Source organism: Serratia sp. Ser99 (assembly GCF_024519545.1).
GTDB lineage: Bacteria > Pseudomonadota > Gammaproteobacteria > Enterobacterales > Enterobacteriaceae > Serratia > Serratia liquefaciens.
The window spans coordinates 80,874-137,879 of sequence record NZ_JALJRT010000003.1; the positions used below are offsets into that span (position 1 = coordinate 80,874).

The window sequence follows — 57,006 nt, forward strand, 5'->3', positions numbered from 1 at the left end:
ACCTCTTCCGATCTCAAGACGTGTGCTCTTCCGATCTCACTTCTCATATTGTATTATTTTCTGGCCAGTAGCTGTCTAAATGTGAAGTGTTGAGTATGTTTTCTACAAAAATACGTCGCTCAAGATACTTTCACTTAGCGTGATGAGTAATTTTTAGGTGGGATATTTAACTTTACAGTTTAATTCTATTAGATTTTAATGTTAATTTTTATGATTATTTTTTTGAGGTTTTGTTTTGTGTTTTATAAATGACATTAGTGATATGAAAAAGGAGTTTTATTATGGGTGATATTTTAAGTAAGGTATTAGATTTCATCTTTGTAACACTGTCTGGGATGACCGATAATGGTGAGTTGAGCTCTATGCAGGCAGTTTTTATTGTCTTGTTCTCCTCACTAGTGCTTATGGCTTTTTTTCGTGCGAAGGATATTTTCGGAATTATAAATAATACCAAAAATGCAAAGTTAGATGGATATAATTACATTCTGAAAAATTATGAACTAAACAGCACTGATCGTAAATGCATCAAAGATGATATCTCAAGAATTATTAGGTATAGATTGTCGGGTATCTCAGATGTTGCTAGGCAAAGGGTCATCTTTAAATTGATATCCTTAAATAATGAAGTCATCTCGCCTGGTTTTTTTAAAAAATTTAGAACCTTTTTGGAGTTTAAAGATGGTCTCTTGATTTTTAATAAAGGGATAGGTTTTAGACTTGAGTGTCTAATGTATTTTTTATTTTCATTTCAATATTTATTAATAGCGATTTCATTTGTTGCTATTTCACTGTACAAAGGCGATTCAATATTAGCTTGGGAACATTGGTTGTTATATGTGATGGCACTTTTGTTATTTATGATGTTTATTGCATTTGGAAAAATGATCCCTACTCCGAAAGAATGTCTGTTAATTGAGGATTTTCTACAGTTGCAGTATGAGCCTCCATCATCAGAATGACCAATCACCTTGAAAAGGTGATTTCGCCAACCTCATTGATATAATTTATATGAATAAATTATTGAGGCTGGCGAGGGTGACTATTTCTTGACCATAAGATGACTGCGCTCTTCTTTACTCATCGCCTTGTTTGAGCTGGAAATAACGCAGTTATATTCTTTACCTTCATTAATAATCATAAAGGTGCTGACGGGGTTTTTAAAATCTTTGCCGATGGTGAAGTAAACATAATCCTTAGGCAACACATTGGGTTTGAAGGCACCAAATGCATAAACCCCTTCTATGCCGAGTGCTGATAAATCAACCGTAAGCTCCAGCGGCTGCGTGGCCATCGGCGATGGCAGCATAGATTTAGCCGACATCATCATCGAACTGGTATTGACGGTGTATTCGCTGGTGACTTTCATCCCGACATACTTGGAGGTTGGCATCGAAAGTTCTTTCATACAGGCGGCATCGTGCTGCGGGGCGGGGCTGCCGTTTTGTTGCACGGCGTGTGCGTGTTCCAATGTCACCTGCACTTTGCCAGTCACCGGTTGTTTAGTGTCTGCCGCATGAGCCATGCCGACCATCGTGATGGCAGCAATTGTAGGTAAAATAACGCCAGTCATTATTTTCATTACTCTTCTCCTGACTTTTAAGTTTGGAAAAGTCGGATTAACTTTTCCGTGTGTGTAGCCGATAGAATTGAATTAATGAAATCATGGGTAGCACTATGCGGCCCTGTGCCGTCATTGGGCATGGCATAGCAGACTTTAAAAACAACTGGCGTTTTTTAAGATAAATGCAATGAGTGGATAAAAGTTTTTTATTACGGAACTCTGTCAGCCCATGGGCTTATATTTTGTATGAATAACCCTAGTCAAGATCCGGGATAGATACAACTCGGCGTATATAAATTTTTCTAACCGTTTGGCGCCTGGAAATTAATAAGCCAATGGACTATTTCCAATGGCTTATATTTATATGCTTATTATTGCAATGTTGGGGTTGTCATTTCGGGCTAACGCCGATTCAACCAAGGCAGCATACGCACCAGCGCATTGTCCTTAACGATATAGTGATGGAACAGTGCTGCGGCGGCATGCAGCCCGATCAGCCAATAGCCGAAAGCCGCCAGCGTCTTGTGCCAGCCGATAATCGTCCGCGCCTGCGGCCGGTCGGCAATCTCGGCGAACGGCATCGGCAAGCCGAATAAAAACCACTCTTTCCCCCCCAAATAGCGGGAATAGACGCCCAGAATCGGCAACGTCAGCAGCAGCAGGTAAATCAGGCTGTGTACCAGATGGGCTACGCCAGTTTGCCATTTTGCCGGTTTCGGCTCGATAGCGGGGCTGGTGTGGCGCCAGCGTAGAAACAAGCGGGCGATCATCAGAACAAATACCGTCACTCCGCAACTGAAATGGGTCACCACCAGCACGTACCACACCGGGGTGCCCGGTACGGCAAGCCCTCTCAGCTCAATCGTCGTGCAGGTCACAACCAGCAGGATCGCCACCAGCCAGTGCAGACGGATCTGCATCGGCATATAAGAGTTCTGCACCGGGTTACCTTTTGATGTTAAATCACAGTGTTGATGAGAGTAACCAAATGTTACAGGAGAGGAAAGCGCCGGATGAGAATTTCATCCGGCGGATTGCCGGTGTGGCACCCAACGCGGGTGCCACACTTTCACTCAGTTGATCTTGGCCTTGGCAAAGTCGCTGCCGTTAACGTCAACCACATAGCCGCTGACGTTGCTGCGGGTGGCGTAGAACACCTTGCCGTTAGCCAGCGGCAGCAGCGGAGCCTGCTGGGCAAAAATCACCTGTGCCTGCTGATAAAGCTTGGCACGTTCGGCCGGGACGCTAACCTTAATCGCCTGCTGGATCAGCTTGTCGTAGCTGCTGTCGCACCAGCGTGCCGCGTTGGCACCGGTTTGCACGCCGGCGCAGTTGAGCAGGGTAGCGAAGTTGTCCGGGTCGCCGTTATCCGACATCCAGCCATACAGCGCGCTCTGCTGTTCCCCTTTGCGCAACCCGGCCAGATACTGGCCCCATTCCCAGGTGACGATTTTGGCTTTTACGCCCACTTTCGCCCAGTCGTTTTGGATCATCTGAGCGATGCGGCGTGAATTCGGGTTGTAAGGGCGGGCTACCGGCATCGACCAGATGTCGGTCTCAAACCCTTTCTCCAGCCCGGCCTGCTTGAGCAGTTCACGCGCTTTTTCCGGGTTGTAAGCGTATTCGGGCAGTTTGTCGTTATAGCCCAGCATGCCCGGCGGCAGTATCGAATAGGCCGGCGTGCCGCTGTCTTTGAATACCGCCGCAACGATGGCCTTTTTGTCCACCGCATAGCTCAGAGCCTGGCGTACCAACACGTTGTCGAACGGCTTCTTCTGGGTGTTGAACGCCAGATAGCCGACGTTCAGGCCGTCGATGTTGTGCAACTGCAGGTTTTTGTCGTTCTTGATGGCGTCAAACTGCTCCGCCAGCGGGGCAGGGATAATCTGACACTCGTTGGTTTTCAGCTTGGCCAGCCGGGTTTCCGGGTTTGGCGTAATGGAGAAAATCAGGTGTTTGCTGGCCACTTCGCCCTGCCAGTAATGCGGGTTGGCGATGTAGCGGATCAGCGAGTCCTGTTTGTACTGCTGCAGCGCAAACGGACCGGTGCCGATCGGCCAGTTATCGACATATTCCGGGGTGCCTTTTTTCAGCATGGCATCGGCATATTCGGCGGAAAGGATCGAGGCGAAGTCCATCGTCCAGTCGGCGAGGAACGCGGCGTTAGGCTGGCTCAGCGTAAAGCGCACGTGGTCGTTATCCACCGCCTCCACTTTGGTGATCAGCTTGTCCAGCCCGGTGTCGGTGAAGTACTCGTAGTTGCCGCCGGACACCTTGTGATACGGATGATTGGGGTCCTTTTGACGCATCACGGTGAACACCACGTCCTCGGCGTTGAAGTCGCGCGTCGGGGTGAAGTATTTGTTGCTGTTGAATTTCACGCCCTTGCGCAGCGTAAAGGTGTAGGTTTTGCCATCCGGGCTGATGGTCCACTCGGTCGCCAGTGAGGGCGCCGGGGTTTTATCGCTTTCACGCAGCGTCAGCAGGCGGTTGTACAGCACCTGTGAGGTGGCGATAAAGGTGGTGCCGGAGCTGGAAAGCTGCGGGTTGAAAGATTCGGGCGAGGCTACGGTGCAGTAGACCAGGGTATCCGTGGCGGCCAGTGCGCTGCCCGTCGTCAACAGGCCGGTTCCTGCCAACAACAGACCCGCAGTGCTTTGTTTTAAACGCATAAAATGGATGGCTCCCTCAGGTTGATTGAGGACACTGCCGCCGCGGTGGCATTCAGGCAGCCCTCAATTTAAATATAAGTGATTGATCGCGAATATGGGAACTGAGGAATGACGATTGTTCGACGGTCGCAGACCGGCCGGGCGTCAAGATAGCCGATGAAATTGTATGCTTAGGTAAATAACCCCGGTTTTTCGGTTGTCTGACAAAAATGTTATCGACGAGTCACTTTGGGGTCAGCAACCCCCACTTAGAATCACCTCACCAGGCAGAACCTGGTCTGGCCAATCTAATGAGGTGGTTATATGAAAGCGATTAAATATGTCATGGCGGCGTTTATCCTGGCGGTGGTGTCCACCAGCAGCTTTGCGGCCAACAGCGTCAGTTCCGAGCAGGGGCTGACTAAACTCGGCGTGGTCTCCGCCAGCGGAGCTCTGACGCTCTCAGGTCTGGAAAAGCAATTGGCGAAGAAAGCCGATCAGGCCGGGGCCAGTTCGTACCGCATTATTTCCGCCAGCGGAGGCAATAAACTGCACGGCGTAGCGGTAATTTACCAATAATGGCAGGTGCATGCCGTGAGACCGGGGCGGTACTTGTTTTTACCGCCCCAGAAGGTTCCTGTTTTGTTGGTTTGTAGCCCTCATCCTCCGTCACTTAACCCTCGGCCACTCCTCAAGCGCACTCTCCCCGTCAATTAAGTTTGCAGCATGAACAGGTTGTTCTATATTCATGAAAATGATAATAAGTGTTATTATCATTTTCATTTGTAACCAAACCGAAACATCTTCAGTGCGTTGCCCTGGCCTTGGAAAAGGTGGCTGCGCCGTCTCGCTTTACGTGCGCCAGGGAGGTCAAGCACGCCAACCACAACACAATAATAAGGATCACGCCGGGCAGCCCTTGGGCTGGTCATCCAACCGTGTCCGCCATTTACCCCGCTTTTGGCCGTTATGGGCGGCAGCGGGGTTTTCGCTTCCGTTGTTTCAACATTTGTTTATGGCTTATCAAAGGTAGGTAACATGTCGGAAACTGTTTTGGCTACTGAATGGCTGCCGCTGACACCGGCGCAGTTAGACTTCTGGGACGAATTTACCTTGCACCCCGGACAGCCTTTTTCCACCGTCGCTCACGTCACCGAACTACGCGGCGCGGTAGATGAAGAGGCGCTGTGTCGGGCTATCACTCAGACGATGGCGGAAACGCAGGCGTTTGCATTGCGTTTTCGCGGCGGCACTGGCGAGAGTTTGCCGCAGCAGCGTTACGATCCCCAGACAATACCGCAACTTAATCGCCTTGATCTTCAGGCACAGCCCGATCCTTACCAGACCGCGATGCGGCTGATGCAGGCGGATGTCGATCAACCACTGGATCTGTGCAGCCAGCCGGTGGCCGCGGTGTGGTTGATCAGGCTGGGGCCTTCGCGTTTTATTTGGTACGTGCGCGCCCACCATATTGTGATTGATGGCTTTGGCATGGCGTTGGTTGAACATCGTTGTGCCGCGCTGTATGCGCATTTCCTCGACGACAGCGCGGCAGGGCACGCACTGGGCGAGATTCATGCTTTTCAGCACCATGAACTGGCCTATGCGGCTTCTGAACGCTGCGCTAAAGACCGGTATTTTTGGCAGCGGTATTTGCCGCCGTCGCAGACCTTGCCAACGGTGCGCAAAGGCGGCAGGGAATATGGCGTGAAATCCCTGAGTACCAGCACGCCGTTGCCGGAGGAGATCCCGCAGCGGTTGCGTTGGCTGTCGGAACGTAGCGGTATCGGTTGGCCCGATCTGTTGCTTTCCCTGTCCGCCGCCTGGCTGTTCTTTACCTTGCCGCCGTTGCCGCATGACAAGGGCGATTCGCGCACCATGTGGATGCCGGTGATGAACCGCCGCAGCAGCCAGGCCACCAATACGCCGGCGCTGGCGGTCAATACGCTGCCGCTTTTGGTGTCGCTGCGTGCGGAAGAGACTTTGGGCCATTTTCTGTCGGGCATGGCGAAGATGCTGCGTGAGCTGCGCAGCCACGCAGGCTACCGTCTGCGGCACATTGCCGCAGATCGCGGTGTGACGCCGGCCTCTCGTTTGTTTATCTCGCCGTTTATCAACGTCCAGCCGTTTGATCCCGCCGGTTTCAGCGGCTGCACCTGTACGCGACGGGTACTGGCAGGAGGATCTGGCGACGGCGCTAACCTGACCTTCCGCGGGCGCACCGATGCTGGCGATCTGCACCTGGATATCGATGTTTACGTGCAGCAGTTTGCCTGCGATGGGATCGAAGACTACGGGCGTGACCTGCAGGCGTTTTTATTGCGTGCGTTGCGGGAAGAAGCGCTGGAGACGGCGCTCGGCGAACTGGTGGCGGTGCCCGCCTGATGGCCGAAAGGTCAGCGTAATGGTTGGGGCCATGCTCGACCCGATATAAGTTTGAATGAGGTGATAGGGGGCTGCATGCAGCCCCTTTTAGTTTGAACCGTTTAACGTGCCAACAACGCCGCCACTTCCCGCGCATTTTTGCAGGGGATTAACAGCGTTGGCGGTAGTTGGGTGCCAAAGGCCTGGTTAAGCTGCGCCGCCACCTGGCGAATGTGCGGCAGCTTCAACCCCATGCTGATAAAGGCCGTTTCTTCTCCCCATTCCGGGCGCGGCGTTGCGCCGATGGCCTGTAAATAGATCGACAGGATCTTGCCGCTGTGCGCCGGTGGCGCGCTCGGCAGCGGTGCCGCACAGGCATTCAGGCCCGGAGCGGCACGATCGGCGCTGAAGGCTGCGCGGATACGGTGACGGTCGGTCTTGCCGTTACCCGACAGCGGCAGCAACTCGGTATGAATAAAGCGTGTCGGGATATGGGTACAAGGAAGGTAGCCGGTCGAAAAAGCGCGGATCGCCGCCAGCGACAGCGGTTTGCCGTCGTGGGTGAGGTACATCGCCCCGAGCGTCGCTTCGCCATTGTCACCGCCAGGGTAATCCACTACCACGATATCGAGAATAGCCTCGTGTCCGCGCAACACATCTTCAATTTCCGGCAGCGAAACGCGCACGCCACGGATTTTCACGTAGCCGTTCACCCGGCTGGCGAAAAGGATATTGCCGTCCGGGCGATAGTACCCCTGATCGCCGGTACGGAAGGCCCGCAGCGGTTGCCCGTCGGGCCCCTCCAGCGTAACGAAATCATGTTGTTTTAAATCACCGTCCTCCAGATACCCCAGCGCCAGATTCACCCCGGAGGTGTGGATGCGGCCGACCACGCCGGTCGGGCAGTGGGTACCGTCATCATGGCAGATAAAGTATTGGTTAGCCGGCAGCGGCTGACCATAAGGCACGGTGCCGGTGTCCTGCGGCGCTATCGGGTGCCAGATGCTCCAGATGGTGGTTTCGGTCGGGCCACCGAGCGAGAACAGGCTGATGTCCGGACGCAGGCCGCGCAATTGCTGTACCGTCGCCGGTTTGATGTAATCGCCCCCCTGAGCCACCAGTCGCAGCGAACGCAGGCTATCGTCGGTTTTACAGGTAAGCAGCATTTCCAGAATGGCGGGGACCGAACACCACAGGCTGACGCCATGGCGCTCAACCAACTGGTTCCAACTGATGGCGTCCTTTTCCTGATGTGGTGCCGGTAACACCAGCGTGGCACCGGCGCTGAGCGAGCCGAACAGATCAAACATCGACATATCGTGGTGCGGCGGCGTGACCGAAATCATCACGTCGTCGGCGGTGACCGCCCAGCGCTGCAGGGTTTGGCCGATAACGTTGGCGGTGGCGCGGTTATTGAGCACCACGCATTTCGGTTTGCCGGTGGTACCGGAGGTATACAGATAATAACTGGCTTCGGTGCTGACGCTGCGCTCGGTCAGCGTCTGGCTGTCCGGCCGCTTGGCGGCGCCCGCCGTCGGGTCAAGCAGTTCCTCTGGCGTAACCCCGAACGAGGTGTCCAGCTCACCCTTGTGTACCACCAGATCCGGCCGGCAGTTGGTCAGCAGATAGGCGGTACGTTCCGGCGGTGAGTTGATGTCGATCGGCACCCAGATAATGCCCAACAGCGCACAGGCGAGTGAGATGGTTACATGCTCCGGACTGCGCGCCAGATACAAGGCCAGCACGCTGCCTGGCTTCAGGCCACGCTGTTGCAGATTTGCCATCACTGCGCTAACCCGTTGGCCCAATTCCGGGTACGTCAGGCTTAGTTGGTCGCAGATTAACGCGGGGCGCGGCTGCGGATCGTTAAACAACCTGTCGGCCAACTGCGCAAGATAAGGGTAAGCGCTGAATGACGTCTCGCTGTGGTTATGGCGGTAATGTTGGTAATCGATAAATTGCGCGGGGGGAATTTCCACATCGCCGTCCCGGCACATCAACATTACCCGCCGTTGCAATGCGTCCAGCATTGCCTGCACTTGCTCGCCATCCAACGCTTGCTCGGCGTAGTCGACGCACAGCAGCAGGTTCTTGTCGGCATCTTGTGTCAGGCGGATATCGATCGCCACCTGCGGCGTCTGGGTCACGCCGTCATGGTAGCGAACCGGCGCGTTGCCAGGCAGCGTCTCCCACCCCAGGCAGTTGGTGAGGATCACCGGCAGCGCCGGGGAACCCTGGCTGAGGTTTAGCAACTGCCGCGCCAGGTCAACGCCGGAAAATGCCAGATGGTCGAGCGCCCCCAGCACGTCGTCCTGCAAGGCCTGGGCGCGGCTGATAAAGGTGCCCCCCAGGCGGGAATAGCGTACCGCCACAAAGGTAGAGGCGTTGCTGAGCGCACCATTTGCCGCAGGAAACGCCACCGGCACGCCGACGCAGAGTTCGCCGTCGGTGGTCCACTGCGCCAGCGTATCGAGGATCAGAGCCGAAAGGCTGCTGTTGCGCAGCAGGGCATGGGAGGATCCCAGGCGCGAGAACTGTTTTAGAACCTCGCGCGGCAAAGTCAGGTTGGCGCGGCGATAGCGAGAGGATTTGATATTGGCCAGCGGGGTGCGCCACGGCAACGCCGACGGCGTGGTGACGTCCTGTAGCTTGGCTTGCCAGTAGGCGGCATCAATCTGACGCTGTTCCGCCGTGGCTGCAGCCGGTGGGCTTGGCGGCACGACAGGCGGCAGCGGGGCGTCGTCGAACAGCCGGGCGATGACGGTGGAGATACCCTGGCCGTCGAGGATCAGCGCGTCGAAGCTGGTGAAAATCACGGTGTCGTAGGGGTTGCCGGTGGCCTCCTGCGTCTCCGAGAGCTGAATGGCGGCAATACGCCACAACGGCTGCGCGGGATCGTGGCGCTGATGCGAATATTGCTCGCGCAAGTCAGCCAATTGGCGTTGCGCTGCCTGATGGTCGAGCGCACGCAGATCGTGCCGATCCAGATTCAGCGTGGCCTCTGCCCGCACGTGTTGGGTGAAACGCTGGGTATCGATGCAGGTGCGCAGCGCCGCATAGTGCTGCACCAGTTCGCTCAATCGGCTTTCCAGGCGGGCCAAATCCAGTCCCAGACCGCGATATTCGCGAAAGTCGTGCATCGCTACGCCGCCGAGCGGCCATTGTTCGCTGCGCCCGAGCAGGTAAGCCTGCTGCAGTGCGCTTAATGGTGTCTCCATGGTATTTCCCTATTGATTGTCACTAACCCACGAAATAGAAAGCAGGGCGCATGAGACCACGCGCCCGGATCGGTATCAGGCTTTGGGTGCCAGCACCTGCAATAACAGTTGAGCGCCCTCGGCGGCATTGGGGGCTCGCTCGCAGATCACTGCGGCAAGAGCGGCCGGAGTCGGGTTCGCCTCTATATCCTTCGGCGCCAGCGCCACCGGCAGGTATTTGTTAAGTACCGCCAATAGGGCCATCAGAGCGTCCTGCGGCAGTTGCAGGGTACGGATATCGTCATCGTCACCCAGCCTGGCGTCCGGCGCGACCCGCGCCAGCAGCCGGTGCAGCAGTTGGCGAACCGGCATCTGACGTGCCTGGCCCGCTGGGGAGCATTGCGCCAACCACTGCGAAAGTGGCTGATTAAAGCTGTCCGGCCGGTTGGCGGCCCGTTTCAGCAAGGCGCCGTAAGTGGCGAACAGCTGCGGTAACAGCCGATCAGGGAAGGCGTCCAGGCGGACGTCCCAGTTGATCAGAATGCCGCCGTTGGCGTGTGCCACCTGCGCGTCCAGCGCCACCTGCGGCCCCTGGGAAATTACCCACTCCAGCGGGCCAAAGGTACGAGTGACGTTGTCAGAAAACAACGCTTTGCCACGGATGCCAAACCCGGCGGTAAACACGACGGGTGAAGACTGCATGCTGCCTTGCAGGCGCGACAAATCGCGCATCACGCTGACGCCGGGGTAATCGGCGTGAGCTATTAACTCCGCCAGCTGGGCCATCAGGCGGCGGCTGAAAGCCGGCAAGTTTTCAGCCGGGTTCAGCTCCACGCCCAGCAGCACCAGGTTAGAGAAGTCGCCAATGATCGTGGCGAGGTTGGCTTCATCCCGGTGGAACAGCGGCACGTTGAGCCTGAAGTGCGACATGTTCCAGCCATGGCCGACGGTAACGGCAAACAGCGCCAGAAACAGGGATGACAGCGTGATGCCGTGCGATCTGGCGGCATCTTCTAGCGCTTTGGTTTCGCTCGCGCTCAGTTGCAGCGCCAGCCGATCGCTGCGGCAAATATCCGGTGTGCGCAACAGGTGCGGTGCCGGCGGCAGCTGAGGCAGGCGTTCACGCCACCAGGCCTGAGCGCGGGTGCGACGTGCCTGCAGCGCGGTATCGGCATAGTGTCGATCCAGATAGTCAAAGTAGGGTACGCCATTGTCGGCGGGGGATGCCGGACATTGGTGATAAAACCGCGCCAAATCCTCCATCAACACGCGGAAACCCATGGCATCGCCGGCGATCATATCCAGATCAACATGCAGCCTGCTGTGGCCGCCCGGCAGCAGGCTGAGGCTGATATCGCAGGGGATACCTTGTTCCAGCGGCAGTTTTTGGCTGCTTTTTTGCTGCCGTTTGGCTGTGAGCCGGTGGCTCGCTTCGGGGGTATCGAACTGGCTGAAATCGTCCAGATGCAGGCCATGCTCAGGGCCGCAGGGGCTGATGGTCTGCTGGCCATCGGCCGTGATGCACAGGCGCAACATAGGGTGATGCAGGTAAAGGGCGGCAACGGCCTGTCTCAGTCGTTCGACGTCCAGGTCGCAGCAGTTAAATTCCGCATACAGGTGGGCGGATACGCCCCCCAGCGGCGCTTCGGATTGCCGACCTACCCAGTAGGCGGCCTGCATCGTGGTCAACGCTTTCATCGGGTTTCCATCAGTATTGAGAGACTGTAAGAATATATTGCAATGTTAATGGGAATGAAAATTATTACTATTTTTATTTGTTGGTATAAAACGTAAGGGTAATGTGGAAAGGGGAGATTCTCGCTCGCTTATAGAAAATATTAATACCGATATAATTATGTTTTATATTCATTTTAATTGAAATTATTGGTTTTAAAGAACCCACAATAACTGCGTTTTATCGTTCAGCACTTTACCCGTTCTGTATCCTGTTTATTTGTTTAGTTGATAATGATTTGCATTAAAAAATGTAAAATATTATCATTATTAACATTTCTTTACGTTTCCAGACAAAAAATCTGCGTCCGCCCCCGGTTTATCTGGGGTGGGGCGGCTGTCTGCGGCAGGGATATGCAATAGCAAGGTCAGGAAGGCCGCAATGCCATTGTCAGTGTGAGAATCAGCGTCGTTACCTATGTGAAATAAAACATATTTTTGTGCATCTGGGATGAAAGGAGAATACATCTATGAGCAAGCATTCAGCGGCTCAAAGGCATAAAATCGTAGGAAACAAGGAAAAAGCAGGCTTGCAGGCCATTGGGGCATTTTCCTCACTCTTTCTGGGTCTTTGTTCTTTATCTGTGGGCAGTGTTAACGCCGCCGCAGTGGACGACAAGGTGCAGGAAGCCGCCGACAGCAAACGTAACGATAATTGGCAGGACTCCGAAAGCCTGCTGGTGACCGGCGAAAAGATAAAGCGCAGCATTTTCGACACTGGCTCCAGCGTGCAGGTGTTCGACAGTGAGCGGATCGCCGCTATGCCCAATGCGTTGCAGATCCCCGATTTATTACGCATGACGGCCAACGTCATGGATGTTGGCATCGGTAACGATCTGCCCACCGTGCGCGGTATCGACGGCTCCGGCCCGAACACCGGCGCCAACGCCTTCCTCAGCGGCACCCGTCCGCGCCTCAATTTGTCTCTGGATGGTCGCTCCCTGACCTATAACGAGCAGGCCTATGGCCCGCAGTCGCTGTGGGATCTGGATCGCGTCGAAGTGTTCCTCGGCCCGCAGAGCTATATTCAGGGGCGTAACGCCATTGCCGGTGCGATCGTGATGGCCAGTAAGGATCCCACTTTCGATTGGGAGAGTGCCTTCAAGGGCGGTGCGGGCAACCAGCACTCTTCACAGTTGTCCGCTATGGTTTCAGGCCCGCTGGTGGAAGATCAACTGGCGTTCCGCGTCAGCGTCGATCGCCAGCGTCGCCGCAGCGATGTCGATCTTCCTGCTTATGAGCCGGTGGGCGATCCGCGTGAGGTTGAAGCCACTACCGCACGTGCCAAACTGTTGTTCAACCCGGCAGGCCTGCGCGAGCTGACCACCAAGCTGACCTTTAACCACTTTGGCAGCACCTCGCCGCAAAACGAGAGCCTCAACCCGCTGGTTCACCCGACCAGCCTGCGCCACGATCCGCGCCGAGCGGTGTTTAAAAGCAACACCAACAGCGGCGTTTGGGATCTGTCCTGGGAGCAATCCGACAGCCTGACGCTGGAAAACCGCGTTATTTATACCGACTTCAATATTAACCGTCCTACGGCTTATGCCTTGCCGTACGCCGATATCGGCGGAAAAGAGGTGCACGTGGAGCCGGTGGCGCGTTTTGGTGGGCCAGACAGCCGCCTGCGCGGGCTGGCAGGGTTGCGTTATTTCCACTCCAAGCAGGATGAGTTCGTTAACATTTTCGGCGGTTCGACCTTCAAGGATAAAACCGACACCAACTCGGCCTTTGCCGAGCTGACCTACGCCATCACGCCGAAGGTGGATATCACCGCCGCCAGCCGTTTGGAACGCGAGCACCGTCAGCGTACCGGCGGCAGCAAGGCCGTGCGTATCGATTTCGATGAAACCTACGACGTATTCCTGCCGAAGCTGGATCTGGCCTGGAAACCGACGGATACCCAGACCTACGGCGCCAAGGTGGCGCGCGGCTATAACGCCGGTGGCGCAGGCATCACCATCGGCACGCCGGTAGTCAATTACACCTATGGTTCGGAATATGTCTGGAACTATGAGTTGTACACCCGTCACCACCTGAAAGATGCCAACGTCATCCTGACCAGCAACATCTTCTACAACGACTACAAGGATATGCAGCTGCCGTATTCCCTGGGGCCGAACTCCTCGGTGATCCGCAATGCCGACAAGGTAGAAACCTACGGCGCGGAAATGGGGGCGACCTGGCAGCCGCGTTGGGACTTCGAACTGTTCACGAACGTCGGTCTGTTGAAGACCAAGATCAAGAAGTTCTCGGGCAGCGGCGTAGATGGGCATGAACTGGCGCGTGCGCCGGCTTATACCGCCAACATGGGCGCCAAGTACCAGTTGATGGCCGGGTTGGAACTGAGCGGCAACGTGGCGTTCTCGGACTCCTACTACTCGCAGTACGACAACGACTCTCGCGGGCGCATCGGATCTTACTGGTCGGCGAATACTCAACTGGCGTACACCTTCGCCTATGGCCGCGCCACCCTGTATGCGCAGAACCTGTTTGACTCGGAACGTCGCGTAATGGTCAGCGGCAACGACGTCTACACCGCGACTCAGCAGCGTCCACGCATGATCGGTGCGGCGCTGGAACTGACATTCTGATGCGATAGCAATCGGTCTGCAGCAGGGGCGTATTCACGCCTTGGATTGTTGGCGCTTGCGCGAGTTTGTCAGCGATCTGTGGTGGATACGTCCCTGTTTATGACCCGCGTTCCCCCCGAGGTTCCGGTATGGCCGGGCACAAGGAGATAGAGCAGTGAGCGGTTATTTTGACAATATTCTCAGCGATGACGAGGCCCAGCGTCTGGACCTGGCGTTTCAGACGCTGGGCGAGCGGGCGGCGGATGCCTCACAGCCATTGAGCGAAGCGGAAGAACTGGCGTGGTTCATGCACCAGCAGCGCGGCGACGGCGGTTGCCAGCAGGCGATGGCCTGGCGGCTGGGCGGCGAGCCGGATATCGGCAGACTGGCCAGCGCGCTGGAGGCTCTGACCCGACTGATGCCGGAACTGGACGTTCGTTACGATTTCGACGATGAGCAAGGCTTACGCAAACTGCGCGGCAACGCAACGCTGAATCCGGTGAGCATTCAGCCTGTCGCGGACGAACAGCAGGCGGTAAGCCGTCTGTTGCAAGCGCAGGCGACGCCTCTTGAGTTGGCAAGCGAAGCGCCGCTTCGTTTTCTGCTGTTTACCGGTGCCGGTTCGGTGCTGGGCGTCGTTGCCCACGATATTTTGGCTGAAAGGCTGTCGTGTCGACAATTATTGACGATGCTGTCGGCGCTGTATAATCGCCATGATCCCCTGCCAGTCCCGGACACTCTGTCGCCGGTTGCACTGAATACTCCATTGCCGGAAGCGACGGAGCTGGTTCTGCCGTGGCCACGCCATGCGACAGCGCTGCGGGACTACCGACAATTGGCAGTACAGGACGAGCGTCTGGCGCAGGCCGGGGTACGTATAGCGACCCGCGTGGCACGCAAGATTTTGCCCGTAACCGATAACCCAACCACCTTACTGGCGGCGATCGCCGTTCGCTTTGGCCGCTTTATCGCCGCTCAGTCCGGCGGGCAACCGGTGCAGTTGTGCGTGCCGCTCGACGACGCACAACAGGCGAACGGTATGGACGGCTGGCAGGGCGCCAGCCGATTGAAACGCCTGACCTTGCAGCCTGCGGATCAGGAGGCGGAAAGCCGGCTGCTGGCGCAGCAAACGGCGGAAGCGCCCAACCCAGAATTGGCTCAGCTTCTGGTGAGCTGGCTGGCGGATCCTTCGGTGGCGCTGCAGTTGGATGGGGTTAGTGCTGAACGCCTGCTGTTACCGCCGCTGCATACGCCTTTTGAACTGATGCTGGCTTTGAGCCTGCCCGAGCCGGACTCGATGGTGTTGGAGCTAGTGGCGGATCCGCGCCTGACCCCGCATGTCGCGCCGTTCCTGCTGGAGCAGTTCGTCGCTTATCTCGCCGGACGGACGATCACGACAGCCCTGCTGCCTGCCGCTGAGCAACCGTTGGCCCAGCCCGAAGCTGTTCTGGCGGGAGAGGATGCACAACAACAAGAAAATGATGAAATCGCTCAATTGATCCTGGCGGAATTCCGCGATGCCCTGGTGGCGCCGGACATGACCGTCGATGAAGATTTCTTCGATCGCGGCGGGCATTCGCTGGTCGCGACCCGCGTCATCGGTCGCTTGTTAAGCCTGCACCGTATCGAACTCAACATTAACGACCTGTTCAGTCACGCCACGGCCCGAGGGCTGTCGGCCTACGCCAAACGTCAGGCGGTTACGGCACCGGCAGTGCAAGCGCCCAATACGCAGCAGCGGGATGAGGTGGTCCAGGTACCGCTGTCGCTGGCCCAGCACTCCCTGTGGAAAGTGTACGAGGCCTTCGGTCACGACGAGATTTTCAATCTGCCTTTCGCCATCAATTTCCTCGATCCGGTGGATGAAATGGCCCTGCGTCAGGCGTTTATCGACGTCATGACGCGCCACAGCGTATTGCGTTCACTGTTTATCGAACATCAGGGGGAGGTTCGCCAACAGGTCGTGCCTGCGGCTGAACTGCTCGATTACGAGTGGTTCCACTTCTCTTATGAAACACCGGCCGGTAACGCCAGCGAACTGTTGGCCAAGGCCGGCGACCACCGCTTTGATCTGACCCGCGAGCTGCCGCTGCGCGCTACCTTCCTGCGTGACGCGGCAACCGGCCGGCAACTGCTTTCGCTGCTGTTCCACCATGTGGTGCTGGATGAATGGTCGCTGAACCTGATGATGGACGAGCTGGGCATCGCCTACAGCCACCGTGTGGCAGGGCAGAAGCCGCAGTGGAAAGGTGAAGTGCCGCAGTTTTATGCCTTTGCCCGGCAGCAGCAGGCCGGCGGCGTCGCACAGCAACACCTGGACTATTGGCTCGATAACCTGCGCGATGCGCCGGTCGGTCAGCCGCTGTTCCAGCAGGAACCTTCGCACCATCCTGCAGTCCCGGCCGATGCAGACGTCAACGGCGGATGGCTGGAATTTGACGTCGAACCAACGGTGGCTGAGGGGTTGTACGCGCAGGCCAGGAAGAACAACGCCTCACTGTTCAACGTGGTCTACGCCGGTATCACTACGGCGCTGCGCCTGTTGGGCGGTCCGACGGATCTGCTGGTGGGGACTTCCACCTCCGGCCGTAACGACGCCGAGTTCTTTGACACCATCGGCTACTTCACCACGGTGGTGGTGCACCGGGTGCGCTTCGCCGACCAGTTGACGGTCGCTGGGCTGATTGACCAGGTGAAAAACACCATCAACGGTTCTATGCCTTACACCGATATTCCTATCGATCTGGTGGAAGAAGGGCTGTTTGGCGCTCATGCCGACCGCAAGAACCACATGTTCGAAGTGTTCATTCAGATCCACAGCCGTATCAAGCTGAACGGGGCATTTACCCTGCAGGACGGCAGCACGGTGGCCTATCGTCAGGTGGAGCCGGAGAAAACCGAATCGCTGCTCGGTTTGCAGTTTGAAGTGATGGAAGAAAACCTCGACGGCGTGAAATCCCTGCGCGTGATGATGACCTACCGTACCGATCATTACACCGCGCAACAGGCGGGGTTGATCGCTGCAACTATTCAGCACGTGTTCTCTCACTTTGCCCAACAGGCCGGCGGGGACATGCCACTGTCGGCCTTGCCGCCGGCGCCACAGCAATAACGTTGTTCACCCTAACTGACTTTATTACTTTCATGGAGATAAACGGATGTCTGGAACAATAGGAACACCCCGCGCTTTACTGTCGCTGTTGATTGCAACGTCGTTGGTGGTGGCCGGTGCGGCGCAGGCCCGTGACGCAGGGATCTCTCAGCAGGATATCAAGCGCCAGCCGTTGTCGTCGGCGCTGGTGGAAATGGCCTACAGCCCAAGCCAGAAGTCGCTGTTCGTCAGCGCACCGGACTGGAAGGAAGAGGCGAAATCCCGCGTGTTGCGTCTGGATCCGACCACGTTGGCGGTGCAGGCGGAGATCCCTCTGCAGGTGAAGGGGTTCGGCGTAGCCCTGGATGATGCCGGCCACCGGCTGTATCTGACTCAAGGGTTCAATGGCTCGGTCGGCGTGGTGGATACCACCACCAACCGTGCGCTGGACAGCATTCCAGTGACCGAAAAAACGATGCTGGAGCAGACCTACAAAGAGGCCGGCATCAGCGGCAAGCGCCTGGAGTTCCTGCTCAAGGAGCTTAAGCGCTTCAAGATCACCGAGGACTACCAGTACCGCATCCGCGAAATGAAGTATGACGCGCAGAGCGGCCGCCTATTCTTGCCGGGGTTAGGTTTTGGGGTAGATAGCGTGCTGTTTGTGGTCAATACCCGGACTCAAAAGCTGGAGAAAATGATCCCCGGTTTCGGCTACAACGCGGTGGGCATCACTCTGGATGAGAAAGGACGGCGCGTATTTGTCTCTAACATGCAGGGGCAACTGATTACCCTGAATGCCGATACCCTGGCGATCACCTCCACCAAAGAGATTCAAGCGGATCAACTGCTGAACCTGGTGTACGACGGGAAGAATAACCGTCTGTTAGGGGTGGATCAGGGGATCGACCGCGACAACTACCGCAACACCCACCTTGAGCGCGACTACGTGAAGCGCAGCAGCGGTCACCGGGTGTTTGCGCTGGATGCGGACAGCGGCAAAGTGTTGGCCAGCGAACTGACCGATGAAGTGCCAATTGGCCTGCTGTTGGACGATCGCAACCAGCGTGTGTACGTCGCCAACCGCAAAGGGATCCGCGTCGATCATGGCGCAGGTACGTTGACGGTGTTTGATTCAAACAGCCTCAAGCGCCTGCAAACCGTAGAACTGCCGCCGCACCCTAACAGCCTGGCGCTGGACACCAGCAACAACGTGCTGTTCGTGACGGTGAAGAATGACGGAGCCAGCACCAAAGCCGGCAAACCGGAAAGCGTTGTCCGTATTCAACTGCCAAAAAACTGAGTGTGATCCCGCTGCGTCAGTGAAGGCTGACGCAGCGTATTCTTGGCATAAGTCTTCTTGTCCGCAGTGAATCCATACTCACCAATGTTGTTATTAATTAACGGCATACTTATTTCGCTGCCGCCTCTTCTGAGGCGGTTGTGTAGCATGACGTCTGGGGCGCAGAACGCCACTGACGGCCCGCATGGCCCCTTGATGTGAGCCAATCCCACATAAACACAAGGTAATAAAAACTGGTCTTGTTCCGATAATTTGATTATAAACACCGCCGTTAGGGACAATGTTCTCATCTGAATTGGAGTAGTTATGTTGGCTAAAGTTAATCGGTTGTTCGCCGGTGCGCTCCTGGCGCTATTGCTTCCTGCTGTCGCCGTGGCGGCGGATTACCGTGCTGGCGAGCAATATTCTCGCCTGGATAAACCGGTGGCGTCAGCCCCTGCGGTGGTGGAGTTTTTCTCTTTTTATTGCGGCCCTTGTTATCAGTTTGCCGAAACCTACCATGTTGGCAGCACCGTCAGCCAGGCGCTGCCTGAGGGCACCAAGCTGACCAAATATCACGTCGGCCTGATGGGCAAATTGGGCAATGAGCTGACTGAAGCCTGGTCGATCGCGATGGTGATGGGCATCGAGGATAAAATCGAAGGCCTACTGTTCGACGAGCTGCAAAAAAAGCGCGCCATCAACAGTGAAGAGGATATTCAGCGGGTGTTTGCCGCCGCCGGCGTAGATGCCGCGGCCTATGAAAATGCGCGCCATAGCCTGTTGGTGAAGGGCTTGATTGCCAAGCAGAATGAAGCGGTGAAAGCGCTGGACGTACGGGCAACCCCCTCGTTTTATGTCTCCGGCAAGTACAAAATCGATAATGCCGGAATGGCGAGCCAAAGCGTTGACGGCTATGCAAAAGAATACGCGGCCGTGGTGCGTTATCTGCTGGATAGCCAGCCTTAATCCTCCCGATTTTCCCGTTTTTATCAACCCGGCTACGGCCGGGTTTTTCATGTCTGTAGCCATAAGGCGCAATTTGTGATCCCAGCGCCAGATCCCACTGTCGGCATTGCTTGTATGTTACTGGATTGTTATGTTGATTTTCTGTTCATTGCCGCTTGCGGTTCGAACGCGTCCATCGCTGATGTGTGAAGGGGGGATCCATGGCAATTTCCGTACCGGTCAGGGAGGTTGGCTTCGAAGAGTGGTTGGCGAAAATCAACTCCGCCTGCGGCCGGTTCTGCGCCCGAACTCTGGGGCCGGGATTTAGCGGCGCGATGCAGGAGTTTCGTGCCCACGCGTTACGTATGAGCGTGGTGGATGCGACGCAAACCCGCCTGTATCGAACCCAAAAAGAAATTAACCGCAGCGACGGCTCGCATTTTTTCACGGTCTTTCAACTGCGCGGCAGTTCATTGATGGAGCAGGGTGACCGACAGGCAGTCTTGTCCGCCGGTGACGTCACGCTGATCGACGCTTCACGTACCAGCAGTTTTACCTTTCAACAGGACTCCCGCCAAATCTCATTACTGATGCCGCGCAGCTATTTCGAACGGTCGGCACGTTTTAGCGATCTGCAATTCGCACGACGGCTGGATGGGCAAAGCAGCATGGCGCGCCTCAGTCGGCAACTGGTCTTGGGCTGCATGCAGGACGCGCAGATGAGCGCACCGGAGAGCGAGGCGATACTCAGTGCCGTGGCAACTCTGTTGCGCCCGGCGCTGGTGGAACCTGAAGTGGGAGCGGAGGTTTTCCCGCAGGCTTTCACCCGTACGCTGGCGTTTATCGATACGCATATCCAGTCGCCGCAGTTGCGGCCTGAGTGGATCGCCGCTGAACTGGGTGTTTCGGTACGCAGCCTGTACCGAATGTTTGCCCGTCAGGGACTGGTGGTGGCGCAATATATCAAGCACCGCCGTCTTGATTTGTGCGCTCAGGCGCTACGCACGGCGCCTGAGCGGCAAAAGTTGGTCACTATCGGCCATGACTGGGGTTTTGCCGATCACAGCCATTTCTCCACCGCCTTCAAAAGCCGTTTTGGCGTTTCGCCCAGCGAATACCGCAAGCAGTATCAGTAGCGCCCTGGAGGGCTCTACTGGCCATTAAGGCGCGGTTCAGTAACGAATGCACACCGATTTGGATTCGGTATAAGCATCCAGCCAGTCCGGGCCGAAATCACGGCCGCTACCCGATTGTTTGAAGCCGCCGAAAGGCATGTTGGCGTCGATCAGCGTATGGGTGTTGACCCACACCGTGCCGGCCTGAATTCGTGGCGTGAAGGCCATCGCCGCTTGCAGGCTGGTGGTCCACAGGCTGGCGGTCAGGCCGTAATCGGTATCGTTGGCTTTGCGCAACGCTTCTTCAGCATCCGCGACGCGGATCAGATTGACCACCGGGCCAAACACTTCTTCGCGCGTCAGGTTCAGCTTGTCGTCAGGGTTAATTACCAGCGTCGGCGGAATATAGAACCCTTGCGAGTCCGGCCCGGTCGCGCCGCTGATCAACTCAGCGTGCTTGGATCTGGCATCGTCCAGATAGGCCGCCACTTTATTGCGGTGGTCGCTGGAGACCAGTGGGTTGATCTGCGCACTGGCATCCATGCCCGGTCCGACGGACAGGGATTTCACCGCCTGCTCGAACCCGGCCACCAAAGTGTCGTAGATTGGCGCTTCAATATAAATCCGCGAGCTGGCGGCGCACACCTGCCCCTGGTTCAGGAAACTGCCCGCCATCAGGCCTTCGATAACCTGCTGCGGGTCGGCATCTTTCAGCACGATGGCCGGGTTTTTACCGCCCAGCTCCAGCGTCACGCGTGTCAGCCGGTCCGCCGCTGCGCGGGCGATGCCTTTGCCGACCGGCGTGGAGCCGGTGAAGCTCACTTTGGCGATCAGCGGGTGTTCGGTCAGCGCTTTGCCGCAGCCGGTACCTTTACCCGTCACCACGTTGAATACCCCCGGTGGAATGCCGGCTTCGGTCGCCAATTCGGCCATGCGCAGCAGGGTGAGCGGCGTGGTCTCCGAGGGTTTGATCACGATGGAACAACCTGCGGCCAGCGCCGGCATCACTTTCCACATACCGATCATCAGCGGGAAGTTCCACGGCACAATGCCGGCCACCACGCCAATCGGCTCTTTACGGGTATACACCTGATATTTGGCCCCCGGCGGCATGGGGATCGACACGTCCAGGGTTTGGCCGGTGATCTTGGTGGTCAACCCGGCGGTGTAGCGCATCCAGTTCAGCGTGCAGCCTACCTCGAACATGCGGGCAATATTGATCGACTTGCCCTGTTCCAGCGTTTCCAACTGGGCCAGTTCTTCGGCGTGTTGTTCAACCAAATCGGCATAGCGCAATAAAATACGCTCGCGCTCGGCAGGTAAACGTTGCGCCCAGACCCCAGAGGTAAACGCCTGATGGGCCGATTGTACGGCGCGAGCGACGTCTTGCGCGTTGGCGTCGGCGGTGGAGGAAATTTGTTGTCCATTGGCGGGGGTATACACCGCCAGCCGGCCTTCGGCGGTGGAACCACACCATTGGCCGTCGATATACAGCCCATGATGACGATCGAGAAAACGCGAAACGCTGTCCATCACTGCTACGTTATTGTCAGGCATACGCCCTCCTGTCAGACAAAAAAGGTCGCTATCGTTAACCTTAAAAGTCTATAGCAGGCAGAGAAGGAGGGCTTTTGTCTGTCTGACATTCGGTTTGTCGTGCGTGACAGAGTAGAGAAAACGGCTGAGGGGATCAGCCGTTAATGCGGCGAACTAGGAGCTGAGGGTAGCCAAACGAGTGGCGAAGCCGAGGAACAGCAGGCCAATCAGGCCATTACCCAGTTTTGCCAGGCCTTTCTTATGGTTAAAGAAGTGCGCCAGCATCGCGCCGGAGAAGATCAGCGTGGTCATGTAGATAAAACTGACCGATTCGAGGATCAGCGCCAGAATGGTGAACGACAGGCCGGTGTGCGCATAGTTGAAGTCGATAAACTGCACGAAGAACGACACGTAGAACAGGATCGCTTTCGGGTTGGTCAGGCTGAGCGTCAGCGATTTGCGCAGGATGCTGTGGCCGCCTTCAATCTGTTGTTGCTGCGCCGTATTTTTCTGGATAAAGGTGGCGTAGAGAATTTTCGCACCGAGGAACAGCAGGTAAATTGCGCCGAGAAAACGCACCAGGGTAAACAGGAACGGCGTGGTACGGATCAGCGAAGCCACGCCAATATAGGCGCAGAAAATCAGGATCGCATCGCCGATAAACACGCCCAGCGCGGCGGTATAACCGGCACGTACGCCACGTGTCACACCGGTCTTCAGTACGTACAGCGTATTCGGGCCCGGCAGAATGATGATAAATACCACCCCGGCCAGATAGGTCCAAAGATTCAGGACGCCAAAACTCTCTAACACAATAACCTCTCCATGCGCGGAACTGACAGCCAATAACACTGGCTACACCCGTAGCCGGGCGCGATCCTAACGCCGCAGCGGCGGGTTGGCAACGTATTAAACTTCATGTTGTTTGCCGTATTTTGCTACAGGTCGGCGCCGGTCAATACTGCATCGAGCGGCGCCAATTGAAGGGATTTTAGGGTTTACGCGCCAGCAGCGTGGCAAAGCGCAGTGAAATGCGGTTACCGGCGGCGTCGGTTTTGTGCAGTTGGCCGACATCCTCGTTGTACTTCAGGATTTCCCAGTCGGCGTAATACTCCTTCAGCTCGCCCGGTTTAAAGGTGAAGGGGAAGGGCAGACTGCAAGGGTAATCCGGAGTATCCATCGCGGCGACAATCAGGTTGTAGCCGCCGTTCAGGGTGCTGCCCTGCATGTTTTTCACCAGCCCTGGAATTCGCTCGCGGCTGAGGAACATAAACACCACGGTGGAAAGAATAAAGTCGTAATCGCCGCTGAAGGTGTGAGCATTGAGGTCTTGCACGCTGGCGCGAATGTGCATCAGTCCTTCGCTATCGATGATGCTATTGAGGTTGTCGATCGACGGGCCATGTTTGTCCCAGGCGGTGACGTCAAAGCCTTTCAGATTGAGATAGAGCGAGTTGCGCCCGCCGCCGCAGCCCAGATCCAGCGCTTTGCCGGGTTTTATGCGCTGCACGGCTTCGATCACCTCGGAATGGGTGCGCGTCAGTTGGTGCTTTTTGTGGTAGTAATCTTCCGGTGAACAGTAGAAAGCCAGTTGGCAGGTCATATCATCGGAAAATGAAACGATGCGGTGCCATTGCTGTGGTTCGATAAACGGTGGCTGGCTCTCAGGGCTGAACTGCCAGGTTTCGGTAGTTTCGCCCTCTTCGGTCATCAACGCAAAGGTCAGGGTGCCGCTCAGCAGCGTGAGTTTGGCCCAGGTGCCGCTTTGGGTGTTGTGCTTTTGCTGGAAACTCTCCGGCAGCGTCACGCTGTTCCATACCGGCAGGGTTTTATAACAAAGCAGCTCATTCATGCGTCTCTCCTTAAATTTTGCGTTGCCCCAGTGTGGGCGAATAAAATGATTTTATATGTTGCATATAAAATACATCTTTATCGGCTCATTGAAAATGCCCGCGATCATGAAAGGTGTGATTAGAAGTGAGCAAGGCAAGATGCTTAACCCCACGGTCATTCCTTTAAGGTGTATTTCCTGGCAAACGCCTGCTCTCAGCTCCGGATCAACACATTTAGACTGGATCGGGGTCCGCTGCTGGGCTAACGTCACTGCAGTGTATGTCAAAACGATCAGGGAAAAGATGCCAATTCGCCGTTTTATCAACCCGATGACCTTGCGTCCGTTGAGCCTGGCCGCGCTGCTGGTGCTGGCCGGTTGTACCACGAAAACCACCACGACTTCACCGGTGCAACGCCCGGCTGACGTCAAAGCTCAACTGGTGCGTTTGATGCCGGCTAACACCGCCGATCGCCAGGGCTGGGCCACCGATATCACCGCCGCTTTTGCCGCACAGGGTATCGAGCCCAGCGACCAAAACCTGTGTTCAGTGCTGGCGGTAACCGAGCAGGAGTCGACCTTCCAGGCCAATCCGCCGGTGCCAGGGCTGCCCAAAATCGCCTGGAAAGAGATCGACCGCCGCGCTGATCAGTTGCATATTCCCAACTTTTTGGTGCATACCGCTTTGCTGATCAAGTCATCGAACGGCAAGAGCTACAGCGAGCGTTTGGATAAGGTTCGCACCGAAAAAGACCTGAGCGATATCTTTGACGATATGATTGATTCGGTGCCGATGGGGCAAAAGCTGTTTGGCAGCCTGAACCCGGTGCATACCGCCGGGCCGATGCAGGTCAGCATCGCCTTTGCCGAAGCGCATGCCAAAGGTTATCCGTATCCGATCGACGGCTCGATCCGCCGTGAAGTGTTCACCCGCCGCGGCGGCATGTATTTCGGCATTGCCCACCTGTTGGGTTACCGGGCTGACTACAGCCAGCCGATCTACCGCTTCGCCGACTTCAATGCCGGTTGGTACGCCAGCCGCAACGCCGCTTTCCAAAGTGCGGTCAGCCGCACGACGGGCATTCCGTTGGCACTGGATGGCGACTTGATTAACTACGGCACCGACAAACCCGGCACCACCGAGCTGGCGGTGCGTACCCTCGGCAAGCGGCTCAATATGAGCGACTCGGCAATTCGCCGGGCGCTGGAGAAGGGGGACCTGCCCGAATTTGCCGATACCGACCTGTATGAGCGAGTGTATGCGCTGGCAGAGAAAACCACCGGCAAGAAACTGCCGCGGGAAATGCTGCCAGGCATTCAGTTGGAAAGCCCGAAAATCACCCGTAAGCTGACCACCGCCTGGTTTGCCAAACGGGTGGATGAGCGGCGCCAACGCTGCATGACGCGCGCTTCGGCAGGTTAAACCTGCGACAACACCCGCTGCTGCAAAGTTTGCAGCGGCAGGTGGTGCAAGGTCTGGAGGGATCCGCCGCGCATTGAGCTACGGCGGATGTTGACGCGGTTAAGCGCGACGCGGGTTGGTCAAGCCGAAGTTAAAGTTATTGCAGCGGTTGCAGAATTCCTTCATCACCGGCGGGGTGTCCATCATCGGCACCTTAACTTCGATAAAGGCCAGCCGCTCCTGACGCGAGGCGTGTTCCAGCGCCAATTCCAACTGGTGGGTAGTTTCTACCGCCACGCTGAACGGTTTCGCCTGGGTATTGAGCACCGCCGGCAGTTTGGCGTAGTCCCAGGGGCCGATATCGTTGTACGACGAGTTCTCGCCAAGAATATAACGTTCGATGGTGTAACCATCATTGTTAATCAAGAAGATAATCGGCTTCTGATCGTAGCGCAGCAGGGTGGAAACTTCCTGAGCGGTCAGTTGGAAAGAACCGTCGCCAATGAACAGCAGATGTCGGCGGTCTGGTGCGGCCATCATGGTCCCCAGCAGCGCCGGCAGGGTATAGCCAATCGAGCCCCAGATCGGTTGATTGACCACCTGAACACCGTCCGGCATACGCATGCCGCCAATCGCCGCGCCCGAGGTGCCATTCTCCACCACAATTACGTCATCGGCGCGAATAAAGCGTTGTATGCGTTGCCATAAATAAGCCTGATCGATAGGAGCATCGCTGGGGGTTGCCAACCGATGCCGCGCTTCAGGCAGGGGCGTCGGCGGGTGGCCTGTTACCTCTTCACCCAGTGCCAGCAGCGCCTGCAACAGGTCGGTGGTCGCCACTGCCGGATAAGAGGTGGTGCCCAGCTTCACGGAGAACGGCTGAATATCAATTTGCGCGTCAGCCGGGATCTGGTGCGAAAAATACCCGGTTGTCGAGTCTACCAGGCGAACGCCAAAGCTCAGCACGCAGTCGGCGTGCGCCATATGTTCATAGAGTTCGGGGCGCGAAAGGTTGCCGCTGTAACCGCCGATCCAACCCGGCGTGGTTTCCGGAATGATGCATTTGGCCGTCGGCATATTGGTGAGGGGAATGGCAAATTTATGTGCGACCTCGATCACTAATTGCTGTAGTTGAAAGCGATCCACCATTTGGTCGACCAGAATAATCGATTTCTTTGCCTGTTTTATTCGCGCCAGCAATGCCATGGCCGCCAACTGGACATTATATTGGTCGCTGGCTGGCAATTGCGGCGCGACCATTGCCTGAGTGATTTCAATTTCCACATCACAAATATCAGAAGGTAACTGTAAATAAACCGGTTTCTTTTCCGTCCAGGCACGGGAAATAACGCGAGGGATCTCCACCGCCGCATTTTCTGGCGTGATCAACGCTTGGGCGACGGTGAATTGTTTAAAACAGTTCATGACGTTATCAAAATTGCCGTCCGCCAGCGTGTGGTGCAGCAGCTCATGATTTTTCATTGCGTGCAGCGGCGGGGTACCGGCCAGGCAGACAACCGGTGCGGACTCGGCGTAAGCCCCGGCAATGCCGGACAGCGCGGCCAGATCGCCGACGCCGTAGGTGGTGATCAGTGCCCCAGCCCCTTTTAACCGTGCATAACCGTCGGCCGCGTAGGACGCATTCAGCTCATTGCAGTTGCCAATAAATTCAATATTGCTGTCGTGCTCGATCAATTCCAGCAGCGCCAGATTATAGTCGCCGGGTACGCCATAAATACGATCGATGTTCAGGGTGCGGAGCTGTTGCAGGATGAATGCCCCGATAGTGATTTTCATGTGTTTCTCCGGATTTTTTATCTTTCTTTTATCAGGCAGAGAGCAGCAAATAACTTGCTGGCGATGTTGTGTTATGAGCAATTCAATAAACGTTCAGCCCTTGCAGACCGGGTCATGCTCGTTAGCTTTAACAATTATTTAAACTATCGGCTTGTTCAAGTTGAGTGGGGCGCATGAGAGGGTAGCTTGTTGTATTTGCGGGTTTACGTTGGGGGTGAGGGGGATTAACCGCAGCGATGTTGTGGGTGGTATTTTTCACCAAATGTAATAGATATGTGAAATATGGCGACTGTGGCCGGAACATGGCGCACGGGATGATCACCGGTACTTTTGCCTGCCGCTAAAAATGACGGTGGGAAGTCATCCGTTTTCGCCGTTGCAGGTCTCTAAAACAGCGATGTAACTGCAAATTTACAGTCGTGTCGCCTGACAGGGCCTTGAGGTTATTGAGATTGCCGCAAAATGGGGGGAGAAAACCCACGAAAAGCGTGACGGCGATTACAGTTGCTCTTTGGGCGGCAGTAAAGATTTCGCTACGTTCAGAGCAGGAAAGAAGTTCGCTAGCAGGCTGGTGAGCCACCGGGTTTTACTTCGGCAGCGGCATTATTGCGGAGTATTCCGACAGACGGTGCATAGGGAGCGCAGTAGCCTGAGCGCCCGGAGTCGACCCGCCGGGCGCGTTTCCCTTTATCTGCGGCTAAACTTAACCAAGTGACAACGAGGTAGGAGAAAGCAGTTGGATAAATAAGATACAGCTTGATCTTGATGGGTCGATCGGTAAGAATCGCCGGCCTTATTTTTTACAGGAGTTTGATGATGTTTTTTAAACGGACAATTTTGGCTTGCTCAGTGGCGCTGCTATTTCCTGCACTACCTTCTTACGCTGAGGTTGGTGCAGAAAATGGCAGCGCGGCGCAGGCTGAAAAACCGGGGTTGTGGCAGCGTTTCACCGATAACGTGGCGGAAACCTGGAACAACTCGCCGAATAAAGACATTTATCTGCCGGCCATCACCTGGCATAACCGCTGGACTTACGACGACGAACATATCGATAAGTACAACGAGCGCCCCTGGGGCGCCGGCTATGGTATTTCGCGTTACGACAGCGACGGTGACTGGCACGGTATCTATCTGATGGCATTCAAAGATTCATTCAATAAGTGGGAGCCGATCGGCGGTTACGCTTATGAGAAGATCTGGCGTCCTTTGGACGACAAGGACTTCCGTCTGGGTCTGGGCTTCACCGCCAGTGTTACTGCGCGAGATAACTGGAATTACATTCCTATCCCGGCCCCGCTGCCTTTGGCTTCTATCGGTTATAAGCGCCTGACCTTCCAGGCCACTTATATTCCTGGCACTTATAATAACGGCAACGTGTTCTTCGCCTGGCTGCGTTGGCAGTTCTGATCCCCAGCGGGTCGCCCAGTTTGGCGGCCCATAGCGCCTAGCTGTACATTCTTCGCTCAAAAAATTACCTGAATTCTGAAAAAACGCCGTATTGCCGGCTAAAAGGAACTTGTCGCCGTGGGTGGCGTCCCAAGAGGTGACCCGGCGCATTGCGCTGATTGCACACGATTCGCCCATCCGCTTTGTCCTGTTGCCAATGGCAAGGGGGGATGCTGAAAAGATGGCGAGATAAACAGGAGCTTTACCCCATGAACACCAAGCATCGTTTACTGCTGGCGCTGACATTGACTTCCGCCATGACTTGCGGCGCCGCTCAGGCAGCCGGCCTGATGGATTCCCTCAGCAGCGCGGCCGGTGAACTGAGTAAATCGGGTGGCAGCACCAGTGGCACTTCACTGTCTTCCCTGACCGGTTTACTGAACGGTGGCGACAAAGCGCTGAGCTCCAGCAGCATGACCAACGCGGCCGGCATCTTGCAGTACTGCGTGAAAAATAACGTCCTGTCGGCCAACGGCACCGAAGCGGTGAAAGACCAACTGCTGAGCAAATTGGGCATCACCAGCACGGAGAACGCCAAAAGCCAGGACTACCAGCAAGGGCTGGGCGGTCTGCTGAAAACCGGCGAAGGCAAGAGTCTGGATCTGAACAGCCTGGGCACTTCGCAAATCACTGAAAAAGTGAAGCAAAAAGCCTGTGATTTGGTCCTGAAACAGGGCGCGTCCTTTATTTCCTGATAGCCTGAACGGCGGTATGCTCAGGCTGCCGCCGTTTTTAACTTTCCCCGCCGTATTTCAAACGGGCCGGCTATCTGCGACGTGAAATAGACCGGGAGTGGTAAGAGAAAAATGAAAAAAATTCTGATGGTTTCCCTGCTGGCAGGGATGGCGATATTACAGGGCTGCAGCATGAAATCTAACGATGCGCCACCGCCGCCGCAGGTAAAACCAATTGGCATGGCGAACCCGGCGGACGTGTATTGCACCAAGATCGGCGGCAAGCTGAACGCCAAGCAAAATGCTGACGGCCAGTATTCCACCTGTACCTTGCCGAACGGTCAGGAAATCGAAAGCTGGGAATTATTCCGCCGCGATCATCCGGTGAAGAAATAAGCCTCGCGATTAAAACTCGCGGTCGCTGATCGGCTGGTATTGCACACTGCCGTCCGTTTGCAGTTTCAGCGACAGCCGCCAATCCTGATGACGACTCAGGGTGAAAGGTTTGGAGCGGAAGTTACAGCCGGTTTTGATGTTTTTAATTTTCATCACGTATTCCCCGGCCGGGTTGGTTTTGATATTAAAACTGCCGGCTGCGGGAATAAAAACTTCCGCCAAACGCTGTGGCGCGCCCGGCGTCTCCAGTTTGACCAACACCGCAAAATTGTTGTTTTGATTATCCAGCGTCAGTTGTTGCAGTGGGTTGGCGGCTTTGCCTTCCGGCTGATGCAGGTAGCCGGCCGAAAGAGGCCAGGGTTGCCCGGCATTGTCATGCAGCGGGCCACCACACTGTTCGCGTGCTTCGCGCATCGGCATTTCACGCTGGATGGCCCGGTTGTAATCTGTGGTAGCCGTCGCGACAAACTCATCGTCATTTTGATCGGCTCGCAGATAGCGTTTGGCGCTGAAAACCCCAGCGGCAATCAGCATAAAGAAGATAAAAATCGTCAGGCGGCTCCTGAAAATGCCCCCAAACAGCCTGCCCGGCAATTGAAATAGCCACTTCGCAATTTTTGACAGCATCCTTTTCCCTTAGCGCCCAAGCCGTTACGTTCTGCGGTAACCTTGCTCGCCTCAGTATAGCCAAATCACTTGGGGTGAGGTAATAACCCCGTAAAATTCCTGAGTTTTAACCCATCCCTTCTTCCAGCAGCAACAGCAGTAAAAAACCGACAAAAAACATCGCGGTGGCGAGCGGGGTATCTTTACCTCCTTCATGCGCCTCAACCAGCAACTCCTCCGTGACCAGATAGAGCAAGGCAATCAGGCCGAAGGCCAGAAACGCGGTTAGCCAGAATGCCCCCAGCATGGCAATCGGCGCACCCAGCATACCGCCTAGTGGCAACAGCAGAGCCAGGCCGCCAATCGCCAGCATGGCTTTTATCCGTCGGCCGAAAAAATCACGTAAATCGCCCACGATCGACAGCCCCAGAAACAGCACTTCCAACGTTAGCGCGAGCGTCAATAACAGGCCCGCTTTTGCACCGGCAGCGAAGGCGATGCCCAGCACCAGGCCATCGATAAAAATATCCACGCCGACGGTTGCCACAAAGCCCACCGGCCCCTGAGCTCGTTCGCCCAAACGCCTGACCAGCAGCATCATCAGCACACCTGCGGCACCACCGAGCAGTACTGCCCAAGGCGATTGTTGCTTGAGGTCGGGCAGAATTTCGGTCGCGGCCGCGGCAAAGACGATACCAGCGGTAAAGTGATGAATGATGCGCATGGCGGCATCGCCAGGGCGGCGGTACAGCGCGATGGCGGCGCCAATGACGGTCGCTGCGGCGGGGAATAAGGTATAAAGCACGGCTGAGGTCATCAATAGTCCTTTATTTGAGACGTAAAGTTTCAGTCTAGCCCAGTGCTGCCCTTTCGTAGCGTTGCATAAAAATTTGTACGTTTATGCACGTTTGTGTACATTCGTGATCACTTGTTCGCCATCGAGAAGCCGAATGTCCAAAATGTTGCCCAATCAGCGCCACGACGCGATCCTCGCTACCTTGCAGCAGCAGGGGCGAGTGCTGGCGGTTGAAATGGCGGAACGCCTGAAAACCACCGAAGCCACCATTCGGCGCGATCTGCGCCAGTTGGCGGCACAAAACCTGTGTAAACGCATTTATGGCGGTGCGCTGGCACCCACGCCGGCAACCGGCCCTATCAGCGCAAGGCTGCAATTGAGCGGTGACGAGAAGCAGGCACTGGCGCTGGCTGCGCTGGCATTGGTCAAGGAAGGGCAGGTTATTTTCCTCGATGCTGGCAGTACGCACCTTTATTTGGCCGAGCTGTTGCCGCGCGATTTGCGGCTGACAGTGGTGACTAACGCATTGACTATTGCCGGCAAAATGCTGGAACAGCCGGGGATCCGCACGATTTTAATCGGCGGCGAGCTGGATGCCGACATTGGCGGCTGTGTGGACGCCAAGGCGGTACAGGAAATCGACGATTTTTACTTTGACCTCGCTTTCGTCGGCATTTGTGCTTATGACCCGGGCTGTGGTTTCTCGGCGCTGAATTATCAGGATGCCCAGTTCAAGAAGCGTCTGCTGGCTCGGTCAGGCAACTTGGCGGTGCTATGCACCGGCGACAAACTCAACACCTATGCCCCCTACAGCTTTCTGCCCGCCCATCGGGTCGATTATTTAGTCACGCCGCCTGGCCGTCATCCGCAGCTCGAACAGCAGATCACGCACAGTGGCGGCAAAGTATTGTACAGCGATTAACCCATTGGAGACTGAGATGAAAATAGCCCATGTTGCACTCTGGACCCGCGATATTGATGCCCAGGTGACGTTCTGGCAGCGGTACTTTGACGGCGTTGCCGGGGAACAATACGTTAGCCGGAACCGTCCGGGGTTTGTTTCCCGCTTTGTCAGCCTTGCGGCGGGGCCAACGCTGGAGATCATGAGTTTGCCGGATCTGCTGTCAGCGGAGCAGGCCAGTGAACGTGTGGGTTGGGCGCATATTGCTTTGTCGGTGGGAGAGGAAAGCCGTGTCGATCAGTTGGCGCAGCGCGCGCAGCAGGAGGGGATCCTGCAGGCGGCGCCACGCTGGACAGGGGACGGTTTTTATGAGGCGATCATCCGTGATCCGGACGGTAACGCCATCGAAATTACCGCTTGATCACTCCTCTTCGATGCTGGCGAACTGCTGCCCCAAATAGTCGAGCAGCAGCCGCACCGCCGGCAGCAGGCCGCGGCGTGACGGGTAAACCGCATGCACCACGCCGCCCTGCGGTTGCCAACCCGGCAGCAACTGCACCAACTCACCGCGCAGCATATCGTCACGCATCATCATTGACGGCAATTGCACGATGCCTGCACCGGCAATCGCCGCAGTTCGCAGCATCAGCATATCGTCCGTCACCAGCCGTGGCCTGTGTTCCCACTCCATTTTTTCTCCCTGCGGCCCGGTCAACTGCCACAGGTGCTGTGCGCGTGCCGGACCGAGATCCAGGGTGGGGTATTTATGCAGCTCTTCCGGTTTTTCCACTGGACCCAGGGTTCGAACCAGCGCCGGGCTGGCGGCAACGCACCAGGTGCGCTGCGCCAAAATTTTCAGCACCAGATCGCTGTCTTCCAGCGGCGGTGGCCGCACGCGGATGGCCAGATCCAGGCCTTCACCCACCACATCTACCCGGCGATTAGTCGCTTCCAGATGCACCGTGACCTTCGGGTAATCGGCCATAAAAGCCGCCACCATGCTGCCGACCCGAGTGTGCAGAATGGCCACCGGGCAAGTCATGCGCACCGTGCCGCAGGGTTCGGCGCGGGTTTGTTCGATGGCTTGCTGTGCGGCATCGGCTTCTACCAGCATGGCCTTGCAGTGCGCATAGTAATTCAGACCGACGTCGGTGACGGAAAACCGTCGCGTCGAGCGTTGGATCAGGCGTACGCCCAGGCGTTCTTCCAGTAGCGCTATGCGTCGACTCAGTTTGGACTTGGGGATACCCAACGCCCGGCCGGCGGGGGCGAAGCCCTGATGGTCGACTACGCTGGCGAAATAAAAAAGATCGTTCAAATCGGTGAACATCGCCCGTCCTTGTCATCGTTCTATATCTAGAACACTGAGTGTACATCTTGCCTACTACTGCGGCAAACGCCGCAGGATTAAACTTCTGACATCAACTTAAGGTCGTGAGACCTGAAACAGGAGTTCAAGATGAAAAAGATCCTCGGTATTTACAACAGCCCTGAAGCCCACTGGGTCGGCAACGGTTTCCTGGTGAATTCGCTGTTCTCCTATAACGATTTGGGGGCAGAAATGAGCCCGTTCCTGCTGTTGGATCATGCTGCGCCAACCAAGTTCCGCTCTGCCTCCGGCACCCGTGGCGTGGGTCAGCATCCGCATCGCGGGTTTGAAACGGTGACCATCGTCTACCAAGGCGAAGTGGAGCACCGTGATTCCACCGGCAGCGGCGGGGTGATTGGCCCCGGTGACGTACAGTGGATGACCGCCGCCTCGGGTATTTTGCACGAAGAGTTCCATTCACGGGATTTCTCGCGCAACGGCGGCACCATGGAAATGGTTCAGCTGTGGGTGAACCTGCCGGCCAAGGACAAAATGGCTGAGCCGGGTTATCAGACGCTGCTGAATGCGGATATCCCGGTGGTTCCACTGGCGGACGGCGCAGGCCAGGTGCGGGTGATTGCCGGTAACTTCGGCGGCCACGCCGGTCCGGCACGTACTTTTAGCCCGCTTAATGTCTGGGACATGAAGCTGAATGCCGGTCATACCACCACGTTGACGGTGGAGGAAGGGCATACGCTGGCGCTGGTGATACTGCATGGCGCGATTCATGTTAACGGTGAGGAAGTGGTGCGCGAAACCCAAATGGTCAGGTTTGACCGTGCAGGGGATTCAATCACCCTCGAAGCCAACAATGATGTCAGCTTGCTGGTACTGAGCGGCGAGCCGATCGATGAGCCTATCGTCGGTTATGGCCCGTTCGTGATGAACAGCGACGCGGAAATCCAGCAGGCCTTCCGTGACTTCAACGGCGGCAAGTTCGGCAGCATGACGGCAGAGAAGCACGCCGGCTAAGCCCTCACCGCACACCTTAGAGCCGATCCGGAAAAACACCTCCGGATCCGGTTCTACACTTAGGTAACCTCTGCACTTTGGCCTCTTGGCCAAGGCAACCTTTAACCGCAATAATCAACACCCCACAGGAGTAAACCATGACTGCAAATTACAAACGCCTCGATAAGGATCAGGCTGCCGTTTTGCTGGTGGATCATCAGGCAGGGCTGCTTTCACTGGTACGCGATATCGATCCCGATCGTTTTAAAAACAACGTACTGGCACTGGGTGATTTAGCGAAGTATTTTAACCTGCCGACTATTTTGACCACCAGCTTCGAAGACGGCCCCAACGGCCCGCTGGTCCCTGAACTCAAAGCTCAATTCCCCGATGCACCCTTTATTCCACGCCCTGGGCAGATAAATGCCTGGGATAACGACGACTTCGTCAAGGCAGTGAAAGCCACCGGCCGCAAACAGTTAATTATCGCCGGTGTCGTCACCGAAGTGTGCGTGGCCTTCCCGGCGTTGTCTGCCCTGAACGAAGGTTTCGAAGTGTTCGTAGTCACCGATGCTTCCGGCACCTTCAACGAGCTGACGCGTCAATCGGCCTGGAGCCGTATGGAAGCCGAAGGCGCGCAACTGATGACCTGGTTTGGCGTCGCTTGTGAGCTGCACCGTGACTGGCGCAACGATGTCGAAGGGCTGGGGGCCTTGTTCTCCAACCACATTCCCGATTACCGCAACCTGATGACCAGCTACAGCACGCTGACCAAAGGCAAGTAATCAAAATAGAAAGAAAAGCCGAACGACCTTTACACAATCCTTAAGCTTTCATCACGTTAGCGGAGGGATGTAAGCAAAGATCATTGGGATGCAAAGGTCGTGAAAAGCGGCTTTCTCATCGGCCGGGGGCGGGGTAGGTTAGGCCCAATCCCGGCAAATGAGATCGACAACATGAAAAATGCAATCAAAGTACTGACGCTTCCTGTGCTGGCTGCCGTGACGCTGTTCAGCGTTAGCGCGCTTTCCGCTCCGGCTCCGGCAGAAAAAAACGTCCCCCCTGCAGAACAGCAGTTCCGCTTACCTCCTTTCCCTGGTGGGCATATGCCTAAACCGGGCTTCTGCCACGGCGGTGAGCTGTTCTGTGCGACTTCCGCCAGCGATAATCCCACTGAAACCATCAATAAGCTGACTTCGGTGATCCCCGCCGGTAACGCCAAGCATTACGAAGTACGAATCTCGGTAGTGGCATTGCCGGATACGCCACCTGCGTCCCCAGCGCCGTAAGCGGCCCCGCTGGTTCTGAAGGGGAATGCGCGTTAGTCTGGGGTAAACCTCAGGAGGCAGGATGAATCCGTCAACGCTCCCCCCTTATCTCCAGCCCGGTGACCGGGTGCTGTTATTCGATGGCGAATGTAATTTGTGTCACGGGCTGGTGAGATTTTTGATTCGTGCCGATCGACAGGGCAAGATCCTGTTGGCCACGGTGCAATCCGAAGAAGGTCAGGCAATTCTGAATTGGCTGGCCTTGCCCACCGATCGTTTTGACTCCATCGTCTATCTTGAACCGGGCCGACATTGGTTGCGTTCGGCGGCGTTTTTTCAGGCGTTGCGTCAGCTTGGCTGGCCATTTCGCCTGTTGGCGCTGGCGCGCTTTTTGCCGCAGCGGCTGGCGGATAGGTTTTACAATGCAGTGGCGAGCAATCGCTATAGGTTATTTGGCCGCAATGCTGGCACGGCGTTGCCTGGAGAGGTTTTGCCGGGGCGTTATCTGCGTCATCGTCGTGAGCAATCTCGCTGAGCTTTACGCTTCTTTACCCTTTAATCGATTGAATTATCATCATTCCGCCCCAATATAGTGGAACGTTCAGCTAAAAAGGAGCGCGTATGGGGATCAGTGAAGAAGAGTACATCCGCCGTTTGAGTCAGGAGAAGAATGCGGTGGGAAATACGGCAAAATGGGTGGCGATTGTCTCCGCTATTTATTTCGCCCTTATGGTGTTTTACGGCCACCCGATCGGCGTGCTGACCATGTCCGGGCTAATTTTTATTGTCTCAACCACCACCTGGTTGAAGAAGCGCCAAAAGGTTAAGTCCTACCGTCGGGCGCTGGCGAAGATCAATGATGAACCGCCGGTTCAGCAGCCCTGATACTCACTGCGCGTAATGCTGTAAACCAGGCTTGGCGTATCGCCGGGCACGTCATCCAGAGTATCGACCACACGTAACCCCGCTTTTTCCAGCACGCGGCATGAGGCCAGATTTTTTTCGCGCACAATAGCCGAAATTTCTGTCAACCGCAGATGCTTGAAACCATACTCCAGCGAGGCCTGCGCCAACTCAGTGGCCAAGCCGCTGCCCCAAACCTGTGTATCAAAACGATAGCCCAAATTCACCGTGCGCTGTGCCCCTAGCGGCCGCCAGGACAACCCGCCAAAGCCAATGACCCATTCCGGCTGCTCACGCAGTGCAATTGCCCAGGAACCATAGCCGTGTTGCGCCCAATTTTCGATCCGCCCCGTCAGCGCCAATCGTGCCTGTTCTTCGCTGGCGATGGGGCCTGCGGGATTAAAACGCTGGGTGTCGGGATCGCCAAAAATGGCGTAAAAACGCGGCAAATCGTCGGCCACCGGCGGACGCATCAACAGGCGAGGGCTTGCATAGGGGGCGATAGGGTTCATCTTCGGCATAGCTTGTGTAACCTGCTGTGATTGGACAGGTTTAACTGTAGACCAGCGGTGCGGAAGAAGAAACAGAAACCCCCCTCTCCGGGTGGAAAGGGGGGGAAGGATCAGATAAACGAATCGTCGTCGCTGTAGTCGTCGTCGGCGAAATCGGTGTTATCGTCGTTTTGATAATCCGCGTTCTGGAAGCCGTTATCTTGGTTGAGGAAGCGGCTATCACCGCCGTTGTTAAAGGTATCGAGATTGTTGGACGCGTCGAAATTATTCATCGCGCTGTCATCCACCGGTGTTGCCGGCGTTTCATCGATAATATTAACAATTTCCTGTGGTTGTGAATGGCGGAACATACCGGTCAACATGTCGGCCAGCACCACACCGCCTGCCACGCCGGCGGCAGTCTGCAATGCCCCGCCGAGGAACCCGCCGGCACGTGAAGGTGCTGCCTGCTGCGGTTGGCTGTAGGCTGGTTGCTGCTGTTGAGCATAGCCCGCCTGCGGCTGGTTGTTCCATGCCGCGTTATTCTGCTGTTGCGCCTGATACTGCTCGCGCGGGCTTGGCGCGTTGCGATTACCGCCACCAAACAGCCCGGCCAGAAAGCCGCCGCTGCTTTGTTGGTTGGCGTTATTTTGCTGTTGCTGGGCAATCTGGCTCTCCAGATCCTTCACCCGCTGGTCGAGCTGCTTCAGCGCCGCTTCCTGAATGATCATCGCCTGAGCCATGTAATAAGGTGCGGAAGGCTGTTCGCGGATGTGTTGGTTGATTTGCTGCTCTGCCTGGAGATCCCTCTGGCCCGTCTTGGTCTCGGCTTCTTTCAAGCGGCCAAACAGACCATCGATAAGACGTTGTTCTTCGGATTGCATAGGATTACCTCTAGGAGATGAATAACGATACTGGATGATAGATATCATCGGTAACTGTCACCCTAGCGCGTTTAGATGAACCAATAAATAAATGGCAGGTAAACCTGTTTATGAATTTGTTACCCGTTACGTCAGAGGGATCAGCATCACCAGTTTCAGACCGCTATTTTCCGATGGATTAAACGTCAGTTGACGATAGCGCAACTCCCCGTGTTGCACATGAGAGAAGGTACGCTCGCCCCCCTCGCGTGCCAGTACGTCATGCTGTTTCCACCAGTGATGGAAGGCTTCGCTGTTGTGCGTCATGTTGCGCACGAAAGCGCGCATCTCTTCGGTATTTTGATGGTGGCTGGTTTCGGCACGAAACTCGGCGACCACGCGGCGTGCCCGTTCCTCCCAGTCGCTGACCAGCGTTTTGGCTAACGGGTGGAAAAACATAAAGTGCAGCAGATTGGGCGTAGCGGCTTGGCCCAGCCAACCACAGAACAGGCTTTCCGCCGCCGGGTTCCAGGCGACGATATTCCAGGTGATATCCAGCAGGTAGCAAGGCACCGTCACCTGGTTAACGCTTTGCAGCACCGCGCTGTTGTCGGCTTCGTGAGGCTGTTCCTGTTCGGGGTCTGCGACTCGCGCCAGGGTAAACAGGTAGTGGCGCTCGGCATGCCCTAACCGCAGTGCTTTGGCGATACGCGCCAGCGTATGCGGCGAGATGGATACCTCGCGGCCTTGCTCGATCCAGGTATACCAGGTGGCGCTGATACCGCTGATTTGCGCCAGCTCTTCACGGCGCAGTCCACTGGTGCGGCGGCGTGGTGCGGTGGGTAAACCCAGCATTTCCGGCGTGATGCGTTCACGGTGCGCACGCAGGAAAGCGCCGAGGGCTTTGGGGCCGGATAAGGCTTCAGATTGCATAGGCTGGTACCTTCTCATACTAGGATAACTGCTCATATTGTACCCGTATATTAAGCTGATTATAGTAATAAAAAAGCCATCCGGCACCGGCGCAAGCCAGACAAAAAAGGAAGCACATATGAGCAACAGCAACAGCCATAAAAATGCGGTCGACCGTCAATTTGGTGAGCAGGCCAGCGCCTATCTGACCAGCGCAGTTCATGCACAGGGGAAGGATCTGCAGCGACTGGCGCAGTTGCTGGAGCCTTATCCCGATGCCAGGCTGCTGGATCTGGGGTGTGGGGCCGGGCATGCCAGCTTTACCGCCGCAGCGAAAGTGGCTCAGGTTGTGGCCTACGATTTGTCGGCGCAAATGCTGGCGGTAGTGAGCCAGGCCGCGGTAGAGAAAGGTTTCAATAATATTCAGGTGCAGCAGGGCGTCGCGGAATCACTGCCGTTTGAGGACGCCAGCTTCGATCTGGTGATTAGCCGCTATTCGGCTCACCATTGGCATGATGTCGGCCAGGCGCTGCGCGAAGTGCGCCGGGTGTTGAAACCGGGCGGCAGAGCGATCTTTATGGATGTGGTCTCACCGGGGCATCCGCTGCTGGATATCTATCTGCAAACCGTTGAGGTGCTGCGTGACACTTCGCATGTCCGCAATTATGCGCCGGGTGAATGGTTGGGGTTACTGACTGAATCAGGGCTGCTGGTACGGGAAGTGACGTCGGACAGGTTATATCTGGAATTCAGCAGTTGGGTCGCACGTATGCGTACGCCGGAGCATTTCGTTACCGCGATCCGAGCGTTGCAACAGGGGGTTTCTGAAGAGGTACTGCAGCATTTTGCCATTCAGCCAGACGGCTCATTCACCAGCGATATTATGATGTTTGAGGCGGTCAGAGGATAAATAATTTCAGGGCAGCCTATATACCCTTTATCTTTACGATTACCGCGTGATTAGCGATAACCGGAAGTCCATTGGATATAGCGGCTGCCCTGACAGAACATTACCGGGTATAAATTACTTCTTGTCTTCCAACAGGCAGCGATAAATCAGGCCGCCGATAGCACCACCGACTAATGGCACCAGCCAGAATACCCAAAGCTGTTGCAATGCCCAGGTTCCCTGGAATATTGCTACACCGGTACTGCGTGCCGGGTTAACAGAAGTATTGGTTACCGGAATACTGATCAGGTGGATCAGCGTTAATGTCAAACCGATGGCCAGCGGAGCAAATCCTGCCGGTGCACGCTTATCGGTCACGCCATGAATAACGATCAGGAAGAATGCGGTCAATACCAATTCAATAACAATCGCGGATTGCAGAGAATAACCGCCCGGTGAGTGTTCACCGTAACCGTTGGAAGCAAAGCCGCCGCCGGTAGGATCAAAGCCTGCTTTGCCGCTGGCGATCAAATACAACACCGCCGCTGCAGCAATCCCGCCAATCACTTGAGCAATCACGTAGGGAATAACGTCTTTCGCGGCGAAGCGACCGCCGGCAAATAAACCTACGGTAACGGCCGGGTTAAAGTGCCCGCCAGAAATATGGCCAACGGCATAAGCCATAGTGACTACAGTCAGACCAAAAGCGAGTGCGACACCAAGAAAACCAATACCCAGTTGTGGGAATGCAGCTGCTAATACTGCGCTACCACAACCACCGAACACCAACCAAAATGTGCCAAAAAATTCGGCAAAAAGTCGCTTTGACATAGATTCCATCCCACGGAAAATACTAACGGGCGTTAGCACTAAAAACTATAGAACACCTTTTTAAATTAATGCAGGTTTCTATAAGTAATTTCTTAATGCACCTTGAGTAACAGCGGGTATTAAATCCCCGGGAATTAATTTTGTCTATGCGACTTCATCCCTATTCTTAGGTTTTTCGTGCGTTTGCTGTTTTTTTTATCGCTGTTATAAGAATTTACCCTAAGCTTAGCTGGTATAGGTATTTTTAGCGGAAAATAGCTATGGTTAAATTTGATTTTCTATCTGTTTTTTCCATTCGAATTGTCTGCGTTAATTGCTAATTCCTATTTGCCATATTTAATTATTGCTGCAATTCATAGCATTAGGTCCGTTTGTCATCAGGCTGTCATGTAAGACTAATACCTTAGCAAGCTGCCAACTCTACCCCCATAACACTGAGCCAACATCATGAAAATAAAATCAGTTTCGCTGTTAATCAGCGCGTTGTTCCCCCTGTTTTCTTATGCTGCCACCGACGTTGAAGTGGCGCGTTATATTGTCAGTTTTCCGGGGGGCGAGCATGTGAGTTATCAGGGAGCATTCGCCAAGAATTTCCCGCAAGGATTACCGGTGGGTATCGGATCGGGCCTGGTATTCAATGGGCGTGAGGGTAAGGACTTGCTGTTAACGACGTTGACCGATCGCGGCCCGAATGCCGACGCGCCTGCGGTAGGCGATCAGGAAGCGAAAATCTTCGCTAATCCGCAGTTTGTACCGTTGCTGATGGATATTCGTGTTGGCGACGGCAAGGCGGTCGCCAGCAACTTGCGCCCGCTGCATGACCAGCAAGGCCCTATCAGCGGATTACCGCTACCGGCGGGGGTGATTGGTTCAACCAATGAAGTGGCGCTGAGCGACACGTTGAAAACGTTGGAAAGCGATCGACGTGGGCTGGATACCGAAGGCATCACGCCGGACGGTCAAGGCGGCTATTGGCTGTGTGATGAATATGGTCCATTCCTGATCCATATCGACAATCAGGGCAAGATCCTCGCCAAATACGGCCCGACCCCGGATCAGGGGGAGCAAGCGGTGGCCAGCGGGTTACCGAATATCATCAAGTGGCGCCAGCCGAACCGGGGCTTCGAAGGGATCACTCGTTTGCCGGACGGCCGCATTCTGGCTGCGGTGCAGAGTACGCTCGACGTCGACGGCAAGAGTAAAAACAAGGCGCAGTTTACGCGGTTGGTCAGTTTTGATCCGGCCAGCGGCAAAACGGCCATGTACGGCTATCCGATCGATATCGACAGCTATAAAAAAGCCAAAGACGCCAAGGTGGGTGACATCGTGGCGGTGGACAACCAACATATCCTGCTGGTTGAGCAGGGCAGCGATAAAGACAAGCAGATGATCAATAAGATCTATCTGGTCGATCTCAGCCAGGCGAGCGATCTGACGGCTTTCGAAGGTAAAGGAAAGGCGCTAGAGTTTGACGATGCCAAAGATCTCGCCAAGCGCGGCGTGAAGCTGGCGCAGAAACGTGAAGTGGTGGATCTGCGTAAATTGGGTTGGCAACAAGAGAAGGTAGAGGGCCTGTCGCTAATTGACGATCGCACCCTGGCGGTGATTAACGATAACGATTTTGGCCTGCAGGCCAAGCTGGTGGAGGCACAGCCCAAGGCCAAGAAAATCGGCGATTATCAGCTGGATAAACAGGGCAGCCTGAGCCTGGACGGCAAAGCGGTATCCACCCGTATCGAGCTGCAACCGCTGGAGAAACCGGAATCGCTTAGCGAGCTGTGGGTACTGACGTTGCCGCAACCGCTGAAGTAAATAAGGCAACAGGGGGCGACGTCTCAATAGCGCGCTGCCCCCTGTTTTCTGGTTTATCAGTGAACGCCGCCGGCCTGCGGCGTTCTGCCGCGTGAAATACTCTCCCACACTGCGACGGCCACCATAATCAGCGTGGTCAGGCCATTCACCATCAGTAAATCGGTGAGGTAGGCTATCGGCGCCAATACCGCCAAAGCGATCAATCCCACCAGGTGCGAAAGCGGGAACCGACGATACACCAACCGCTTGTAAAGTGCGTTGGCGAGCAGGTAAATCGCCGGGCCCAGCAGCAGCACTGCTGCCGTCACATTGTCGATATGGCCGTCAGGGTGGGCGATCACCAGTTCATTGGCAACGGCGCAGACGATGATCGCGCCAACCAGCACCACGTGTACGTAATGGAAGTTAGCGCCCAGTTGGCCGGGGTTTTCCGCCTGGCTGATAGCATGGCTGCCGGCTTTGCTGCTGGTATCAAAATAGACCCACCACATCGCCAGGCTGCCGAGAAACGCCACCAGTGAGGCAATCAGCACCGGCGCGCTCCAGGACTCCATTTCGCTGAGGGTCTAACCGGTAATCAGAATGGTTTCCCCCAGCGCTACGATCACGAATAGTTGGCAGCGTTCCGCCAGATGATGGCCTTCGATAGTCCATTCGCTGCTGCTGTCGGAGCGACCCAGCACCGGTAAGCGGAAGCCGAACATCGGCGAAACGTATTCGCACAATACGGCCAGGGCCCACAGCACCAGTCGGTTATGACCTTCCGCCAGGCCGCCAAGGATCCAGAACACCGCTGAAATACACATCCAGCCAAGAATACGGCGGAAGTTTTGTTTCAGTGGATGGCCGGCGGGCAGCAGGTTCAGCACCACGCACGATCTGCCCACCTGGATCGCCACGTAAAACAGCGCAAAAGTCAGCCCGCGTTCGCCAAAGGCCTGTGGCAGAGCAGAAGAAGCGAACAGGCCCAACAACATGATGCCAAACAGCAGAATACGGATAGGACGGGTATCCGGGTTAAACCAGTTGGTGACCCAGGCGGTGTATTGCCAGGCCAGCCAAACGGCGAACCATAGCAGCAGCGTTTCCACCGCGCCGGTCAGCGTCAGATGGTGCAGCAGGTAGTGGGAAAGTTGGGTAACGGCAAAAACGTAAATCAGATCGAACAACAGTTCCGAAAACGAAACCGAAGCACCATGACCATCACGAACACGCAGTAAGGTTTGCGACATAGGGAGTCCTTCCATAATGATAACCTTCAGAAATAGCGTAGTTCAGTCGCGGTTGCGGGGAGAAGAATCTTAAAAGGGGCGGTTTTTATATTCCTTGGCCAAACGGACTTTAAATTGTCATCTGTCAGGGGTAGAGTGACGGTATAGACCCGCTTTGTCCTGCCAGAGACATACCTGCACGTACTTCCTCCTTATTTTCATCACAATGATTGATGTTCTTTACATTGGATTACGTCTGCTTTCATTGCCTGGTAGATAATTAACTCCACTGATACGAGAAAATAAACAAAAACATCTGGAGTTCATTATGAAACTATTACCTGGCATCGCAGCAGTTCTTTTGGCAGCCGCTTCATTCTCTTCCTTTGCAGCGCCGCTGTCATCGGTAAAACAGATCAATACAGAGCAGGCCAGCGGTATGCAAAGCCTTGGCGTAGTGTCGGTTTCCGGCGTTAGCGGTTCTCCGGGCGATGCGGTTCACGCACTGAAAGAAAAAGCTCAGGCGGACGGCGCCAGCAGCATTCGTATTATCGGGTTGGACACCCCGGGGGATTCCAGCAACTGGCGCGGTAATGCGGAAATATACCGTTAATCGTCTGCAGTAAATAAAATTCGGCCACTGTAACAGGTGGCCGATAAAATAAACGGGTGTGGATAATAATCTGACCGGTAATGCAATTTCTTGATTACCTGACGATGATGTCCACACCCTTTTTTATCTGCGCTCGGTTGCATTTTATTACAACTGTGTCGGCGGTTTTAGGAAACATGTTAATGAATACTTAAGGAATTGGGGTCAGATTGGTGACTACTCAACCTAAGGAGGCCCCAATGTTAAACGCGACACGGCTGCAACTGAAAAACCACTTTTCCTACCTCCAGCAGTTTATGGCTTCGCCGCGCACCATTGGTACGCTGGCACCTTCCTCCCCCTGGCTATGTCAGGCGATGTTGAATCAGGTTGAATGGACCGGGGCGCTGTCGATCGCCGAACTGGGCGCGGCGGACGGCGTGCTGACCAAGCGGATATTAGGCCGGATGCGTGCAGATGCTTCGCTCGAGGCCTTTGAAATCCAATCTCATTTTGTTCATCAGCTGCGGAAAATTGACGATCGTCGTCTGCAGGTGATGGATCGCTCGGCTGAAGAGATGGCCGGCGATTATGACGTGGTGTTCTCTTGCCTGCCGTTGCTGTCGATCCCGCTAAAAATCAGCATGCGTATTTTGCAGCAGGCCCAGCAGCGTTTGCTCGCGCGCAACGGTACTTTGGTGCTGTTTCAGTACAGCCACCTGTCGGAAAAGCTGCTGTCCCGCTATTTTCACTGGAAGCGGCTGCGGGTGGTGCGCAACTTCCCGCCGGCGTTGGTTTACATTTGCACGCCGCGTTAGCCCAGCTTTTTTTCCATCACCACCACTTCGCCATCATATTGCCGTCGGCGTTCGATGGTCTGCCAGCCCCAACCCGCATACAGCGCCTCGGATTTATCGGTGATCAGGTGCAATACGGGGTGATTGCGCTGGCGTGCCAACAACACGATGGCTGCCTCCAGCCGTTGCGCAATGCCCTGGCGACGGTGATCCGGGTGGACGAATACGCCGGCCAGCCAGGGAGAAAGGTCCATCCGATGATGATCGTCGCTCGGCCACAGGCTGGCCATGCCCAGCGGGCGTTCGTCCTCGATCGCCAGCAGGGTGGTGTAATCTTCGCTCGGCTGCGCGCACTGGGCAAAGCGTTGGCGCGTGCGTTCCAGTGAACCGCCGCGTTGCGAACCCCATTGACCAAACGCCCATGCGGCGCAAACGTCGCTGAACTGTGGGCACTCCGCCAATGGAATAATACGTTGGGTCATCTCGGTACCTCCTGAATTATCTGCAATCTGGCTTGCCACAGATCGCATTATCGACCGATTTTTTAACTTTATAAAACGGCATTTACAGCGATTTTTCACGTATCAGCGCCGAAATAGCGTGATTCAGCGGATTTAACCGATCCGCCAAGCGTTGTGATTGAAAGTGTTAATGAGAGTGATTATCATGCGCGCATATTTTACCGATCCGGCTTACCCATGCGCAATTCCCTCATGTTACTGCTGTTTTCCTTGCTGCTTGGCGTTTTTAACGTTCAGGCGAAAATGGTCACCGACATCACTGGTCGCCAGGTTGAGGTGCCGGATAATCCGCAGCGCATCGTGGTTGGCGAAAGCCGCATGCTGTATACCCTGGCGTTGCTGGAGCCGGGTAATCCTGCGCAACGAATTGTCGGCTGGCCGGAAGACATGGCGCGTTTCGATGCGCAAAGCTGGCAGCTGTATACGCAGAAATTTCCTCAGATCAAAGCCATACCCTCTATCAGCAAGGGTAACTTTCGCCAGGTTAACATTGAAAATCTGATCCAGTTGAAACCGGATCTGGTGATCCTTGCCCGCTATGCGAAGGAGGAGGGCGACAGCGATTTGCTGCTAACGGCGCTGAGTAAGGTGGGTATTGCCGTTATCTACGTCGATTTACGGGTCGACTTGCTGCATAACACCGTACCCAGCGTTCGACTGCTGGGTGAGGTGCTCAACCGTCAGCAGCGTGCGGAGCAGTTTATCGACTTCTACCAGCAGCATATGGGGGTGATCCAGCAGCGCCTGGCTGGCTATCGGGGGCCAAAGCCCAAGGTCATGCTGCATTTGCACCTCGGGCGGCGTGAAACCTGCTGCACCACCGCGGCTCATGGCAATCTCGGCGATCTGCTGGCCTTTGCCGGCGGCGACAATATCGCCAGCGCCAGTATCAAAGGGGTTTATGGCGAACTGAACCCCGAAACCATTCTGACCGCCAATCCTGATATTTACATTGCCACCGGCATGGCCGGTCCACAGGGTAAGCGCTTTTCCGATTTGCGTCTGGGGCCGCTGGTTACCCAGCAGGAAGCGGATGAAAGCTTCCGTCAGATCATGCAAAAACAGTCGATGCTCGCCAACCTGAAAGCGATAAAAAATCATCAGGCCTGGAGTATCTGGCACAACTTCTATCTCAGCCCGTACCACGTCGTGGCGGTCGAAATGTTCGCCAAAGCGTTTTACCCGGATCTGTTTGCTGACATCAACCCGCAACAGACCTTTAAGCAACTCTATCAACAATTTTTGCCGTTACCTTTTTCAGGGACCTATTGGAGTCAGTTACAAAATGAATAATACCCAGCGCGGCTGGTGGTGCGCACTGCCTCTGGCGGCCTGTGCTTCTGCTCCGGCGATCGGCGCCGACAAAACCGCCGAAAAAGAACCAGGGGAAACCCTGGTGGTGGTCGGCCAGGCCTCTGCGAAGGGCGTGCAAAGTTATCAGCCGCTGACCAGCGTGACCGGCACCCGAACTGAGACCAGCCTGCTGAACGTGCCGCAGGCAATCGACGTGGTGCCGCAGCAGGTGCTTACCGATCAGGCGGTCAGCAGCCTGGATGAAGCGCTGTATAACGTCAGTGGCATTACCCAGGCGAACACCTTGGGCGGTACCCAGGACGCGGTGATGAAGCGCGGTTTTGGTGATAACCGCGACGGCTCCATTTTGCGTGACGGCGTGCGTTCGGTGCAGGCGCGTAATTTTACCCCGACCACTGAGCGGGTTGAGGTGCTGAAAGGCCCGGCTTCGATGCTTTACGGCATGGGGGAACCGGGGGGGATGATCAACATGATCACCAAAAAGCCGCAGCTGCAGCAGCGCACCCATGTGGAAGGCTGGGGCAGCAGCTTCAAGGGCGGCGGTGGTCAGTTGGACGTCACCGGTCCGCTTGGTACCTCCGGGTTCGCCTACCGGATGATTGTCGATCACGATGAAACCGATTACTGGCGTAACTTTGGCCGTAACCGCCAAACGGTGATTGCGCCGTCGCTGATGTGGTACGGCGAGAGCACCACGGTACGCGTTGCCTACGAACATATGGAATATCTGGTGCCGTTTGACCGCGGCACCATCATTGATTCACGCACCGGCAAGCCGGTAAATACGCCGCGCGACCGCCGTTTCGACGAAAGTTATAACGCCACGCGGGGCGATCAGGACAGCGTCACCCTGCAGGTTGATCAGATCCTGAATGAAAGCTGGAAAAGCTCTCTGACCTACGCCTATAGCCGTAACAGTTACAGTGACAATCAGGCGCGCGCGCTGGCTTTGGATCCTGAAACTGGCGTGCTGTCGCGCCAGGCCGACTCCACCGCCCATGCTGTCAGCCATGCCAACGCGGTACAGCTGACGCTCAACGGTGACGTTGACTGGGGCAGTATCAACCACCAGATGCTGTTTGGCTTTGATTTTGAAGATAACCGTACCTACCGCGGCGATATGATCCGTGGCAAGAGGAACAGCGATTTCAATATCTATGATCCGGTGTATGGCCTGATGCCAACCTCGAACGCCGTCAGTGCCAAAGACAGCGATCAGCGTGAAAACCTCACCAGTTACGGCTGGTTTATGCAGGATTCCGTTCAATTGACCGATAAATGGTTGGTGATGGGCGGGCTGCGTTATGACGCTTTTGACGTTTTTGCCGGTAAAGGGCGGCCGTTTGTCACCAACACCGACAGCTCCGACGGCAAATTGGTGCCGCGCGCCGGGGTGGTCTACAAACTGACGCCCTATGTGTCGCTGTACAGCAGTTACACCGAGTCTTTCAAGCCAAACTCGTCCATTGCCAGCCAGATTGGCTCATTGCCGCCGGAACAGGGTAAGGCCTGGGAAGTCGGCAGCAAGGTCGAATTGCCCAACGGCGTTACCGGGACCCTGGCGTTGTTCGACATCACTAAGCGTAACGTGATGGTCAGCGAACTGGTTGATGGTGAAACCGTCACCCGAACCGCCGGACGCGTACGCTCGCAGGGCGTGGAGTTGGATGTTGCCGGCAACATCACTGATTCGTTAAGCATGATCGGCTCTTACGCATACACCGACGCGCGTGTGGTTGATGACCCGGACAACAAGGGTAAGGAGATGACCAACGTGGCGCGCCATACCGCCTCGCTGTTCCTGACGCAGGATCTGGGTTCCCCAGGGCTGTATAGCGGCGACAACGTACGTATTGGTGCAGGGGCGCGTTATGTTGGCCGTCGTCCAGGCGACGCCGCCAACAGTTTCAGTCTTGATAATTACACCGTTGCCGATGCCTTCGCCGCTTACACCATGCCGGTGCAGGGTTATCGGGTGAAGTGGCAATTGAACGTGAAGAATCTGTTCGACAAAACCTATTACCCTTCCAGCGGCGGCAATTTGCGCGTGGCGGTAGGGGAACCGCGAGAAGTGGTGCTGCGCGCCAGTGTCGACTTCTGATTTTTCGTACAGGAATACGTCCCGGCGAGCAGGTATCTGCCGTCGGGGAAATCTGGTTAAATAGCCGGCCCCGTTGTTAAGGAGAACCCGATGAGCCTGCAAATCCGTTTGGCGCAGCCGCAGGATATCGCTCAACTGATAGCCGTTGAGCGCTCGGCGGCGCAGCTGTTTCATCAACAACCGGCCTGGCGTTTTATCGCTGAAGGTCCGGTGATGAGCGCAGAGCAGCATGCTGATTTTATTCAGCGACAGCATGAATGGCTGGCGGAAGGTGCGGCGGGGGAGGTCGCCGGCTTTATCGTCGTCGTGCCGCAACAGCAGGATTGGCATATCGCCGAACTGTCTGTGGCTGCCAACTGGCAACGTCAGGGCATCGGGCGCCACCTGCTCGTTGAGGTTGCGGCACAGGCCGCGTTATCGGGCGCGCAGCGCCTGACGCTAACCACTTTTATTGACGTGCCCTGGAATGCGCCTTATTACCGGCGTCTGGGGTTCAGTCCGATAGCCGCCGAACGGCTCAGCCCGTCGTTGAGGGCAAGGTTGGCGGAAGAGGTGGCGCAGGGTTTTGCCGCAGGCAGCCGCTGTGCCATGGAATTTACACTATCGTAAATATTGAAATACAGGCTGATGGCGGTATGATGCAGCAACTACGCCATCGCACGATCTGCACGCTGGATTCTGGCGTGCTAACGCATTCAAGTCACCGTATAAGGGACAACCCGTAATGACACAAACCATTTTCATGGTGGGCGCGCGCGGCGCCGGTAAAACCACGGTGGGCAGTGCACTGGCGTTGGCGCTGGGCTATCAATTCACCGATACCGATCTGTTTATGCAACAGACCACGCAAATGAGCGTGGCGGAAATGGTCGCAAATGAAGGCTGGCTGGGATTTCGCCGCCGTGAAAGCATTGCTCTGCAAACCGTCACCCAACCGTCAACTGTAGTTGCCACCGGCGGCGGGGCGATCCTGGCGGAAGAGAACCGTCAATTTATGCGTCAGCACGGCACCGTCATTTATCTGCGCTCACCGGCCGAGGTGTTGGCGCAGCGGCTGGAAGAGTACCCGCAAGACGCGCAACGCCCCACGTTGACCGGTCGTCCGATCGCTGAGGAGATGCTGGAAGTGCTGGCCGCACGCGAGGCCTTGTATCAGGAGACCGCGCACTACGTGATGGACGGCACCGGTAACCCACAGCAGGTGGTTGAAAAGATCCTCGCCGTACTGCAATTGGAAACGGTAAAGTAATCCCCTCTGACATTTTCGGGCACCGCGCTGCGTGCCCGATCTCTTCGTATCTTCCCTTGGTTTTTGCCTTCGCCGCAGATTGCGCTTGCTTTTATAAATGATGAGTGACATATATAAAATAATGATGACCATCATCTATTTTGATAAATGCAACGTAATCGTGAGGTTTTACCATGAAATACACCACCTTTGGCCGCAATACCGGCCTGCGCGTTTCTGAACTGGCATTAGGAACCGGCAACTTTGGCACCGGCTGGGGCTACGGTTCGGAAAAAGAACAGGCCAAACAGGTTTTTGATCGTTATGTCGACGCCGGCGGCAACTTTATCGACACGGCTGATACTTACCAATTCGGCCAGTCAGAACAGATGGTAGGGGATTTCATCGCCGCCGAACGCGACCGTTTCGTGGTCGCCACTAAATACACCTTGGGTGCTGCGCCGGACGCGGGTATTGCCTATACCGGCAACAGCCGCAAAAACATGATTGCCTCGGTAGAGAACAGCCTGAAGCGGCTGAAAACCGATCGTATCGATCTGCTGTGGGCGCATTTTTCCGACAACCTGACGCCGCTTGAAGAGATCGTTCGCAGTTTTGACGATCTGATCCGCGCCGGCAAGATCCAATATGCCGGGTTGTCCAACTTCCCAGCCTGGCGCATTGCCCGCGCAGATACGCTGGCAGAATTGCGTGGCTGGGCGCGCATTGCAGGTATACAGGTGGAATACAGCCTGGTAGAGCGGACCGCAGAACGTGAATTGCTGCCGATGGCCGAAGCGCTGGGGATGGCCGCCACCCTGTGGTCGCCGCTGGGCGGTGGTTTGTTGACCGGGAAGTATCGCCATAGCGATGCTGGTCGATTGAGTGAGTTGGGGCGCCTGGTGCATCGCGAAAAAGACACCGCGTTGCTGGATGAAGTGCTGGCGATTGCGCAAGAACACCAGGCCCTGCCGACCCACGTTGCTATCGCCTGGCTGCGCAACAGGGCTGCGCATTCCAGCACCAGTCTGATCCCTATTCTGGGTTCGCGCACGCTGGACCAGTTAGAGGATACGCTGGCGGCGCTTGATTTGACGTTGGACGAGCAGCAGATGGCGCGTCTGGATCGGGTCAGCGCGATTGAACCGGGCACGCCTCATCGGCAGATTGCCGACACGCTGGCGCGTGCGCAGGGCGGTGACAGTTCCCGCTTTGCCGCGCCGCGTACCCCGCGCGCCTGACTCTTTGGATGAAAGGCATCATCTATTGAGCGCTGTCGGTGGATAGCCTAAGATGATGCCTGATTGATAAGGAGAAAACGCCATGGCACGGGTTTCAAAGCAGCAGATGGAGCGCAATCGCGAGGCGATTGAGCAGGTGTCTTCACAGCTTTTTCGCGAACGCGGCCTGAATGGCGTCAGCGTTAACGATCTGATGGCGGCCGTGGGGCTGACGCACGGTGGCTTCTATGGCCATTTTGCTTCCAAGGACGAACTGGCGGCGGTGGCCAGCCGCAGGGCGGCAGAGGAATCCGCTCAGCGCTGGGAAGCCGCCAGCCGCCAGCCCGACCAGCACAATTTACAGACTCTGGTTGACGCCTATCTGAACGTCAGGCACCGCGACTGCCCGGGCGAAGGCTGCATGGTTGCCGCTCTGGCCGGTGACGTGGCGCGCGAAGAGGCGGATAAACCCGTGCATCAGGCTTACCTGAGCGGTGTGAAAGCCATGTTGGCGCGGCTGGAGTCGCTTTCGCCAGATGAACAACAACCCCAACGACAACAGCAGGCGCTGGTGCAGATGGCGATGCTGGTGGGGGCACTGACGTTGGCAAGGGCAACGCAGGGCGATGCGCTGTCAGAACAGTTTCTTAACGCGACGCGTCAGGCGCTGTTACCGGCTGAGGCTGACTAAAATACAGCCCCGGCGTGGTGCCAAAACGCTGACGGAAGGCGGCAATATAGGCGCTGACATTGTCATAACCGTATTCGCCGGCGATGCGACCGACCGATTCACCACGCGATAACGGCTCCAGCGAGCGAATCACCCGTGCTTGCTGGCGCCAACGGGCGAAGGTCACACCGGTTTCGCTGATAAAACGGCGGCTGAGGGTGCGTACGCTCACCCCGGCCCAGGCGGCCCAGTCACTCTGGGTACGCGCGCTGGCGGGTTCATTCAGCAGGGCGCGGGCGATTTTCAACAACCTGGCGTCCTGCGGTAGCGGTAACTGCAGCGGTACGCTCTCTTCCACAGAAATCTCATCCAACAAGACCCGCAATAGGCGTTGTTGCGCCGGATCCAGCTCTTGTCCGGCAAAAGGAGCAATACGTTCCATTAACGCCTGAATCAAAGCGGAGGCAGGGCTCAGATGCGGCTGCGCCGGCAGCGTCGCACAGTAGGACTCCGGCAGATACAGACTCCAGCCGACGACGTTGCCGCATGCCAGTGCCTGGTGCGCACAGTTGGGTGGCAGCCAGCCGATACTGCCGGCGGTCATTGCCCATTGGCGCTCCCGGGTTTCCAACGCCATCATGCCATGGGTCAACAGGTAGATCTGTCCGCTGGCATGCTGGTGCCAGGGCGTCAGGTGTTTTTTCTCATGCCAAAGTCGCTGGCTCTGCAGGATCATAATGATTGGCCGATTTGCAGTATTAAAAGTCCGAGTGTGGTTATTATGCCATGCCTTGTTCGTTTTATGATCTCCGCGTCATTCACTTCTGGAGATCAACCATGACCCCGAAAACCCCCACAGCCCTGGTGCTCGATGCCTTGCAAAAGGTTGTCGCCGCCCCGCAACATCAGCCGACGCTGATCGCTGAGTTTTTCAGTGCGGATTACCGTCAACAGGTGGACGGCAAGACGCTGGACTACATGCAGTTTGTGCAACACATGGCGTTGCTCAAGCAGTTGACTCGCAGTATGACGCTGGAGATGGTCGCCATTGCCGGACAGGACGATTCGGTGTTGACGCATCATAGGGTGCGGGTGGAAAAGCGCGATGGCAGCCTTAGTCTGGTTAAGGTGCTGGCGCATTTCACCGTACGTGACGGCAAAATCTGCGCCTGCGATGAACTGACGCAACTGCTGGAAGGCGATCACGCCGATCGCGATCTGGGGTCACGCATGTCGGTATAAATCGCGCTGCTATACTTAATCCTGTGGAATCACACGGGAGATCAACATGCGCGAAAATAACCGACCAGGCTATCCGAGAACCGCCCGAGTGGTCGCCGTTGACCGGGGCGATCCCAGCTTGCATATGCACCGTTTCGAGGTGCGCACCGACGATATAGAACCCAACACGCTGCTCAGCGAGCATGCAACCGAGCAGGAAGCGTTGGATGCCAAGCACCGCTATGAGGATCCTGCGTTGGAAGACTAATCGTTATCCCTCAGAAACCGGCGTAAAGCCGGTTTCTTGTTTTTACCGCTATAGCCTCTGTTTTCCAGTCTTTTATTGATCATCATTTGTGTGATTTTTATCGCGCTCATTGGGTGTTTCACTTCTGGGAAAAGAGATGTCCAATTCCGAGTTACAGGCGTTGTTTCAACGCCATATGCTGATGTTGTTGCAGCAGGCGTAGTCGTCTCAACCGCCTCAACCGTTTTAAACGTTATCCCAAAGACGCGCTTCGCCTTTGCCTACGCCGCCGGGCGACACTTTACATAACGGCGTGGTGGAATTAACTGTGCCGATCGATTTCAGTCTGCATAACGCTCGCTTCTGATTCTGGGGTGGCAAAGCGTATTTTGTTTGCTCAGGTGAATGGCGTTTTCAGCAGCTTGTGCTGATATTTTCCCCTGCTTAAGTAGATGTGCAAATTAATTTTCGACATGACTTTGGCGATCTGTTCGCTATTTTATTTTCAAAAGCATCATTCTCTTTAATTTTCCACAGCGTAAAAAATAAACTGCTTGACGATAAGTTGTGCGAGTTTTAGTTTCTAATTATCGAACAGGAACTAAGTTCCATATAGTGGAACAAGGCGTGCCATGACAACCCTGGAAAATGCCGCAGCGGTATTAAAGTTATTTTCACAACAACGAATGATGCACGGGCAACCCGGTATTTCATTCAGCGATGTGGTGAACCAACTGGCGCTGCCGAAAAGTACCGTATCGCGCCTGCTGCAGACCATGGAAACACAGGGCATGCTGGAGCGCGATCCCGACAGCAAGCTGTATAAAATCGGTCGCTTGCTGTTATCGGTTTCCAGCCATTATTTGTCGACGCCGCTGGTGGACAGCGTGGCGGCCAGCATGGTGCAGCTCAGTCAACTGACTTGCTGCACGGGTTATGTTTCGGTCCTCGAGGGGCAGGAGATCATGGTGATGCGCATGTTCCCGGGCCGCCACTTCCTCCAGGTAGTGACGCCGGCGGGCAGCCGTTCACCGGCGGCGGAAACGTCGGTGGGCAGGGCAATTTTAGCGCGTGACAGCGATGAACAGGCTATTGCGCGTTATGCCGCGGGTTACCACGTGGCTTCGCCCAATGCCCCGCAATCGCCGGATGCGTTGTTGAGCAAGCTGGCGCAAATTCGGCGGCAGGGTTGGTCCCTGGCGCGTAACGAAACCTTGCAGGGGATCAGTTCGCTGGCGACGGCTGTGACCAATAAACACCGCAATGAGACGGTGGGGCTCTGTTTATCCTTTGCCACCCAAGCGGACGAACAACCGTTTTCTCCTGCCGTATTAGAAGCGTTGATGACGGTATCTCGGCAATTAGCGGAAAAGTTCGGTGATGATTATTGGCAACAGATCAAATAACGCATCGAAATAGTTCTGCTAGCACGGAGTAATTAATGAAAGCCAACACCAGGGAATTCGTTAGTTATTTCACTTAAGGTTACGGGTCAAAAAATTATTAATTCAAATCGTAGTTCCAAATACCGGAACTACGACGGCAGCCTGACGCCGAAAAATGACCTTTGCCATGCGCCAGCGAATATTCAGGGAAATTGACTCTATGAAATCCAATACCACCATAAATCCGTTGAAAGATATCGGTACGCTGCTGGTGATGGTGATTCTGTCCATCGTTGGGGCGATCATCGGTGTGCAGCTAATCACTACGTTGGGCGTGACCCCCAATACGTCGATCATCGGGGCGCTGTTCGCGATGCTATTGGCGCGCATTCCGCTGCAGATGTTCCAGCGTTATCGATCGGTACATACGCAAAACCTGGCGCAAACGGTGATTTCCTCCGCCACCTTTGGCGCTGCCAATTCATTGCTGATGCCAATTGCCGTGCCTTATGTGATGGGGCAGCCGCAGCTGATCCTGCCGATGTTTTGCGGTGTGGCCGTGGCAATGTTGCTTGACGCCTACCTGCTGTATCGCATGTTTGACACCAAAATCTTTCCTGCCGCCAACGCCTGGCCGCCTGGTGTTGCGGCGGCGGAAGCCATCAAGGCCGGCGATCGAGGGGGCAAACAGGCCTGGTTGCTGGTGGTGGGCGTGGCGGTGGGGATCGCCGGGTCGATGCTTAAAATCCCGATGGCGGCCTTCGGTACCGCATTTATCGGCAATATTTGGGCTTTAGGGATGTTTGGCGTCGGCCTGCTGCTGCGCGCCTACGCAGAACCTATGGCGGGTTTCGACATCAATGCGCATTTTATTCCTCATGGGGTAATGGTTGGCGCCGGAATGGTGGCGTTGATCCAGGTGGTGCAGGTGATTCGTAGCAAAAACGTCGACGCCGCCGGTTACAGCCAGGCAGATAGCGAAGTCAGCAAGGCGCTGGGGCTGGGAGCCGTTGGCTATATCGTTATCGCTGCGTTGCTGGCGTTGGCCGGCGGGCTGTATAGCGAGATGTCGCTGACCATGCTGGTGTTGTTTGTGATTTACGCTGCATTTGCTGCCTTTGTGCATGAGTTGATCGTCGGTATCGCCGCCATGCACTCTGGCTGGTTCCCGGCCTTTGCGGTGGCGCTGATCACCCTGATTATCGGTATTTTGATTGGTTTTCCGCCGGTGGCACTGTGCGTGCTGACCGGGTTTACTGCCGCCACTGGCCCGGCGTTTGCCGACATGGGGTTTGATCTGAAAGCCGGCTTTATTCTGCGCGGCTACGGCAAAGATTTGCAGCAGGAGCTGTTGGGGCGTCGCATTCAACTGTTTGCCGCCTTGATCGCCTTTGTTATTGCCATCCCGGTGGTGTACTTCGCTTACAGCAGCTACTTCCTGCAGGACCTGATCCCACCGGTAGCGCGGGTGTACGCCAAAACCATCGAGGCGGGCGCTCAGCCGGGCATTGCCTTCAGCTTGCTGATCTGGGCCATTCCCGGGGCCATCGTGCAGCTGATTGGCGGGCCCAAACGCCAGCTCGGCGTGCTGTTAGCTACGGGCCTGCTGATCAACAACGCGTTGGCGGGGTGGGCGGTGCTCCTTGGCATTGCGCTGCGCATCCTGATTATCCGTCGCTGGGGCGACAAGGGCCGCACGCCGATGGAGATCATGGCGGCCGGTTTTATTGCCGGTGACGCGTTGTACAACTTTTTCAATTCGATTTTTTCCAGCAAAGGGAAATAACCCCCCGGTTAAATTGTGAGGTCAGCCGATTATGAGTTTGCAACAAACGCTGCAGGTTTTTGAATTAATAGATAATGCCTACGTGAGCGGTCAGGACGTCGTCGATCTGTTTGCGTCTTATCCCGGCATCCGGGCCAGTACGTTGCGTGCCAGCGGACCGAAAGGCGCCACCGATTTCGTGCGCATCGATATCCCCGGCAGCGCCGGTAAAAACCAGGGTGGGGATGCGCCAACCCTGGGCATTGTCGGCCGGTTGGGCGGCATCGGTGCGCGGCCTACGCGCATCGGCTTGGTGTCCGACGGCGACGGGGCAATTGCCGCGATTGCCAGCGCGTTGAAGCTGGCAGAAATGCAGCGCAAAGGGGACGTGTTGCCGGGGGATGTCATTATCACCACCCATATTTGCCCTGACGCGCCAACCCGCCCGCACGATCCGGTCGATTTTATGGATTCGCCGATCGACGACGTGACGATGAACGACAATGAAGTGGTGGCGGAAGCCGATGCAATCTTGTCTATCGACACT

52 protein-coding genes and 1 pseudogene (1 of these 53 cut by a window edge) are annotated in these 57,006 nt (G+C 55.8%); 34 read left to right on the forward strand and 19 right to left on the reverse strand.

All coding sequences use genetic code 11. The features are described 5' to 3' along the window. The first annotated feature begins 281 nt into the window (after positions 1–281). Positions 282–959 (forward strand): hypothetical protein, encoded by a 678-nt coding sequence (locus NR114_RS08100; RefSeq protein ID WP_115059948.1) that lies wholly within the window; start codon positions 282–284, stop codon positions 957–959. 80 nt (positions 960–1,039) lie between these two features. On the opposite strand, the gene NR114_RS08105 is transcribed toward NR114_RS08100, so the two are convergent. The 3 genes from NR114_RS08105 to NR114_RS08115 all read right to left on the reverse strand — a co-directional run bounded on the left by NR114_RS08105 (position 1,040) and on the right by NR114_RS08115 (position 4,233). Further along, complete coding sequence (locus NR114_RS08105; RefSeq protein WP_234528981.1) at positions 1,040–1,579, reverse strand: hypothetical protein; 540 nt, start codon at positions 1,577–1,579, stop codon at positions 1,040–1,042. Positions 1,580–1,962: 383 nt separating this feature from the next. After that, positions 1,963–2,487 (reverse strand): cytochrome b561, encoded by a 525-nt coding sequence (gene cybB / locus NR114_RS08110; RefSeq protein WP_081667723.1) that lies wholly within the window; start codon positions 2,485–2,487, stop codon positions 1,963–1,965. Positions 2,488–2,634: 147 nt separating this feature from the next. Next, positions 2,635–4,233 carry an ABC transporter substrate-binding protein gene (locus tag NR114_RS08115; protein ID WP_234528980.1) on the reverse strand — a complete coding sequence of 533 codons (1,599 nt, stop codon included), beginning with the start codon at positions 4,231–4,233 and terminating at the stop codon, positions 2,635–2,637. A gap of 303 nt (positions 4,234–4,536) precedes the next feature. Between NR114_RS08115 and NR114_RS08120 the strand changes: the two genes are divergently transcribed. After that, positions 4,537–4,791: a YdgH/BhsA/McbA-like domain containing protein gene (locus tag NR114_RS08120; RefSeq protein ID WP_020825385.1), complete on the forward strand. Its 255-nt coding sequence runs from the start codon at positions 4,537–4,539 to the stop codon at positions 4,789–4,791. 459 nt (positions 4,792–5,250) lie between these two features. Beyond that, on the forward strand, positions 5,251–6,597 hold the full coding sequence (locus NR114_RS08125; protein WP_234528979.1) for a condensation domain-containing protein: 1,347 nt from the start codon (positions 5,251–5,253) through the stop codon (positions 6,595–6,597). Positions 6,598–6,698: 101 nt separating this feature from the next. Here the strand turns inward: NR114_RS08125 and NR114_RS08130 are convergent, their stop codons facing one another. Next, a complete protein-coding gene (locus NR114_RS08130; protein WP_234528978.1) occupies positions 6,699–9,794 on the reverse strand; it encodes an amino acid adenylation domain-containing protein in 3,096 nt (1,031 codons plus the stop codon). Positions 9,795–9,869: 75 nt separating this feature from the next. Further along, positions 9,870–11,471 carry a condensation domain-containing protein gene (locus NR114_RS08135; protein ID WP_234528977.1) on the reverse strand — a complete coding sequence of 534 codons (1,602 nt, stop codon included), beginning with the start codon at positions 11,469–11,471 and terminating at the stop codon, positions 9,870–9,872. 506 nt (positions 11,472–11,977) lie between these two features. Between NR114_RS08135 and NR114_RS08140 the strand changes: the two genes are divergently transcribed. The 5 genes from NR114_RS08140 to feaR all read left to right on the forward strand — a co-directional run bounded on the left by NR114_RS08140 (position 11,978) and on the right by feaR (position 20,534). After that, positions 11,978–14,101, forward strand: a complete 2,124-nt coding sequence (locus NR114_RS08140; RefSeq protein WP_048759690.1) for a TonB-dependent receptor — start codon at positions 11,978–11,980, stop codon at positions 14,099–14,101. 154 nt (positions 14,102–14,255) lie between these two features. Beyond that, positions 14,256–17,192: a condensation domain-containing protein gene (locus NR114_RS08145; RefSeq protein WP_234528976.1), complete on the forward strand. Its 2,937-nt coding sequence runs from the start codon at positions 14,256–14,258 to the stop codon at positions 17,190–17,192. 46 nt (positions 17,193–17,238) lie between these two features. After that, positions 17,239–18,471, forward strand: a complete 1,233-nt coding sequence (locus NR114_RS08150) for a YncE family protein (RefSeq protein ID WP_041414258.1) — start codon at positions 17,239–17,241, stop codon at positions 18,469–18,471. Between the two features lie 306 nt (positions 18,472–18,777). Further along, positions 18,778–19,419: a DsbA family protein gene (locus tag NR114_RS08155; protein ID WP_046374409.1), complete on the forward strand. Its 642-nt coding sequence runs from the start codon at positions 18,778–18,780 to the stop codon at positions 19,417–19,419. Positions 19,420–19,619: 200 nt separating this feature from the next. Continuing rightward, the gene (gene feaR / locus NR114_RS08160; RefSeq protein WP_020825392.1) at positions 19,620–20,534 is read left to right on the forward strand and encodes a transcriptional regulator FeaR; all 915 of its coding nucleotides are present in this window, start codon (positions 19,620–19,622) and stop codon (positions 20,532–20,534) included. 36 nt (positions 20,535–20,570) lie between these two features. On the opposite strand, the gene NR114_RS08165 is transcribed toward feaR, so the two are convergent. The 3 genes from NR114_RS08165 to tehB form a co-directional block, all read right to left on the reverse strand. Next, positions 20,571–22,070: an aldehyde dehydrogenase family protein gene (locus NR114_RS08165; RefSeq protein ID WP_256824828.1), complete on the reverse strand. Its 1,500-nt coding sequence runs from the start codon at positions 22,068–22,070 to the stop codon at positions 20,571–20,573. A 153-nt stretch (positions 22,071–22,223) separates the two neighbouring features. Next, the gene (gene leuE, locus NR114_RS08170) at positions 22,224–22,862 is read right to left on the reverse strand and encodes a leucine efflux protein LeuE (protein ID WP_142815820.1); all 639 of its coding nucleotides are present in this window, start codon (positions 22,860–22,862) and stop codon (positions 22,224–22,226) included. Positions 22,863–23,040: 178 nt separating this feature from the next. Then, the gene (tehB, locus tag NR114_RS08175; RefSeq protein ID WP_234528975.1) at positions 23,041–23,901 is read right to left on the reverse strand and encodes an SAM-dependent methyltransferase TehB; all 861 of its coding nucleotides are present in this window, start codon (positions 23,899–23,901) and stop codon (positions 23,041–23,043) included. Between the two features lie 283 nt (positions 23,902–24,184). On the opposite strand from tehB, the gene NR114_RS08180 reads away from it, so the two are divergent. After that, positions 24,185–25,303 (forward strand): DUF1615 domain-containing protein, encoded by a 1,119-nt coding sequence (locus NR114_RS08180; protein WP_234528974.1) that lies wholly within the window; start codon positions 24,185–24,187, stop codon positions 25,301–25,303. A 99-nt stretch (positions 25,304–25,402) separates the two neighbouring features. Here the strand turns inward: NR114_RS08180 and NR114_RS08185 are convergent, their stop codons facing one another. Beyond that, the gene (locus tag NR114_RS08185; RefSeq protein WP_174573794.1) at positions 25,403–27,079 is read right to left on the reverse strand and encodes an alpha-keto acid decarboxylase family protein; all 1,677 of its coding nucleotides are present in this window, start codon (positions 27,077–27,079) and stop codon (positions 25,403–25,405) included. Positions 27,080–27,892: 813 nt separating this feature from the next. Between NR114_RS08185 and pagP the strand changes: the two genes are divergently transcribed. The 3 genes from pagP (at position 27,893) to NR114_RS08200 (ending at position 29,595) form a co-directional block, all read left to right on the forward strand. Then, the gene (gene pagP / locus NR114_RS08190) at positions 27,893–28,486 is read left to right on the forward strand and encodes a lipid IV(A) palmitoyltransferase PagP (protein ID WP_170868519.1); all 594 of its coding nucleotides are present in this window, start codon (positions 27,893–27,895) and stop codon (positions 28,484–28,486) included. A gap of 248 nt (positions 28,487–28,734) precedes the next feature. Further along, positions 28,735–29,220: a DUF2501 domain-containing protein gene (locus tag NR114_RS08195; RefSeq protein ID WP_020825399.1), complete on the forward strand. Its 486-nt coding sequence runs from the start codon at positions 28,735–28,737 to the stop codon at positions 29,218–29,220. A 111-nt stretch (positions 29,221–29,331) separates the two neighbouring features. After that, complete coding sequence (locus tag NR114_RS08200) at positions 29,332–29,595, forward strand: DUF333 domain-containing protein (protein WP_020825400.1); 264 nt, start codon at positions 29,332–29,334, stop codon at positions 29,593–29,595. 9 nt (positions 29,596–29,604) lie between these two features. On the opposite strand, the gene NR114_RS08205 is transcribed toward NR114_RS08200, so the two are convergent. Continuing rightward, positions 29,605–30,222, reverse strand: coding sequence for a hypothetical protein (locus NR114_RS08205; protein WP_020825401.1), 618 nt, complete (start codon positions 30,220–30,222; stop codon positions 29,605–29,607). A gap of 106 nt (positions 30,223–30,328) precedes the next feature. After that, positions 30,329–31,018, reverse strand: a complete 690-nt coding sequence (locus NR114_RS08210; protein WP_020825402.1) for a ZIP family metal transporter — start codon at positions 31,016–31,018, stop codon at positions 30,329–30,331. A 133-nt stretch (positions 31,019–31,151) separates the two neighbouring features. Between NR114_RS08210 and NR114_RS08215 the strand changes: the two genes are divergently transcribed. Then, the gene (locus tag NR114_RS08215) at positions 31,152–31,919 is read left to right on the forward strand and encodes a DeoR/GlpR family DNA-binding transcription regulator (RefSeq protein WP_187962334.1); all 768 of its coding nucleotides are present in this window, start codon (positions 31,152–31,154) and stop codon (positions 31,917–31,919) included. A 16-nt stretch (positions 31,920–31,935) separates the two neighbouring features. Continuing rightward, positions 31,936–32,319, forward strand: a complete 384-nt coding sequence (locus tag NR114_RS08220) for a VOC family protein (protein ID WP_020825404.1) — start codon at positions 31,936–31,938, stop codon at positions 32,317–32,319. Here NR114_RS08220 and NR114_RS08225 read toward each other — a convergent pair whose 3' ends face one another. Next, positions 32,320–33,228, reverse strand: coding sequence for a LysR family transcriptional regulator (locus NR114_RS08225; protein WP_142815815.1), 909 nt, complete (start codon positions 33,226–33,228; stop codon positions 32,320–32,322). It abuts the gene before it with no gap. 129 nt (positions 33,229–33,357) lie between these two features. Here NR114_RS08225 and NR114_RS08230 point away from each other — a divergent pair, with 129 nt between their 5' ends. From NR114_RS08230 to NR114_RS08250, 5 genes are all read left to right on the forward strand, one after another. After that, positions 33,358–34,239 (forward strand): pirin family protein, encoded by an 882-nt coding sequence (locus NR114_RS08230; protein WP_046374398.1) that lies wholly within the window; start codon positions 33,358–33,360, stop codon positions 34,237–34,239. Positions 34,240–34,376: 137 nt separating this feature from the next. Next, on the forward strand, positions 34,377–35,003 hold the full coding sequence (gene ycaC / locus NR114_RS08235; protein WP_115059919.1) for an isochorismate family cysteine hydrolase YcaC: 627 nt from the start codon (positions 34,377–34,379) through the stop codon (positions 35,001–35,003). A gap of 171 nt (positions 35,004–35,174) precedes the next feature. Next, the gene (locus NR114_RS08240) at positions 35,175–35,507 is read left to right on the forward strand and encodes a hypothetical protein (protein WP_046374397.1); all 333 of its coding nucleotides are present in this window, start codon (positions 35,175–35,177) and stop codon (positions 35,505–35,507) included. A gap of 61 nt (positions 35,508–35,568) precedes the next feature. Next, the gene (locus tag NR114_RS08245; protein ID WP_046374396.1) at positions 35,569–36,021 is read left to right on the forward strand and encodes a thiol-disulfide oxidoreductase DCC family protein; all 453 of its coding nucleotides are present in this window, start codon (positions 35,569–35,571) and stop codon (positions 36,019–36,021) included. Between the two features lie 86 nt (positions 36,022–36,107). Continuing rightward, positions 36,108–36,371: a hypothetical protein gene (locus tag NR114_RS08250; protein ID WP_046374395.1), complete on the forward strand. Its 264-nt coding sequence runs from the start codon at positions 36,108–36,110 to the stop codon at positions 36,369–36,371. Here the strand turns inward: NR114_RS08250 and NR114_RS08255 are convergent. The 3 genes from NR114_RS08255 to NR114_RS08265 form a co-directional block, all read right to left on the reverse strand. Continuing rightward, the gene (locus NR114_RS08255) at positions 36,359–36,910 is read right to left on the reverse strand and encodes a GNAT family N-acetyltransferase (RefSeq protein WP_187962336.1); all 552 of its coding nucleotides are present in this window, start codon (positions 36,908–36,910) and stop codon (positions 36,359–36,361) included. The genes NR114_RS08250 and NR114_RS08255 overlap by 13 nt on opposite strands. Before the next feature lie 101 nt (positions 36,911–37,011). After that, on the reverse strand, positions 37,012–37,764 hold the full coding sequence (locus tag NR114_RS08260; protein ID WP_116691201.1) for a DUF2076 domain-containing protein: 753 nt from the start codon (positions 37,762–37,764) through the stop codon (positions 37,012–37,014). Positions 37,765–37,890: 126 nt separating this feature from the next. Beyond that, positions 37,891–38,676, reverse strand: coding sequence for a helix-turn-helix transcriptional regulator (locus tag NR114_RS08265; RefSeq protein WP_129982452.1), 786 nt, complete (start codon positions 38,674–38,676; stop codon positions 37,891–37,893). Positions 38,677–38,794: 118 nt separating this feature from the next. On the opposite strand from NR114_RS08265, the gene NR114_RS08270 reads away from it, so the two are divergent. Then, on the forward strand, positions 38,795–39,565 hold the full coding sequence (locus NR114_RS08270) for a class I SAM-dependent methyltransferase (RefSeq protein WP_046374392.1): 771 nt from the start codon (positions 38,795–38,797) through the stop codon (positions 39,563–39,565). A 114-nt stretch (positions 39,566–39,679) separates the two neighbouring features. Here NR114_RS08270 and aqpZ read toward each other — a convergent pair whose 3' ends face one another. Further along, positions 39,680–40,375, reverse strand: coding sequence for an aquaporin Z (gene aqpZ, locus NR114_RS08275; RefSeq protein ID WP_041414261.1), 696 nt, complete (start codon positions 40,373–40,375; stop codon positions 39,680–39,682). Between the two features lie 447 nt (positions 40,376–40,822). Between aqpZ and NR114_RS08280 the strand changes: the two genes are divergently transcribed. Further along, positions 40,823–42,187 carry an esterase-like activity of phytase family protein gene (locus tag NR114_RS08280; RefSeq protein ID WP_256824829.1) on the forward strand — a complete coding sequence of 455 codons (1,365 nt, stop codon included), beginning with the start codon at positions 40,823–40,825 and terminating at the stop codon, positions 42,185–42,187. A gap of 56 nt (positions 42,188–42,243) precedes the next feature. On the opposite strand, the pseudogene NR114_RS08285 reads toward NR114_RS08280, so the two are convergent. Further along, positions 42,244–43,419: pseudogene (locus NR114_RS08285) on the reverse strand (low temperature requirement protein A). A gap of 307 nt (positions 43,420–43,726) precedes the next feature. Here NR114_RS08285 and NR114_RS08290 point away from each other — a divergent pair. Together NR114_RS08290 and NR114_RS08295 are read left to right on the forward strand one after the other, a co-directional pair. Then, positions 43,727–44,011 (forward strand): DUF1471 domain-containing protein, encoded by a 285-nt coding sequence (locus tag NR114_RS08290; protein ID WP_020825418.1) that lies wholly within the window; start codon positions 43,727–43,729, stop codon positions 44,009–44,011. A gap of 239 nt (positions 44,012–44,250) precedes the next feature. Beyond that, the gene (locus NR114_RS08295; RefSeq protein ID WP_020825419.1) at positions 44,251–44,808 is read left to right on the forward strand and encodes a class I SAM-dependent methyltransferase; all 558 of its coding nucleotides are present in this window, start codon (positions 44,251–44,253) and stop codon (positions 44,806–44,808) included. On the opposite strand, the gene NR114_RS08300 is transcribed toward NR114_RS08295, so the two are convergent. Then, the gene (locus NR114_RS08300; protein WP_020825420.1) at positions 44,805–45,269 is read right to left on the reverse strand and encodes a GNAT family N-acetyltransferase; all 465 of its coding nucleotides are present in this window, start codon (positions 45,267–45,269) and stop codon (positions 44,805–44,807) included. The genes NR114_RS08295 and NR114_RS08300 overlap by 4 nt on opposite strands. A gap of 216 nt (positions 45,270–45,485) precedes the next feature. Here NR114_RS08300 and NR114_RS08305 point away from each other — a divergent pair, with 216 nt between their 5' ends. From NR114_RS08305 to NR114_RS08330, 6 genes are all read left to right on the forward strand, one after another. Further along, positions 45,486–46,601, forward strand: a complete 1,116-nt coding sequence (locus NR114_RS08305; protein ID WP_234528972.1) for an ABC transporter substrate-binding protein — start codon at positions 45,486–45,488, stop codon at positions 46,599–46,601. Beyond that, positions 46,594–48,723 carry a TonB-dependent siderophore receptor gene (locus NR114_RS08310; RefSeq protein ID WP_234528971.1) on the forward strand — a complete coding sequence of 710 codons (2,130 nt, stop codon included), beginning with the start codon at positions 46,594–46,596 and terminating at the stop codon, positions 48,721–48,723. The genes NR114_RS08305 and NR114_RS08310 overlap by 8 nt, the downstream gene beginning before the upstream one ends. Positions 48,724–48,813: 90 nt before the next feature. Next, a complete protein-coding gene (locus NR114_RS08315; RefSeq protein WP_234528970.1) occupies positions 48,814–49,332 on the forward strand; it encodes a GNAT family N-acetyltransferase in 519 nt (172 codons plus the stop codon). Between the two features lie 115 nt (positions 49,333–49,447). Next, positions 49,448–49,972 carry a shikimate kinase AroL gene (gene aroL / locus NR114_RS08320; RefSeq protein ID WP_020825424.1) on the forward strand — a complete coding sequence of 175 codons (525 nt, stop codon included), beginning with the start codon at positions 49,448–49,450 and terminating at the stop codon, positions 49,970–49,972. 173 nt (positions 49,973–50,145) lie between these two features. Continuing rightward, on the forward strand, positions 50,146–51,192 hold the full coding sequence (locus tag NR114_RS08325) for an aldo/keto reductase (RefSeq protein ID WP_048759653.1): 1,047 nt from the start codon (positions 50,146–50,148) through the stop codon (positions 51,190–51,192). A gap of 82 nt (positions 51,193–51,274) precedes the next feature. Continuing rightward, on the forward strand, positions 51,275–51,862 hold the full coding sequence (locus NR114_RS08330; protein WP_048759651.1) for a TetR/AcrR family transcriptional regulator: 588 nt from the start codon (positions 51,275–51,277) through the stop codon (positions 51,860–51,862). Here the strand turns inward: NR114_RS08330 and NR114_RS08335 are convergent. Then, positions 51,819–52,577, reverse strand: a complete 759-nt coding sequence (locus NR114_RS08335; RefSeq protein WP_230090209.1) for an AraC family transcriptional regulator — start codon at positions 52,575–52,577, stop codon at positions 51,819–51,821. The two genes, NR114_RS08330 and NR114_RS08335, sit on opposite strands and share 44 nt — an antisense overlap. Positions 52,578–52,678: 101 nt before the next feature. Between NR114_RS08335 and NR114_RS08340 the strand changes: the two genes are divergently transcribed. The 5 genes from NR114_RS08340 to NR114_RS08360 form a co-directional block, all read left to right on the forward strand. After that, entirely contained in the window at positions 52,679–53,083 is a 405-nt protein-coding gene (locus NR114_RS08340; RefSeq protein ID WP_048759648.1) for a nuclear transport factor 2 family protein, read from the forward strand. A 46-nt stretch (positions 53,084–53,129) separates the two neighbouring features. Next, complete coding sequence (locus tag NR114_RS08345) at positions 53,130–53,330, forward strand: YaiA family protein (RefSeq protein ID WP_020825429.1); 201 nt, start codon at positions 53,130–53,132, stop codon at positions 53,328–53,330. 611 nt (positions 53,331–53,941) lie between these two features. Further along, complete coding sequence (locus tag NR114_RS08350; RefSeq protein ID WP_046374381.1) at positions 53,942–54,715, forward strand: IclR family transcriptional regulator; 774 nt, start codon at positions 53,942–53,944, stop codon at positions 54,713–54,715. 199 nt (positions 54,716–54,914) lie between these two features. Beyond that, positions 54,915–56,480: an OPT/YSL family transporter gene (locus NR114_RS08355; RefSeq protein ID WP_115059889.1), complete on the forward strand. Its 1,566-nt coding sequence runs from the start codon at positions 54,915–54,917 to the stop codon at positions 56,478–56,480. Positions 56,481–56,511: 31 nt separating this feature from the next. Then, positions 56,512–57,006, forward strand: the 5' portion of a protein-coding gene (locus tag NR114_RS08360; RefSeq protein ID WP_046374380.1) for a DUF1177 domain-containing protein. 435 nt of this gene lie beyond the right edge of the window; the window shows 495 of its 930 coding nt (coding positions 1–495); the start codon lies at positions 56,512–56,514; the stop codon falls past the right edge of the window.

Coding starts and splice junctions, on each gene's coding strand:
- NR114_RS08340 (WP_048759648.1), top strand. CDS start 52,679: ATGACCCCGAAAACCCCCACAGCCCTGGTGCTCGATGCCTTGCAAAAG.
- NR114_RS08115 (WP_234528980.1), bottom strand. CDS start 4,233: ATGCGTTTAAAACAAAGCACTGCGGGTCTGTTGTTGGCAGGAACCGGC.
- NR114_RS08255 (WP_187962336.1), bottom strand. CDS start 36,910: ATGCCGAAGATGAACCCTATCGCCCCCTATGCAAGCCCTCGCCTGTTG.
- NR114_RS08315 (WP_234528970.1), top strand. CDS start 48,814: ATGAGCCTGCAAATCCGTTTGGCGCAGCCGCAGGATATCGCTCAACTG.
- NR114_RS08295 (WP_020825419.1), top strand. CDS start 44,251: ATGTTAAACGCGACACGGCTGCAACTGAAAAACCACTTTTCCTACCTC.
- NR114_RS08205 (WP_020825401.1), bottom strand. CDS start 30,222: ATGCTGTCAAAAATTGCGAAGTGGCTATTTCAATTGCCGGGCAGGCTG.
- NR114_RS08155 (WP_046374409.1), top strand. CDS start 18,778: ATGTTGGCTAAAGTTAATCGGTTGTTCGCCGGTGCGCTCCTGGCGCTA.
- NR114_RS08310 (WP_234528971.1), top strand. CDS start 46,594: ATGAATAATACCCAGCGCGGCTGGTGGTGCGCACTGCCTCTGGCGGCC.
- NR114_RS08140 (WP_048759690.1), top strand. CDS start 11,978: ATGAGCAAGCATTCAGCGGCTCAAAGGCATAAAATCGTAGGAAACAAG.
- NR114_RS08215 (WP_187962334.1), top strand. CDS start 31,152: ATGTCCAAAATGTTGCCCAATCAGCGCCACGACGCGATCCTCGCTACC.
- tehB (WP_234528975.1), bottom strand. CDS start 23,901: ATGAATGAGCTGCTTTGTTATAAAACCCTGCCGGTATGGAACAGCGTG.
- NR114_RS08135 (WP_234528977.1), bottom strand. CDS start 11,471: ATGAAAGCGTTGACCACGATGCAGGCCGCCTACTGGGTAGGTCGGCAA.
- NR114_RS08270 (WP_046374392.1), top strand. CDS start 38,795: ATGAGCAACAGCAACAGCCATAAAAATGCGGTCGACCGTCAATTTGGT.
- NR114_RS08150 (WP_041414258.1), top strand. CDS start 17,239: ATGTCTGGAACAATAGGAACACCCCGCGCTTTACTGTCGCTGTTGATT.
- NR114_RS08345 (WP_020825429.1), top strand. CDS start 53,130: ATGCGCGAAAATAACCGACCAGGCTATCCGAGAACCGCCCGAGTGGTC.
- NR114_RS08250 (WP_046374395.1), top strand. CDS start 36,108: ATGGGGATCAGTGAAGAAGAGTACATCCGCCGTTTGAGTCAGGAGAAG.
- NR114_RS08125 (WP_234528979.1), top strand. CDS start 5,251: ATGTCGGAAACTGTTTTGGCTACTGAATGGCTGCCGCTGACACCGGCG.
- NR114_RS08335 (WP_230090209.1), bottom strand. CDS start 52,577: ATGATCCTGCAGAGCCAGCGACTTTGGCATGAGAAAAAACACCTGACG.
- NR114_RS08305 (WP_234528972.1), top strand. CDS start 45,486: ATGCGCAATTCCCTCATGTTACTGCTGTTTTCCTTGCTGCTTGGCGTT.
- NR114_RS08220 (WP_020825404.1), top strand. CDS start 31,936: ATGAAAATAGCCCATGTTGCACTCTGGACCCGCGATATTGATGCCCAG.
- NR114_RS08230 (WP_046374398.1), top strand. CDS start 33,358: ATGAAAAAGATCCTCGGTATTTACAACAGCCCTGAAGCCCACTGGGTC.
- NR114_RS08355 (WP_115059889.1), top strand. CDS start 54,915: ATGAAATCCAATACCACCATAAATCCGTTGAAAGATATCGGTACGCTG.
- NR114_RS08180 (WP_234528974.1), top strand. CDS start 24,185: ATGCCAATTCGCCGTTTTATCAACCCGATGACCTTGCGTCCGTTGAGC.
- NR114_RS08185 (WP_174573794.1), bottom strand. CDS start 27,079: ATGAAAATCACTATCGGGGCATTCATCCTGCAACAGCTCCGCACCCTG.
- NR114_RS08280 (WP_256824829.1), top strand. CDS start 40,823: ATGAAAATAAAATCAGTTTCGCTGTTAATCAGCGCGTTGTTCCCCCTG.
- NR114_RS08200 (WP_020825400.1), top strand. CDS start 29,332: ATGAAAAAAATTCTGATGGTTTCCCTGCTGGCAGGGATGGCGATATTA.
- NR114_RS08245 (WP_046374396.1), top strand. CDS start 35,569: ATGAATCCGTCAACGCTCCCCCCTTATCTCCAGCCCGGTGACCGGGTG.
- NR114_RS08225 (WP_142815815.1), bottom strand. CDS start 33,228: ATGTTCACCGATTTGAACGATCTTTTTTATTTCGCCAGCGTAGTCGAC.
- pagP (WP_170868519.1), top strand. CDS start 27,893: ATGATGTTTTTTAAACGGACAATTTTGGCTTGCTCAGTGGCGCTGCTA.
- NR114_RS08105 (WP_234528981.1), bottom strand. CDS start 1,579: ATGAAAATAATGACTGGCGTTATTTTACCTACAATTGCTGCCATCACG.
- NR114_RS08240 (WP_046374397.1), top strand. CDS start 35,175: ATGAAAAATGCAATCAAAGTACTGACGCTTCCTGTGCTGGCTGCCGTG.
- NR114_RS08330 (WP_048759651.1), top strand. CDS start 51,275: ATGGCACGGGTTTCAAAGCAGCAGATGGAGCGCAATCGCGAGGCGATT.
- aroL (WP_020825424.1), top strand. CDS start 49,448: ATGACACAAACCATTTTCATGGTGGGCGCGCGCGGCGCCGGTAAAACC.
- NR114_RS08210 (WP_020825402.1), bottom strand. CDS start 31,018: ATGACCTCAGCCGTGCTTTATACCTTATTCCCCGCCGCAGCGACCGTC.
- aqpZ (WP_041414261.1), bottom strand. CDS start 40,375: ATGTCAAAGCGACTTTTTGCCGAATTTTTTGGCACATTTTGGTTGGTG.
- NR114_RS08350 (WP_046374381.1), top strand. CDS start 53,942: ATGACAACCCTGGAAAATGCCGCAGCGGTATTAAAGTTATTTTCACAA.
- NR114_RS08165 (WP_256824828.1), bottom strand. CDS start 22,070: ATGCCTGACAATAACGTAGCAGTGATGGACAGCGTTTCGCGTTTTCTC.
- NR114_RS08100 (WP_115059948.1), top strand. CDS start 282: ATGGGTGATATTTTAAGTAAGGTATTAGATTTCATCTTTGTAACACTG.
- feaR (WP_020825392.1), top strand. CDS start 19,620: ATGGCAATTTCCGTACCGGTCAGGGAGGTTGGCTTCGAAGAGTGGTTG.
- cybB (WP_081667723.1), bottom strand. CDS start 2,487: ATGCCGATGCAGATCCGTCTGCACTGGCTGGTGGCGATCCTGCTGGTT.
- NR114_RS08325 (WP_048759653.1), top strand. CDS start 50,146: ATGAAATACACCACCTTTGGCCGCAATACCGGCCTGCGCGTTTCTGAA.
- ycaC (WP_115059919.1), top strand. CDS start 34,377: ATGACTGCAAATTACAAACGCCTCGATAAGGATCAGGCTGCCGTTTTG.
- NR114_RS08290 (WP_020825418.1), top strand. CDS start 43,727: ATGAAACTATTACCTGGCATCGCAGCAGTTCTTTTGGCAGCCGCTTCA.
- NR114_RS08120 (WP_020825385.1), top strand. CDS start 4,537: ATGAAAGCGATTAAATATGTCATGGCGGCGTTTATCCTGGCGGTGGTG.
- NR114_RS08300 (WP_020825420.1), bottom strand. CDS start 45,269: ATGACCCAACGTATTATTCCATTGGCGGAGTGCCCACAGTTCAGCGAC.
- NR114_RS08260 (WP_116691201.1), bottom strand. CDS start 37,764: ATGCAATCCGAAGAACAACGTCTTATCGATGGTCTGTTTGGCCGCTTG.
- NR114_RS08130 (WP_234528978.1), bottom strand. CDS start 9,794: ATGGAGACACCATTAAGCGCACTGCAGCAGGCTTACCTGCTCGGGCGC.
- NR114_RS08265 (WP_129982452.1), bottom strand. CDS start 38,676: ATGCAATCTGAAGCCTTATCCGGCCCCAAAGCCCTCGGCGCTTTCCTG.
- NR114_RS08195 (WP_020825399.1), top strand. CDS start 28,735: ATGAACACCAAGCATCGTTTACTGCTGGCGCTGACATTGACTTCCGCC.